This window comes from Occallatibacter sp. (assembly GCF_049510455.1).
GTDB lineage: Bacteria > Acidobacteriota > Terriglobia > Terriglobales > Acidobacteriaceae > Telmatobacter.
Window position 1 is genome coordinate 1 of the sequence record NZ_JBEKYX010000028.1, and the last position, 41,844, is coordinate 41,844.

At 59.4% G+C, this 41,844-nt stretch carries 29 protein-coding genes and 1 pseudogene; 17 read left to right on the forward strand and 13 right to left on the reverse strand.

Annotated features, from left to right (window positions below; translation table 11 throughout):
• Window positions 1-146: recombinase zinc beta ribbon domain-containing protein (locus ABSG47_RS07140; RefSeq protein WP_424168321.1), on the reverse strand; the 146-nt coding region annotated here is incomplete at its 3' end.
• Here ABSG47_RS07140 and ABSG47_RS07145 point away from each other — a divergent pair.
• The 3 genes and pseudogenes from ABSG47_RS07145 to ABSG47_RS07155 all read left to right on the forward strand — a co-directional run.
• Window positions 76-666, forward strand: coding sequence for a tyrosine-type recombinase/integrase (locus tag ABSG47_RS07145; protein ID WP_424168259.1), 591 nt, complete (start codon window positions 76-78; stop codon window positions 664-666). The two genes, ABSG47_RS07140 and ABSG47_RS07145, sit on opposite strands and share 71 nt — an antisense overlap.
• Window positions 663-1,613, forward strand: coding sequence for a tyrosine-type recombinase/integrase (locus ABSG47_RS07150; RefSeq protein WP_424168262.1), 951 nt, complete (start codon window positions 663-665; stop codon window positions 1,611-1,613). The genes ABSG47_RS07145 and ABSG47_RS07150 overlap by 4 nt, the downstream gene beginning before the upstream one ends.
• A gap of 37 nt (window positions 1,614-1,650) precedes the next feature.
• Window positions 1,651-1,752: pseudogene (locus ABSG47_RS07155) on the forward strand (hypothetical protein); the annotation flags it as partial.
• 142 nt (window positions 1,753-1,894) lie between these two features.
• Here ABSG47_RS07155 and ABSG47_RS07160 read toward each other — a convergent pair.
• Window positions 1,895-2,386, reverse strand: a complete 492-nt coding sequence (locus ABSG47_RS07160; protein WP_424168323.1) for an SWIM zinc finger family protein — start codon at window positions 2,384-2,386, stop codon at window positions 1,895-1,897.
• A 281-nt stretch (window positions 2,387-2,667) separates the two neighbouring features.
• Between ABSG47_RS07160 and ABSG47_RS07165 the strand changes: the two genes are divergently transcribed.
• The 11 genes from ABSG47_RS07165 (at window position 2,668) to ABSG47_RS07215 (ending at window position 22,921) form a co-directional block, all read left to right on the forward strand.
• Window positions 2,668-3,963: an efflux RND transporter periplasmic adaptor subunit gene (locus tag ABSG47_RS07165; protein WP_424168264.1), complete on the forward strand. Its 1,296-nt coding sequence runs from the start codon at window positions 2,668-2,670 to the stop codon at window positions 3,961-3,963.
• A 72-nt stretch (window positions 3,964-4,035) separates the two neighbouring features.
• A complete protein-coding gene (locus ABSG47_RS07170) occupies window positions 4,036-4,755 on the forward strand; it encodes an ABC transporter ATP-binding protein (RefSeq protein WP_424168266.1) in 720 nt (239 codons plus the stop codon).
• A gap of 2 nt (window positions 4,756-4,757) precedes the next feature.
• Window positions 4,758-7,229: an ABC transporter permease gene (locus tag ABSG47_RS07175; RefSeq protein WP_424168268.1), complete on the forward strand. Its 2,472-nt coding sequence runs from the start codon at window positions 4,758-4,760 to the stop codon at window positions 7,227-7,229.
• Between the two features lie 132 nt (window positions 7,230-7,361).
• Window positions 7,362-9,830, forward strand: a complete 2,469-nt coding sequence (locus tag ABSG47_RS07180; RefSeq protein WP_424168270.1) for an ABC transporter permease — start codon at window positions 7,362-7,364, stop codon at window positions 9,828-9,830.
• A 14-nt stretch (window positions 9,831-9,844) separates the two neighbouring features.
• Window positions 9,845-12,265 (forward strand): ABC transporter permease, encoded by a 2,421-nt coding sequence (locus ABSG47_RS07185; protein ID WP_424168273.1) that lies wholly within the window; start codon window positions 9,845-9,847, stop codon window positions 12,263-12,265.
• Between the two features lie 51 nt (window positions 12,266-12,316).
• Complete coding sequence (locus ABSG47_RS07190) at window positions 12,317-14,836, forward strand: ABC transporter permease (protein ID WP_424168275.1); 2,520 nt, start codon at window positions 12,317-12,319, stop codon at window positions 14,834-14,836.
• A gap of 27 nt (window positions 14,837-14,863) precedes the next feature.
• Window positions 14,864-17,338, forward strand: coding sequence for an ABC transporter permease (locus tag ABSG47_RS07195; protein ID WP_424168277.1), 2,475 nt, complete (start codon window positions 14,864-14,866; stop codon window positions 17,336-17,338).
• Window positions 17,339-17,384: 46 nt separating this feature from the next.
• Window positions 17,385-18,083, forward strand: a complete 699-nt coding sequence (locus ABSG47_RS07200) for an ABC transporter ATP-binding protein (protein WP_424168279.1) — start codon at window positions 17,385-17,387, stop codon at window positions 18,081-18,083.
• Window positions 18,084-18,091: 8 nt separating this feature from the next.
• Window positions 18,092-20,119: a TolC family protein gene (locus ABSG47_RS07205; RefSeq protein WP_424168282.1), complete on the forward strand. Its 2,028-nt coding sequence runs from the start codon at window positions 18,092-18,094 to the stop codon at window positions 20,117-20,119.
• A gap of 131 nt (window positions 20,120-20,250) precedes the next feature.
• The gene (locus tag ABSG47_RS07210; RefSeq protein ID WP_424168284.1) at window positions 20,251-21,591 is read left to right on the forward strand and encodes a sigma-54-dependent transcriptional regulator; all 1,341 of its coding nucleotides are present in this window, start codon (window positions 20,251-20,253) and stop codon (window positions 21,589-21,591) included.
• A gap of 58 nt (window positions 21,592-21,649) precedes the next feature.
• Window positions 21,650-22,921 carry a sensor histidine kinase gene (locus tag ABSG47_RS07215; protein WP_424168287.1) on the forward strand — a complete coding sequence of 424 codons (1,272 nt, stop codon included), beginning with the start codon at window positions 21,650-21,652 and terminating at the stop codon, window positions 22,919-22,921.
• 17 nt (window positions 22,922-22,938) lie between these two features.
• Here ABSG47_RS07215 and ABSG47_RS07220 read toward each other — a convergent pair whose 3' ends face one another.
• The 7 genes from ABSG47_RS07220 to ABSG47_RS07250 all read right to left on the reverse strand — a co-directional run bounded on the left by ABSG47_RS07220 (window position 22,939) and on the right by ABSG47_RS07250 (window position 32,970).
• Window positions 22,939-23,967, reverse strand: a complete 1,029-nt coding sequence (locus ABSG47_RS07220) for an MBL fold metallo-hydrolase (RefSeq protein WP_424168290.1) — start codon at window positions 23,965-23,967, stop codon at window positions 22,939-22,941.
• A gap of 67 nt (window positions 23,968-24,034) precedes the next feature.
• A complete protein-coding gene (locus ABSG47_RS07225) occupies window positions 24,035-25,480 on the reverse strand; it encodes a DUF1501 domain-containing protein (protein ID WP_424168292.1) in 1,446 nt (481 codons plus the stop codon).
• A gap of 50 nt (window positions 25,481-25,530) precedes the next feature.
• On the reverse strand, window positions 25,531-28,863 hold the full coding sequence (locus tag ABSG47_RS07230; protein WP_424168294.1) for a PSD1 and planctomycete cytochrome C domain-containing protein: 3,333 nt from the start codon (window positions 28,861-28,863) through the stop codon (window positions 25,531-25,533).
• Window positions 28,860-29,834: an ABC transporter ATP-binding protein gene (locus ABSG47_RS07235; protein WP_424168296.1), complete on the reverse strand. Its 975-nt coding sequence runs from the start codon at window positions 29,832-29,834 to the stop codon at window positions 28,860-28,862. Before ABSG47_RS07235 ends, ABSG47_RS07230 begins: the two co-directional genes overlap by 4 nt.
• The gene (locus ABSG47_RS07240) at window positions 29,816-30,688 is read right to left on the reverse strand and encodes an ABC transporter permease (RefSeq protein WP_424168298.1); all 873 of its coding nucleotides are present in this window, start codon (window positions 30,686-30,688) and stop codon (window positions 29,816-29,818) included. The genes ABSG47_RS07235 and ABSG47_RS07240 overlap by 19 nt, the downstream gene beginning before the upstream one ends.
• A gap of 4 nt (window positions 30,689-30,692) precedes the next feature.
• Window positions 30,693-31,811, reverse strand: a complete 1,119-nt coding sequence (locus ABSG47_RS07245; RefSeq protein ID WP_424168300.1) for a putative urea ABC transporter substrate-binding protein — start codon at window positions 31,809-31,811, stop codon at window positions 30,693-30,695.
• A gap of 238 nt (window positions 31,812-32,049) precedes the next feature.
• Entirely contained in the window at window positions 32,050-32,970 is a 921-nt protein-coding gene (locus tag ABSG47_RS07250; protein ID WP_424168302.1) for a LysR family transcriptional regulator, read from the reverse strand.
• 149 nt (window positions 32,971-33,119) lie between these two features.
• On the opposite strand from ABSG47_RS07250, the gene ABSG47_RS07255 reads away from it, so the two are divergent.
• Window positions 33,120-33,809, forward strand: coding sequence for a glutathione peroxidase (locus ABSG47_RS07255; protein ID WP_424168304.1), 690 nt, complete (start codon window positions 33,120-33,122; stop codon window positions 33,807-33,809).
• A gap of 22 nt (window positions 33,810-33,831) precedes the next feature.
• Here the strand turns inward: ABSG47_RS07255 and atzF are convergent, their stop codons facing one another.
• The 4 genes from atzF to ABSG47_RS07275 form a co-directional block, all read right to left on the reverse strand.
• Complete coding sequence (atzF, locus tag ABSG47_RS07260; protein ID WP_424168306.1) at window positions 33,832-35,661, reverse strand: allophanate hydrolase; 1,830 nt, start codon at window positions 35,659-35,661, stop codon at window positions 33,832-33,834.
• A 21-nt stretch (window positions 35,662-35,682) separates the two neighbouring features.
• A complete protein-coding gene (gene uca / locus ABSG47_RS07265; RefSeq protein WP_424168309.1) occupies window positions 35,683-39,279 on the reverse strand; it encodes an urea carboxylase in 3,597 nt (1,198 codons plus the stop codon).
• A gap of 57 nt (window positions 39,280-39,336) precedes the next feature.
• The gene (locus ABSG47_RS07270; protein WP_424168312.1) at window positions 39,337-40,053 is read right to left on the reverse strand and encodes an urea amidolyase associated protein UAAP1; all 717 of its coding nucleotides are present in this window, start codon (window positions 40,051-40,053) and stop codon (window positions 39,337-39,339) included.
• Window positions 40,054-40,567: 514 nt separating this feature from the next.
• Window positions 40,568-40,939 (reverse strand): hypothetical protein, encoded by a 372-nt coding sequence (locus ABSG47_RS07275; RefSeq protein ID WP_424168315.1) that lies wholly within the window; start codon window positions 40,937-40,939, stop codon window positions 40,568-40,570.
• A 198-nt stretch (window positions 40,940-41,137) separates the two neighbouring features.
• On the opposite strand from ABSG47_RS07275, the gene ABSG47_RS07280 reads away from it, so the two are divergent.
• Window positions 41,138-41,683: an ATP-binding cassette domain-containing protein gene (locus ABSG47_RS07280; protein WP_424168318.1), complete on the forward strand. Its 546-nt coding sequence runs from the start codon at window positions 41,138-41,140 to the stop codon at window positions 41,681-41,683.
• A partial coding sequence (locus ABSG47_RS07285) for an ABC transporter ATP-binding protein (RefSeq protein ID WP_481133021.1) occupies window positions 41,650-41,844 on the forward strand: 195 nt, incomplete at its 3' end. The genes ABSG47_RS07280 and ABSG47_RS07285, both read left to right, overlap by 34 nt.

Consider the following 41,844-nt stretch of genomic DNA (forward strand, 5'->3'; position numbering starts at 1 on the left):
GAGCAGGTCCCGCGATTGAAGTGCTGTGAACAGCCGTACTTCGGATACTGGCCGTAAGACCCATATCCGCTGACGATGATCAGGCTGGCGCCGCACGCCCCGCACTTCAGGAGGCCGCTGAGAAGATATCTGCGCCTGGACGATATCGATTGGGACCAGGAGACGATCCGCGTCTTCCGCAGCAAGCAGAGAAGAACGCAGTATTATCCACTGATTCCGGTCGTTGGCGACGCCATCCTCCGCTATATCCGCGAAGCTCGGCCCAGGACTCGACGCCGTGAGATTTTCTCCTGTTCCTGGTATCCGCACAAGCCTCTCACCAGAGGTGGATTGTACGCGATGGTGCGAGGCCGTTTTCACAAGATCGGTCTCCTGCTTCCACGCTGTGGCCCTCACGCGCTACGCCACTCCTGTGCCACTCATCTGCTGGCCGAAGGCCGTCTGCTCAAGGAGATCGGAGATCATCTTGGGCACACCTCGGCACTCTCAACACAGGTCTATGCCAAGGTCGATCTACACGCACTGAGAGAGGTTTCTCAGCTGGATTTGCGAGAGTTGACTTCTTATGCGGACGCCAGCGCACGAAGGGCAACACCGGTCTATCGAAAAGGAGCGTTCGAAGCTCTGCAACTCGTGGCCGACTTCAACCTGGGAGGACTGCTATGAGACTGTCTAAAGCCGTGGAAACCTATATCGCACATAAACGCTCCCTGGGGCTTTCAGCAGAAGGGATTCGGGGCGATCACAACTGGCTTCTCCGATTCATCAAGGCGGTAGGCGATGTCGAGATGTCGAAGATATCGCCCGCCAGGGTGTGCAAGTATCTCAACGGCACAGGCCCCGTCACGATGAACTGGTTCACCAGGTATTACACCTTGTCGCCTTTCTACAAGTACGCCCTCGCGCGTCACTATGTCGATCGATGGCATCTGCCGCTCGCCAAGCCGAAGGTGCCGGATAAATTTCCGCCCTACATCTATACCAACCAGGAGATGCGTCGGCTGATCGATGCCGCGGATTCCTGCCATCATCCCAAGTGCCTCATGGAGCCTCACACGCTTCGCATGCTCCTGCTTCTCCTTTATGGAACCGGTATGCGCATTGGAGAAGCATGCAGGCTCAAGATTCACGATTTCGATCGCGATACAGGGGTACTCACCATCTGTGAGACCAAGTTCTATAAGACCCGGTACGTCCCCGTCGGTCAGGACCTGCGGCAGATGCTGGGTCGCTACATAGAACAGCAGTGGTCACAGAGACCCCACACTGGTGATACACCGCTCCTGGCTGACTGGCGAGGTGTACGGATTACCATCTGGTGTGCGGAGATAACATTTCGCCGTCTGCGCGAAGCCACCGGGATACGCCGCTCAGAACCTGCGCGGTATGAACCTCGTCTGCACGATTTTCGACATACCTTTGCAGTCGTGCGGCTGGTCACCTGGTATCGCGAGGGCAAGAACGTGCAACGGTTGCTGCCTCATCTGTCGACATACCTCGGGCACTTCCGCATCCAGGAGACTCAACACTACCTGGACATGACGACAGAACTGCTGGAGCAGGCGAGCCTTTGCTTTGAGCTTTACGCCAGACCGGAGGTGTCTCTTGTATAAGCCAGCATTATTAGGTCCGTGGGTGCGAAGATTTTTGATGAAGCACCTTATTGGGGAGCGCAACCTGTCCCGCAATACACAACAGAGCTATAGAGACACGCTTACCTTGCTCCTGCCTTTCACGGGCAGGCAACAGAAGAAGACGGTCGACCACGTCACCTTCGCCCAACGCAATGCGATCGCGGAATTCCTCGCGCAGTTCAGGGAAACGCTGGGTCAGCGACCAGACCAGCGCAGCCAGTTCCTCGCGGCTCCTGGCATCGATGTGCCTGCGGATCTTGTCATCGGTCCGCACGCTCGTCATGATCGGAACCGGAGTCGGCCTCGTCCGCTTCATCCGCGTCGTCATCTGTTCCGCCATCGCCCGAAAGCACCTCCCAGCGCTCATCGTCGGGCTCCGCAGCGGGAATCTCCGCGCCTCTTTCCAGCAGATCGAGATATTCCGCAACTACCGCGACCGCATGTTTGCAACCGGCGTGGCCCACCGGGCAGGCGCACCGCGAGTCGAGAGCAACGCCCTTTTTCGTCTCCGAATCACACCACACTGTGACCGCATAGCGATCGCCGCCGGCCACAGTGGCCAGCAGCCGGCCATCTTCCGCAATGGCCAGGTCATCGACCCGGCCCTGGCCCTGATAGGCCCTGCCGCGCGATACCGAGCGCTCCCCCGCCCACTCCACGAGATCGTCCCAGGTCAGAGCTGCCCAGCCTGAATTCCGAGATTTCACGCGCTTGCCTTGTGTTCGTGGCTGATGCCGCTCCGTATTCACCATGTTCTCCCTGCGGAAATGCTACAAGGGAGACCGGCTTCAGCGTGAGCAGGCCCACCCAGCGGAACTGGTGAAAAGGCTTCCCTCATGGGCCAAAGCCCCATCATTTTTTCTGGTCGTTTTGGCGCGGCTCAAGTCGTGCCCTGTTACAAGACCTGAACCGGCTCGGTGTTCGAAAACGGACAGCGCGAACTGCGAGCGGTCAGTGGTTTGGGGTGAGTGGGCATTTTGAGTACAGAATAAAGCCAACAGAATCAATCAAGTGAGGTACGGCTTGATTTGGCATGGGAAATGCAAATGTCCAACACGCCATGGATATTTCGCGCCCCGATATTAAGAAGAAGAAGCAGCGCCAGCTCTTTGTTTGGGTTGGTGTTGGAGTTTTGGTTCTGGCTGCGGCTGGATTTGCGGTTTCGCGGCTGAAGCCGGCTGCCCCTACGGTGGATGCCTCGGCTGTGTGGCCGGACACTGTGAAGCGTGGGGACTTTACCCGCAACGTGCGCGGGTCGGTCGCGTTGCTGGTGCCGCGAGAAGATGCGATCATGCTGATTCCGGCGCTGACGGATGCGACGGTGGTACACATCCGTGAGTTGCCGGGCGCGATTGTGAAGCCGGACACGATTCTGATGGATCTCTCCGATCCGGAGCTGGACCAGAAACTTCTCGATGCGCAACTGGCTGTAAAGGGCGCGGAAGCCGACTACAAGAGCCAGCAGGCGATACTGCAATCGACGCTGATGGACAAGAAGACGGCGGCGGCGGCGGTGAACGCCGACTACACGCAGGACCAACTGCAGGCGCAGACGGATAAGGCGCTGTATGATCTGGGCGTGATCTCGGGCCTGACGTATCAGAAGTCGAAGGGCACGGCGGACCAGCTCGATACGCAACACAATCTGAGCCAGCAGCAGCTCAGTGTGAATGAGAAGGCGATTGAGGTGCAGCTTGGCTCGTACCGCACAAAGGTGGAGCAGGCGCAGGCGCTGCTGGGGCTGTATGAAAAGCAGAAAGACGCTCTGGAGGTAAAGGCAGGCATTGCGGGCGAGCTGGCTCCGCTGGCGCTGCCGGTGCAGGTGGGCCAGCATGTGACGGCGGGTACAAGCGTGGCGGAGGTGATCCAGCCAAACAAGCTGAAGGCCGCGCTGCAGATTGCCGAGACGCAGGCCCATGACATTGCGATTGGGCAACATGCGTCGATTGACACGCACAACGGCATTGTCGAAGGGCATGTGTCGCGCATCGATCCTTCGGTGGTGAACGGAACGCGCACGGTTGACGTAGTACTGGATGGGCCGCTGCCGCCGGGCGCGGTGCCCAACCTGAGCGTGGAAGGAACGATTGATCTGCAAAATCTGAGGGACGTGCTCTATGTGGGCAGGCCGGCGCTGGGGAATGAGAACTCGACGCTGAGTCTGTTTAAGGAAGACCCGGATCGCAAGGGCGCGACGCGGGTTCCGGTGAAGGTGGGCCGGGCGAGCGTGCAGGTGATTCAGGTTCTGGATGGGCTGAAGGAAGGCGATGTGGTGATTCTGTCAGATATGTCGCACTACGACGGCGTGGATAGGATACGGCTGCAGTAAACCGCTGTGCGGTTTACTGCAGAGGGACTAAGGGACTAGGGACTAATACCAACTTTGATTGGGGGAGAGTGAATGGCAAACGACAAGCTGATTGACATCGACAATCTGACGAAGGTGTTTTACACGGACGAAGTGGAGACGCATGCGCTCTCCGGGATTCACTTGACGATCTCGCGCGGCGAGTACGTGGCGATGAGCGGGCCTTCGGGCTGCGGCAAGTCGACGCTGCTCTCGATACTTGGTCTGCTGGACACACCGACGGGCGGCAAGTACATGCTGAACAACAAGCCTGTGGAGAACCTGAGCTTCGGCGAGCGTTCGCGGATTCGCAACCAGGAAATCGGCTTCATCTTTCAGAGCTTTAACCTGATTGGCGATCTGACGGTGGAAGAGAATGTGGAGCTTCCGCTGACGTATCGCGCGGGAATGCCTTCAGCAGAGCGTAAGAAGCGCGTGAAGGAAGCATTGGAGCGCGTGAATATGGCGCACCGCATGCGGCATTATCCGGCACAGCTCTCAGGCGGTCAGCAGCAGCGTGTGGCTGTGGCGCGAGCGCTGGCGGGTTCGCCTTCAATTCTGCTGGCCGACGAACCGACGGGCAACCTGGACTCGAAGAACGGCGAGGCAGTGATGCACCTGCTGGCCGATCTGCACCGCGAGGGCTCAACGATCTGCATGGTGACGCACGATCCACGCTTTGCCAAGCATGCGCAGCGCGAAGTGCATCTCTTTGACGGCAAGGTTGTCTCCGAGGACGAGCTGCGTAAGCTGACGGCTGAAGTGGAGGCTTAATCATGCTGAAAGATCTGCGTTATGCGCTGCGGCGGCTGAGGCACGCGCCTGGATTTGCCGTGACTGTGGTGTTGATGCTGGCTCTGGGTATTGGCGCCAACACCGCGGTGTTCAGCGTGATGAACGCGATCCTGATGCAGTTGCTTCCAGTGACCCGGCCGGAGGGGCTGTTTTATGTACACATGGCGAACGGTGAGGAACAGCCGCCGGGCGCGGGCAATACAGGCGACTCGAATACTTCGTTTTCCGAGGGCGGCTTTGAGATGCTACGGCAGCGGAGCGATGTTTTTGAAGAGCTGATTGCCTATGTGCCGCTGAGCCTGACCGGCAACGTTGCGGTGCGCCATGGTGAACTGCCGGAAGAAGCTGAAGGCGAAGAGGTGAGCGGGAATTTCTTCTCCGGGCTTGGCGCGCAACTGGCGCAGGGTCGCGGATTTACGCATGCCGATGAAAAGAACCACGCGCCGGTTGCTGTGATCAGCTACAACTACTGGAACCGCAGTTTTGCGCGCGATCCTTCCATTGCCGGCCAGACGATTTACGTCAAGGGAATCCCGATGACGGTTGTGGGCGTTGCGGCGCGCGGATTCCACGGCATTGAACCGGGTAGCGCCATCGACTTCTGGATTCCGCTACAGAACCGTGCCGCTCTGAATGCGTGGGGAATGCCTCCGAGCGCGAATGGTTCGAATGCGAGCATCAACTCGCTTTATAGCGATCCGAAATGGTGGTCCCTTCGGCTCATGGCACGGCTGCGTTCCGGCATTACGCCCGCGCAGGCGCAGCAGGCGTTGAGTGGAACCTTTCTGGAAGCTGCGAAACAGTCCGTCGGAACGGTGGATGTGAAGCAGTGGAAACCGCAGCTCGGCTTTACGCCGGCGCATGGTTTGGGAACTTCCAGTGACGGATATCGTGATCAGTTGAATGTGCTGATGTGGCTTGTTGCGCTGGTTCTGCTGATTGCATGCACGAATGTGGCGATGCTGATGCATGCGCGGACAACGGCGCGGCAGCGCGAGTTCAGCGTGCGGCTGGCGATTGGCGCAAACAAGAGCGCGATTCTGCGCAGCATGATGTGGGAGAGCGGTCTGCTGGTGACGGCGGGAGCAGCGCTGGGATGGGCGTTTGCACTGGCTGCGACGCGAGCGCTGGCCGCGTGGTCGGATATTGAGACGGGATTGAATCCGGATCGCACGGTGCTTCTGTTTACGCTGGCGATCTCCTGCGCGGCGGCTATTTTATTTGCGCTGATTCCCTTCTGGGCGGCGATTCACGCGCCGGTGAATGGAGTGCTGCGCTCAAACTCTGCCAACGTGACGGAAAGCCGCGTGCGCACGCTGTTCAGTCGTGCCGCACTGGCGCTGCAGATGGCGGTCTGCCTGGTGCTGCTGATGGCTGGCGGATTGCTGTTGCGCACGCTGCGTAACTATGCGACGCAAAACCTTGGCATGGACACACAGGGGCTGCTTGTTTTCGGCGTTACGCCGCCGGCTCAGGCCAAGGCGCTGTTGTTCTATCGCACGCTGCTTGAGCGCATTCGCGAGACGCCAGGCGTGGAGTCGGTTTCGATGGCCGAAAACCGGCCGGGGACAGGATGGTCGAACAACAGCGGCGGCTTCTTTCTCGATGGCGCGCCCAAAGACGGCATGTTGCGCTCGAATGACGTGGGCCCGGATTTCTTCCGCACCATGGGCATTCCCATTGTTGACGGACGCGACGTGGCGCAGACAGATACGCCGGTCACGCCGACTATCGCATGGGTCAACGAGACTTTTATAAAGAAGTATCTTCCCAACGCGAATCCTCTGGGGCATGTTCTGGGCCGCAACCACCAGATCACAATCGTCGGCGTGGTACACGACAACAAGTACACCTCCGTGGATGAAGATTCGATACCTATGGCTTATTACGACCAGATGCAATCGCCACAGATTGGCACGATGCACATCGAGGTGCGGGTGCGCGGCGACGCCAAGGCCATGCTGCCGGTGATGCGCAGGGTTGTCGCAGCAATCGATCCCAACATTCCGCTCGACCAGCCGATGACGCAGCAGGAACAGTTTGACAGATCGTATGCGCAGCAGCGCATGTTTGCGGCGATGGGCGGGTTCTTTGGTGTGCTCTCCGCAATGCTGGTGGCAGTGGGATTGTATGGAATGCATTCGTTCCGCGTGAGCCGCAAGACGACGGAGATTGGCGTGCGCATGGCATTGGGCGCGAGCCGTACGCAGGTACTGGCGATGGTGATGCGCGAGAGCTTATGGATTCTGCTGGCGGGACTGGCTGTGGGGATTCCGCTGACGCTGCTGGCGGTGCGTCCGCTGCGCGCGATGCTCTACCAGTTATCTCCGTTTGATGCGACGAGTTTTGCGATAGCGATTGCGGCGATGTTTGCGGTGGCGGGATTGGCCACGTGGATTCCTGCGCGGCGGGCGGCTTCGATAGAGCCGATGCGGGCGTTGCGGACCGAGTAGGAGGGGAGTAGGTCAGTTTGAATGCGGGGGTTGAAGCCCCATTGTTTTTTCAGCCATTTTCGGCATGACAAAAATCGTGCCCTGTTACGAGACAAATTCAAACAGACCTGCTACCGGCCAGGAGGGGTTTCGATGATGAACGATTTGCGATACGCGATGCGGCAGCTTCGGAACTCTCTGGGGTTTGCGCTGACGGCCATTCTTACGCTTGCGCTGGGGATTGGCGCGACGACTGCGATCTTCTCGATTGTGGAAGGCGTGCTGCTGCGGCCGTTGCCGTTTCCGGATGCGAAGCGCCTGGTGATCTTTGGTGACAGCCTGGACGGCGCAGATCTAGACAAGCCTTCGGTGCCGGCTCCTGAGGCAGTGCAGTACATGCGCGATACACACAGCTTTGATGCGCTGGGCGTGTATCGCGACGGCATGTATGAGCTGTCGGGCGTTGGCGAGCCGGCACACATCACTGCAAGCCGGATGTCTGCCAGCGTGTTTTCCGTGCTGGGTGTGAGCCCGGTGATGGGCCGCATATTTACCAAGCAAGAGGATGAGAGCAAGAGTCAGGTGGCTGTGCTGAGCTATGCGACGTGGATGAGCCGCTTTCATGGCGATCCGCGGGCGATTGGCGAGGCGATCGAGCTGGAGCGCAAGCCGTACGAGATTATCGGCGTGATGCCGCGGGATTTTGAATTTCCGCTGGTTCCGGGACAGTTGAACCGGACGGAGATGTGGATTCCGATGAGCTTTACGAGCGGCGACCTGAAGAATGACACGAGCTGGAATTTCCTGATGGTGGGAAGGCTGAAGGCCGGCATGAGCGTGGAACAAGCGAAGCAGGACAGCGAGCGCGTGTCGCAGGCGATCATGCACGGCTGGCCGGCTCAGTATGCGAGCTTGAAGATTCATGCAACGCTTGAGCCACTGAATGAGAGCACGGTAGCTGCGGCCCGTCCGCTGCTTCGCACGATGTTTTTTGCCGTAGCTGTGGTGCTGTTTATTGCGTGCGCGAATCTTGCGGGGCTGCTGCTGGTGCGGGTGATCCGGCGGAACCGTGAGTTTGCGGTGCGGCTGGCGCTGGGCGCGAGCGGGGCCACGATTGTGCGGCAGAACCTGATGGAGGCGCTAACGCTGAGCGTTACTGGTGGACTGCTTGGACTTGCGCTGGCTGCCGTGGCGCTGAAGGTGGGCGTCAGCCTGCTGCCAGAGACACTGCCGCGCATCAGTGCGATCGGGCTGGACTGGCAGGTGGTGGGCTTTGCGCTGCTTCTGGCGGTAGCGACGGGATTTGTATGCGGGCTGGCGCCTGCGCTGGCGGCGGCAAAGACGGGCGTGAACGAGACGCTGAAGGAAGGCGGACGAACGGGAACGAGCGGTGCGCGTCATGCACGGTTACGTTCGGCGCTGGTGATTACAGAAGTTGCCGTGGCGCTGGTGTTGCTGGTGGGCGCCGGCCTGCTGCTCAGAAGTTTTGAGAAGCTGCGGCAGGTAGATCCCGGGTTCCGTGCAGATCATGTGCTGACGGCGTATTACAGCTTGCCGAATCAGCAGTACTCGACACAGGGCAGCATCGATGGATTTACGACCGCAGTGCTGGATAAATTGCGGCAGCTACCGGGTGTGGAGGCGGCTGGAATTGTGGGAGATTTGCCGGCAAGCGGAGCCTCTAACAATTCGGCGTTTGTGACCGAAGGATATGTTGCACCCAAAGGCGCCGGACTCACCCTGGCTTGGACCACAACGACGATTGGCGATTACTTCCAGGCGGCTGGGATTCCAGTGTTGAGCGGACGGGCGTTTACGGAAGCGGACACGGCAGATGCACCGCTGGTGGTGATTGTGAACCGCACCTTTGCTAAGAAGTACTGGCCGGGACAAAATCCGATTGGGAAGCGCATGCGTCGCGGGACGAACGAAACACTGCTGCCATGGATGACTGTGGTGGGCGAGATTGGCGATGTGAAGCAAGGCTCCGTGGACGGGCCTGTGCTGCCGCAGTACTACCAGCCGACGGCGCAGGTTGCGAAATCGATTGGGCAGTTTGCGCCGCCGGGGATGACGATGGGCGATGGCGGCGCGATTGTGCTGCGGACTTCGCTGAGGCCGGGGGCGATGAAGTCCACGCTGATCGGCACGATTCATACGATTGATCCGCAGCTTCCTCTGATGCAGATTCAGACGATGAACCAGGTGGTGGAAGGAAACCAGGCGCCGCATAAGTTCAACACAGCGATCATTGCCAGCTTTGCGGGAGCAGCAGTGCTGCTGGCGATGCTGGGAATCTATTCGGTGATTGCGTTTTCGACAGCCATGCGCACGCAGGAGATGGCGATCCGGCTGGCGCTGGGCTCGCAGCGGTCGAGCATTGTGCGGCTGGTGCTGCTCTCAGGCACAAAACTTGCGGGGGCAGGATGCGCGATTGGCGTGGTGGCGAGTTTGTTTGCCACACAACTGCTCAAGTCGCTGCTGTTCGAGGTGAATCCGCTGGACCCGATGGTGATTGTGCTGGCGGCGGTGGGGATTTTTGTGCTGGCGCTAGGGGCTTCCCTGGTTCCGGCACGGCGCGCGGCGTCGATTGAACCGATGCGGGCGCTACGGATGGAGTAGTCAGGAGCGATGCGATGAACCTGCTGCGGAATCTTCGATTCAGCTTACGTGTGCTGCGTAAAAGTCCAAGCTTCACGCTGGCGGTAGCGTTGACGCTGGCACTGGGCATTGGCGCGACGACAGCGATCTTCACGGTGGTGTACGCGACGCTGATTGCTCCGATGCCGTATCCCAACCCGGATCAGCTGGTGATGGTGTGGCAGAAGATTGACGGCAATCGCAATGGCGTATCCGCAGGCGATTACACGGACTGGGTGCAGCAGAGCCATGTCTTTCAGGGGTTGAAGGCATTTGCCGGAACCAGTTTCAACATGGCGGGTAAAGAGCAGCCGGAGATGGTGGATGGCCAATATGCGACGCCGGGCTGGCTGGCCATGCAGGGCATCGGCTTCCAGATGGGCCGCGACATGCTGCCGGAGGAAGGCGTGGACGGCCGGGATCATGTGGTGGTGCTGACGAACAAGTTGTGGCAGCGCCTGGGCGCCGACCCGACTATTGTGGGCAGGCAGATTACGCTCGACCAGAAGCAGTTCACTGTGGTGGGCGTGCTGAAGCCGGGAATGGCGGATCGCTTTACCTGGCAGGTGTGTGCTCCGCTGGTGTTTCATCCGGCGCAACTGAATCACGATTATCACTGGCTGAATGTGATGGGGCGGCTGAAGCCGGGCATGACGCTGGAGCAGGCCAACGCAGATATGCAGGCGGTAGCGGCGCATGTGGCCGAGGCGAATCCGAGATCGAATAAAGGCTACGGCGCCGGAGTAGAGCAGCTACAGAACGACTTTGTGGACAACAATACAAAGCTGGGGCTTTGGCTGATGCTGGGCGCGACGGGCTTTGTGCTGCTGATTGCATGCGCGAACATTGCCAACCTGTTGCTGGCTCGCGGCACGATGCGGCAGCGCGAAGTGGCGATACGGTCTGCGGTGGGCGCGACGAAGCGAGATGTGTTTGTACAGTTTGTGACGGAGAGCCTGGTGCTGGCGTTTGCGGGCGGCGCGCTGGGTATTGGAGTTGGGTACGGGATTCTGCACCTTTTCATTTATTTCTTTCCGCCTGACATGCTGCCGAGCGAGGTGGATCTGCGGCTGAGTTTGCCGGTGCTACTGATGTCAATTGCAGCGACGACGCTGTCCGGCTTGCTGGCGGGATGCGCGCCGGCGTGGTATGCCTCACGCGTTGATCCGGCGGATGCGTTGAAGGAGGGCGGACGCTCGGGATCAAGCCGTATGAGACACAGGCTGCGGCAGGCGCTGGTGGTGGGTGAGTTTGCAATGGCGCTTTCTCTGCTGGCAGGCGCAGGCCTGCTGATGCATAACTTCTGGAACCTAAACCAGGTGGACCTGGGCGTGAAGGTGGATCATGTGCTGACCTTCGAACTGCCGATGAACAAGGACCTGAACTGGCCGGCGGAGAAGATCACTTCCTACTATCAGCAGATTGTGCGGAACGTGGGAGCGGCGCCGGGCGTTGAGAGTGCTACTGGGGTGACGGGGCTACCGCTGCAAGGCACGTATTTCGGAATGTCTTTCACGATTACGGGCCAGGGCGATTTCAACGACGTGTCGCAACGGCGCAACACGGGCTTCCAGATGATTACGCCGGATTACTTCAGGACGTTTGGGGTTCACCTGGTGCGGGGACGCGCGTTTACGGATGCGGACAATGCGCAGAGCCCGCATGTGGCAATGGTGAATGAGCAGTTTGCGCGGCAGTTTCTGCAGGGCAAAGAACCGATTGGACAGCGCGTCAATGTGGAGCAGCTTATTCCCGGCGTTGAGCAGCTTGGCCCTGTGCAGGCGTGGGAGATTGTGGGCGTGTTCCACGATGTGCGCGGCGGTGGGTGGGAGCATCAACGGCCGGAGGTAGATGTGCCGTTTGCGCAAAGCCCGTGGGTCGATCTGAGCATTGGCGTGCGCACTGCAGGCGACCCGGCGGCAATGACGAAGACGATTACGGCGGCGGTGCATGCGGTGGACCCGACGGTTGCCCTCTCCAATGTACAGACGCTTGAGCAGGTGCGCGATGAGGATCTTGCAGGGGATCGCTTTGGCCTGGTGCTCTTCGGGTTTTTTGCAGCGGTTGCGCTGGCGCTTGCGGCGATTGGGATTTACGGTGTGATGGCGTATTCGGTGGGGCAGAGATCGCATGAGATCGGACTGCGGATGGCGCTGGGCGCCACGCGCAACGGCGTGGTGGGAATGGTGATGCGCGAAGGGTTGATGCTGGCCGGCATCGGATTAGCGCTCGGCTTTGTGGGCGCGTATTTTGTGGGCCGCGCGATGCAGAGCATGTTGTTTGGAGTTGCAGCGCTGGATGTAAGCGCGTTTTGCGCCGTGGGATTGCTTTTGCTGATTGCTGCGCTGGTGGCTTGTTATTTTCCGGCGCGGAGAGCGGCGGCAATTGAGCCCATGCAGGCGTTGCGGACGGAATGACAGAGATCAAGGGTCAGAGATCAAGCTGATCCATACCGATTGGAGACCAGGATGAACGCGCTTCTACAGGATGTTCGCTTTGCGCTGCGGCAGCTTCGCAAGTCACCGGGCTTTACGCTGACGGTTGTGGTGACGCTGGCGCTGGGAATTGGCGCGAATGCGGCGATCTTTACGCTGTTTGACCAGGCGCTGTTGCGAATGCTGCCGGTGGAGAAGCCGAAGGAGCTGGTGCGCTTTGAGTGGACGGGGGCGTATAGCGGCTCTGCGAGCAGCTTTGGCGGCGATACGGACAATTATTTCTCGTATCCGATGTACAAGGACCTGCAGGCGAAGAACCAGGTGTTTACGGACATTCTGGCGACGGATCGGGTGGGGGCTGGCCTTTCATGGCATAACCAGGCGGAGGCGCGAGACGGCGAGGTTGTCTCGGGAAATTATTTTGAGGTGCTGGGATTGCACCCAGCAGCGGGCCGGTTGTTTACGCGGCAGGATGAGACGGCAAGGGACGCAAACCCAGTCGTGGTGCTGGGAAACGAGTACTGGAAGGGACGCTTTGGCAGCTCGCGCGACGTGGTTGGCCAGACGCTCATGGTCAACGGACGCGCGTTTGAGATTGTGGGCGTGGCGCCCGAGGGCTTCGATTCGGCAATTGGCGGGTTCAAGCCGGCCTTCTTTATTCCGGTGACGATGCTGTACACGGTGCATCCGTGGCGCGCTCTCCGCGAAGACTTGAAGAACCGCCAGGCTATTTACCTGACGCTGGTGGCGCGGCTCAAGCCAGGCGTAACGCGCGAACAGGCCGAGACGAGCCTTGCGCCGCTGTGGCATGCTTTTCGCGCCTATGAGCTGACGCTCTACAAAGAGCATAACGAGCGGTTCGCGAAGCGGTTTGTGGATCAGTCGAAGCTGAAAGTGATTGACGATTCTAAGGGATTTTCACCCAACCGCGGGGATTTGCATACGCCGCTGGTTGTGCTGATGAGCATGGCGGGGCTTCTGGTGGCGATGTGCGCGATCAATGTGGCTACGCTGCTGCTGCTCAGGGCTTCTGCACGGGCACGCGAGATGGCCATGCGTTATGCGCTTGGCGCAAAGCGCGGACGGATTGCCGCGCAGTTGCTGATAGAAGGCGGACTGATTGGCCTGGTGGGCGCGATAGCGGGACTGCTGCTGGCGCCTACGGTGGCCCATGTGCTGGTGCGGCTGATTACGAATGCCGATCCGGGTTCAGAGCCTTACTCTTCGCACATTGATGCGCGGATTCTGCTCTTTACGCTTGCCGTTGCGATGGTAGCGAGTTTGCTGTTCAGCATTGCGCCCGTGCTGTACTTCCTCAAGCCGAATCTTGCGGCAACGCTCCGGCAGAATTCTGGAACTGCCACGAAGAATTCGCAGCGCTTCCGGAAGATTGCCGTGGGCGTGCAGATTGCGCTGAGCGTGATGCTGCTGGGCGGCGCGGGATTGTTTGTGCGAACGCTGGAAAATCTGCGGCAAACAAATGTGGGCTTTGCGACGGATCACCTGGTGGAGTTTTCACTGGACCCCGGCTCGTCCGGTTACACGGACAGCCATGTGGCTCGCAGCGTGCAGGATTCGATTGATTCCTTGCGGCGGATACCGGGAGTGATTTCGGTGGCGGCGACGACGGACCCTGAATTGTCGGGCGATGGCGAGGGAAATGGCTATTTAGTGCAGGGATACAAGCCGGGCCCGGATGAAAACATGACCATGGAGTCGGCACGGGTTACGCCGGGATACTTTGTCACGATCAAGCACCCGCTGCTGGTGGGCCGCGAGTTTACGGATGCTGACCGCGTGGGCCAGCTCAAGGTGGCAGTAGTGAACCTGACGATGGCGAAGAAGTTTTATGGGACACCGCAGAATGCGATTGGGCGGCAGATTACGAGTGGCGATCCGAGCAAGGATGGCTGGGAGACGATTGTCGGCGTGGTTGGAGACTCAAAGCACTACGATCTGCGGACGTCGCTGAATTCCGCGGTATATGAGCCATATTTCGAGGATGAGCACCCGAATGGCGTGGAGGTGTATCTGCGGACGACGGGCGATCCGAAGAGGACTGAGAGCGCTGTGCGGCAGACGATTCATGCTCTGGATGCGGCGCTGGTGGTGGATGGACTGCGAACCATGGAAGAGCAGATGGACCAGATCGCTTCGCATGAAGTGGCGCTGGCGTATCTTGCCATAGGTTTCTCTGCCCTGGCGTTGCTAATGGCGGCGGTTGGGCTGTATGGGGTGCTGGCTTATTCGACAGAACAAAGGACGCGCGAGATTGGCGTGCGGCTGGCGCTAGGCGCGCAGCGGTGGAGCGTTATTACGCTGGTGCTGCGCGAGATGGTGATTATTGCAGCGATTGCGACAGCGATTGCGTTGCCCGCGACGGTGATGCTGGCGCGCCTGCTGAAGAGCCAGTTGTTTGAAGTGACGGCGGCGGACCCGGTGACGCTGATGGGCGCGGTGGCGGTGACAGCCGTAATGGTGGCGCTCGCAGCGCTCTTACCTGCGCAGCGCGCGGCTGCGATAGAACCGATGCGGGCGCTGAGGACTGAGTAGGGTGGATTGCTTTAAGGAGAGATGGAGATGAATTCCATTTTGCAGGATGTTCGCCATGCGCTGCGCCAATGGCGCAGATCGCCGGGCTTTCCGCTTACGGCGATTGCTGTATTGGCGCTGGGGCTGGGCGCGAACATTGCCGTCTTTAGCGTGCTGAATGGAGTTCTGCTGCGGCCGCTGCCGTACTTCCAGCCGGACCGGGTTGTGCAGATCGATTTCGATCAGGCACCGATGCAGTGGGAGTCTCTGAATTATGCGAATATGCTGCAGCTTCGCGATGTGGCGCATCTTCAGATGGGCGCCGATCTCAGCGGCCGCATGATCAGCGTGGCCGGCCCAGGCGGACGGTTCCAAGTTGCGCAGGTTTCTGTGACCGCTGGCACGTTTTCGATGCTTGGCGTGCATCCGGCACTGGGCCGTGAGTTTCGCGAGGAAGAAGAAGTGCCGGGCAAGGAGCGTGTGATTGTGTTGAGCGATGCGGCGTGGCGCAAGCTCTATAACGCCGATCCTCAGGTGCTGGGCAAGACACTTGTGTTCCGCGGCGATGCTTACACGATTGTGGGCGTCATGCCGCCGGGGTTCAGCTTTAGTTTTGGCGCCAATGCGATGCAGATATGGTCTCCGCAGGCATTTACCGCAGCGAACCGAAGTGCGATGGCGGGCGAAGAACAGATTTACGGCACGATGTATGCGCGGCTGCCGGAGGGCATGACGGCGGCACAGCTTGCGGCCCGGCTGAGTCCTGCGCAGGCGGCGATTGCGAGGGAAACGCCAGCCGGGGAAGGTCCGCCTGCGCGCATCAAGGTTACGCCTTACCAGCAGACGCTGGTGGAAGATATTCGCAAGCCGCTGCTTCTTTTGTATGGAGTGACCATCGGCATCTGGGCGCTGGCGTGCCTGAATGTGGCGAGCCTGATGTTGACACGCGCAGTTTCACACAGCCGCGAGCAGGCCATTCGCTCTGCACTGGGCGCGAGCCGCGGAAGGCTTGTGCAGCAGTCACTGGTAGAGAGCCTGCTACTGAGTGGAGTTGGCTCGCTGACAGGACTGATCATCGCTCAGGCTGCGATTCGGCTGCTCCGGCATCAGCTTGAGACTCATATTTTTCTTTTCAATGGAGTCCATTTCGATTGGCGGTTGATTTGCGGACTGGCAGCGGTGACGCTTGTTACATCGGTGATTGTCGGCGTGATTCCGGCGCGCTGGGCTTCCAGCCGCAGCGTGCAGGCTCGGCTGCATGGCGCAAACAGCACTGCGACAACGCAGCAGAATCGCACGCGCGAGGCACTGGTAGCGGCGCAGATTGCGCTGACACTGGTGTTTCTTGTTGGCGCCGGATTGTTTTTGCGCACAGTGTATGCACTGCGTCATGTTGCGCTTGGGTTTTCACAGGAGAATATCCTGTCCGGTGGTGTGATTCTGAATCCTCCAGCCTGGGATTTTCGCAGCAATCATGACAACGAGCCAAATATTGTGCAGACACACTATATGCCGCTGCTGGAGCGGCTGCGCGCAATTCCCGGTGCGACGGATGTGGCGCTCAGCTCAGTTGTTCCGATGCGCGGTGAGTTTGCAGTGAAGGTCTCGGGCACGCTTGACCATCACAAACCAGCAGAAGGACATGAAAGAGAAAATGTTTCCGATGGACGTGTGGCTTCAGCGGACTTTGCGGAGACGCTGGGCATTCCGATGGTTCGCGGACGCTTCTTCACCAATGACGATACGACAGCGTCGCCTGCGGTTGTGGTGGTGAACCAGGCGTTTGTGAACACGTATCTGCCCGGGCAAGATCCGATTAGGCATGTCTATGGCATGGGCGAAAAAGGGCGTTTTACCGACGCGCACATTGTGGGAGTGATTGGCGATGTGAAGCAGGGCGACGTAAAGGAGACAACGCGTCCGGAGGTTTATGTCAGCCTGGCACAGATTGAGCCAGGAACTCCGTTTTACAGCATTGCCCGCGCGTTTATGGAGGTAGCAATCCGCGCGTCCGTGCCGGGAGATTCTCTGCGCGCGCAGTTCGACAAGGCGCTGCATGAGGTGGCACCGGATGCGACGACCACAAACGTGGAGACGATGCGGGAGACAGTGGAAGACTCGTTTGGCTCGCAGACACTGATCGCGCATCTGCTGGAGGCGTTTGCCGGGCTGGCGCTGATGATTGCTTCCGTGGGTTTGTATGGGTTGCTGTCGTTTACTGTGGCGCAGAGGACACGGGAGATTGGCGTGCGGATTGCTCTGGGAGCGCCCCAGGGGAACATTCTTGCGCTGGTGATGAAGCGTGCACTGGTGATGGTGGGTATCGGATTGGCTGCTGGAACAGGCATTTCGTGGTTCGCGGTGAGATTTGCTTCCAGCTACATCTACGGAGTGAAAGCGCATGATGCACTGACATTTGCCACGGTTGCGGTGGTGCTGGGCGCGGCATCGTTTGTGGCGGCATGGCTGCCGGCGCGGCGTGCCGCATCGGTGGACCCCATTCTGGCTTTGCGGTCGGAGTAAAGAAAGACAACAGAGAGCTTTGAGTTTTTTGGGAGTAAGGATAGAGATGATCGATCTGAAGAATGTAGAGCGGAGTTACAAAACGGGGCACACGGAGACGTGGGTGCTGCGGCGAGTCGGATTAACGATCCGCGAGGGCGAGTTTGTCACGATTATGGGACCATCCGGCGCGGGAAAGTCGTCGCTGCTGAATGTGCTGGCGCTGCTCGATGACGGATGGACGGGCGAGTTCTGGTTCGGCGAGATGCCGGTACACCGGCTCAATCGCAAGCAGAGAGCGGAGCTGGCTCGGCAGCGGATCGGGATGGTGTTTCAGAGCTATCACCTGCTGGACGATCTGACGGTGGCGGAGAATATCGACCTACCGCTCAGCTACAAAAATATGCCCACGAAAGATCGCGCGGGAATGGTGGCGGAGATTCTGGACCGCTTTCAGATTGTGGCGAAGAAGGATCTGTATCCGAACCAGCTTTCCGGCGGGCAGCAGCAGTTGGTGGGTATTGCGCGCGCGGTGGTGCATGCGCCACAGCTACTGCTGGCCGATGAGCCGACGGGGAACCTGCACTCGACGCAGGCGAAGGAGATCATGGAGCTTTTCCGTGAGCTGAACAAGCAGGGCACGACGATTGTGCAGGTGACGCACTCGGATGAGAACGCGCGCTATGGCTCACGGATTCTGGAGCTCCGCGATGGATGGGTTACGCGCGACGAACAGGTGCTTTCAGCCGCAACGGAGGCCCAGTGAAGGGAAGAATGATTTTGAATACCCATAAGAAAAATTTTGCGGCTGTGCGGTTACAGGCGATCGCGGCAGTTCTTTTGCTTGGCGCGAATCAGGCTTTCGCGGCTATGCCTCAGCAGGCGCAAGCTGCGCAGTCCGGGGTGCAGCAGACACAGCCGGCGCCGGATGCGCCTTCTACCGCGGCAAATGGCGCGGCGACTCTAACGCTGGCGCAACAGGCGCAGCAGTTGCAGCAGCAGGCAGTCGCGCCGCCAAAACCATTCCACATCGAGATGCCACATTCGCGTAACCCGATCGCGCCTTACCGGCCCAGCACTGTGCCTGAGCTGGACCTCAGCAACTCGCCGCGCCTCGCGACCCTCATCCGCGAAGGAAAGATCTATATCTCCCTGAATGATGCGATTGCGCTGGCAATTGAGGACAACCTTGATTTGGCTTCGTTCCGCTATAACCTGCCGACAGCACTGGCCGATCTTGCCCGCACCAAGGCCGGCGGCGTGGTCAATGGCACCAACACGGGCGTCACCAGTCCGCTGGGAGCCGTCGGAGGGTCTTCTGCCGGTGGAGGAGGAGCAGTTTCATCCGGAGCCGGGGCAGCCGGAGCCGGCGGCATTGTTACATCCACCCTGGGCGAAGGAACATTCGTGAATCCCTTCGATCCCGTGCTCACCTTCAAGGGCCTAGTCGATCACACCAAGACGCAGGAGCTGAATACGATTGTGGCGGGCGTTCCTCTGCTCGAGACGAACACGATTGGCTATACCACGCAGTACACCGAATATTTTCCCACTGGTACGGAACTTCAGTGGACTCTCACCGGTCAGCGGCAGACGATCAACAGCCCGCTCCAAATCGTGAACCCTGCGATTACGCTTACCTGGCAGGCTTATATCGCGCAGCCGCTGCTGGCGGGTCTTGGCTACGGCACCAACGAGCGCTATATTCGCATTGCAAAGAAGAACCTCCAAATTACCGACCTTGCCTTCAAGGCGCAGGTTGTCGCTACCGTTACGGGAGTCGAGGATATTTATTGGGACCTGGTCAACGCTTACGAAGACGAACAGATCAAGGAGCGCTCACTTGCTTACGCCAACCAGACCCTGAGCGACGATCAGAAGCAACTCGAGCTCAAGGCCATCCCTGCCATGCAGGTGATGACCGATCAGGCGGCCGTGGCCGCCGCCGAAGGCAACCTTACGATTTCACGGACGAACTTGCGAGCCGCGGAATTCTTCCTGAAAAACGCGCTTACCAAGGCCGATGATCCTACCATCGACGCAATGTCCGTGATTCCGCTGGACACCAAAGGCGCGACTGATCCCAACGAAAGCAAGTCGATTGACGATCTCATCGCCGAGGCCGAGAAGAACCGTACCGATGTCGCCCAGGACCAGATCGTCATGCAGAACACGCAGGAGAACCTGAAAGCTATTAATAACAGCCTGCTGCCTCAACTCAATGCGTACGGATTTTTCGGCGGATCCGGAAATGGCGGCCCGCTGAACCCGAACTGCAACCAAGGCCCTAGTTATTGCACGACTACCCTTTCCAGCACCACGCCCGGCGTTCTGCAGGACGCCTTCAACTACTCTGCGCCTGAATACCAGGTCGGCTTCACACTGAACATTACGCTTCGCAACCGTATTCAGAAGGCTGACCAGTTCCGTGCTCAGCTTGCGTTCCGCCAAAGCCAGATCTCTTACGAGCAGCAGAAGAAGACCATCCGTTTCGATGTACGCAACTCGCAGTTCGCTCTGCAGCAGGCGCAGGGCCGTATCGTAGCGGCGCAAAAGGCCCGCGACCTGGCGCAGAAGACCTTTGACATCACGACAGAGGAGCAGAAGCTTGGAGCGAAGTCCAGCGTTGACACGCTGCTTGCGGAAAGTGCTCTGGCTGTGGCCGAATCGGCGCTCTACGTAGCGCAGACTCAATATGAGAAAGCAAGAGTCGATATCGATCGCGCCACCGGAGAGACGCTGGATCGGACAGGGGTCTCGATTGACGATGCAAAAGCGGGGGTCGTGACGCATGCGCCGTAGTGCGTTGGCTGCATATATTCGGGATGGAGCGCACTGCCGCTCTATCCTTGACCAGTGCGGTGTTTCAATTGCCAAGGTAAGACCGAGCGCTGTGGAGGCAAGTCATTCCAACTAACGGGAACAAGATTCGCGTGCTGGTTGCCGACGATCAGCCGCATATTCTCGAAGCGGTCGAGCTGCTGCTTGCTCCGCATGGAATTGCCGTGCATTGTGTGCGGTCGCCTGAGCTGGTGATGGAGGCGCTGAGCGAGCGCGATTACGATGTGCTGCTGATGGACCTGAACTATACGCGCGATACGACCTCCGGGAAGGAGGGTCTGGATCTGCTGGCGCGGATTCAGGAGTTCGACAAGCGGCTGCCCGTGATTGTGATGACGGCGTGGGGAAATATCGACCTGGCCGTTGAGAGCATCAAGCGCGGAGCGCGGGATTTTGTGCAGAAGCCATGGGAGAACGAACGGCTGCTGAGCCTGATTCGCGTGCATGCGGAGCTGCATCAGGCGCTGCGGCGCGCTCGGCAACTGGAGCTGGAGAATCGGCTGCTGCGCGCTGAAGGAATGCCGGATTTTGTGGCCTCCGCGCCGTCGATGCAGCTTGTTCTGGAACTGATTGCGCAGGTGGGGCCGTCGGACGCAAATGTTCTGATCACGGGCGAACATGGAACCGGCAAGGAGATTGTGGCGAAGCTGTTGCATTCAGCATCGCTGCGCGCGCGGATGCCGCTGGTGGCGGTGAATGCGGGCGGACTGCCGGAAGGAACGTTTGAGAGCGAGATATTTGGCCATGTAAAGGGTGCGTTTACGGATGCGCGCACGGATCGCATCGGGCGGTTTGAGCTGGCCAACAACGGCACGCTGTTTCTGGATGAGATTGCCAACGTTCCGCTGCGGCAGCAGGCAAAGCTGCTGAGGGTTCTTGAGACCGGCGAGCTGGAACGTGTGGGCTCGTCACAGACACGGCGTGTGGATGTACGGGTGCTGGCGGCGACGAATGCGAATCTGCACGAAGAGGCGGTTGCAGGAAATTTTCGCGAGGATTTGCTCTTCCGACTGAATACGGTGGAGATTCATTTGCCTGCGCTGCGCGAACGGCGCGAGGATATTCCGCTGCTGGCGGCACATTTTCTGGAGCGCAGCAGGACGCGGTATCGCAAGCAGATTACGGATTTCGCGCCCGCGGCGATGCAGGCGATGATGCAGTATGCATGGCCGGGCAATGTGCGCGAGCTGGAGCATACAGTGGAGCGCGCAGTTCTGCTGGCGCGTGGAGAGCAGATTGAGCCGCCGAATCTCGCGATTGCTTCTTCGCGTCCGCAGGCTGGAAGCGTTGATACGATGAGCATCGAGGAGATGGAGGCGCAACTAATTCGAAGAGTGCTTCGCCGCTGCGACGGAAATATCTCACAGGCCGCCGACGCGCTGGGGTTGAGCCGCGCCGCACTCTACCGCCGCATCGAGAAATATGGAATATGAGCGTAAGCCGCGAAGCCGCAGAACATACTCGGCGATAGGCCGGGTATGGCTTTTCTGCATGTGGCTTGCGCTGCCTGCGCTTGTGTTTGCGGGCATCCTGGTTGCACAGGATAAGCTGGATATTTCGGAGTCGCTGCTGATCCTGGGATGCCTTGTGGCCTACCTTGGACTGGTTGCAGCGGCGCTGGTGGACACACTGGTGCGGCAGTTACAGACACTCACGAATGTGATTGCATCGCTTCGCGAGGGAGATTACTCTTTTCGCGCGCGCGGCGCTAATTCGCACGATCCGCTGGGCGAGCTGGCCGGCGAGGTGAATGCGCTGGCCGACCTGCTGCAGGGCCAGAGGGTACGGTCACTGGAAGCTACGGCGCTATTGGCTCGAATTCTCGAAGTGATGCATGCGCCGCTGTTCGCGTTTGACCGCGATAATGTGCTGCAGCTCATCAATGCTTCAGGCGCGGAGCTGTTAGGCCGGCCCTATGCGCGCTGCTTTGGGCGCACAGCGGCTGAGCTTGGTCTGGATGAGCTGTTGAACGCGCCGGATCAGACGATTCATTTATTCGGAAACCGTTCCGCGCGCTGGCTGCTGCGAAGAGCGGGCTTTCGCCAGGAGGGTGCGCCGCATACACTACTGCTGCTGGCCGATGTGAGCGTGCCTCTGCAGGAAGAGGAGCAGGCAGCGTGGAAGCGGCTGATCCGCGTGCTGGGACATGAGCTGTCGAATTCGCTGGCGCCGATCAAGTCGATTGCCGGAAGCCTCTTGATGCGGGTGGATTCACTCGCGGCGGAAGAGGACATGAAGCGGGATTTTCGGCGTGGACTGGGTGTGATGGAGAGCCGCGCCGATTCGCTGCATCGCTTTGTGCAGTCCTACCGGCAACTGGCGCAGCTTCCGCCGCCGAAGTTAAGCCGTGTTGCGCTGGGGCCGCTGCTGGAACGCGTAGTACTGCTGGAGCAAAGGCTTGCAGTGCAGTTGGAAGCGGGCCCGGCGGTGGCGCTGCTTGTAGATCCGGATCAGCTGGAACAGATGCTTATCAACCTGCTGGCGAATGCGGTGGACAGCGCGCTGGGCAATAACAAACAGGCAGTACGGGTTTCGTGGCGCACGGCGGATGATTCAGTGTGGATCGAGATTGAGGACAGCGGACAAGGGATTGCGAATGCGGAGAATCTCTTTGTGCCCTTCTATACCACCAAGCCCAAGGGGAGCGGCGTGGGGCTGGCGCTGGCACAGCAGATTGCGCGCGGGCATCGCGGAGATGTGGAGCTGGTAAACCGCGAGGATGACGCGGGCGCACGGGCCACGGTGCGTTTGCCGTTGGCTTAGGCTGTTTCAGAGCAAAACTACTTCGGCTGATCCCATTTGTTTTTGAGCTGCTCGGCCTGCACCTGCTCGAAGGTCTTTTGCGTGTGCGGGCTCATGCTGGAGTTGCGCGCGGCGACGGGCCAGAGAGAAAAATCACGAAGCGCGAGATGTTTCGAGACACCATTCAAAGACTTGAGCCCGTCTTCAAGTTCAAGGAGTGCGCCCACTGAGAGTTCTAGTGAATGTTCGTCGGGCTGGTAGATAGAGCCGATGGCGTAATCAAGGAACGGTGTGCGCGTTTCTTCAATATGGCAACCGAGGATGTGCGCGATGGGCTTGCCTTCCGTGAAGCGGATGAGACGCTCGGTGCTGGTCTGGAATTCCGTGACTGAGTGAATGTAGAGGCGGCCTGGATAGAGGCTGTCGCCGGTGAGGAGGATGCCGGTGCGGCGGTCATAGAGCGCAATGCTGGCGGAGTCGTGGCCGGGAATGGGAATCACATCGATGGCGCGCGAGCCGAGATCGACGAGGCCGTGTGCATCAGTTCCCTTTCCATCCGGACCATCCGTGATTTGATAGAAGGATTTTTCGTATGCGACTGTGGCGGGGACGAAGGTGACGGGGATGGCGGGGTCGTTCATTGCCTGCACGGCAGGGTCGCCCCAGGTGTGATCTTCATGCGAATGCGAATGTGTGACGATCAGCGGGATGCTCTGACGATGATTGCGTTCAAGCCAGTTGTGGATGGTGCGCTGGAGCGTGGGAACGAGGTTGCCGTTGCGTGAGCCGGTATCAAAGAGCAAGGCCTTGTCTTGTCCGAAGATGAGATAGAGGAAAGGCTTTTCGTAGTCAGTACAGCCGGACTGGCGCAGGATGAAAAACGTCGGGTTGTATTCATGCACCTGCCACTCGGGAATCTCCATGCAGTGCGGGCCGGCGGGCTGCCACTGGCGCGGAAGAACGCCGTGCTCAAGATTGCCGCCATCAGGCTCAGGAAATTGGGCGTGAGCTGCAATTGGTGCAGTAACGATCAAAAATAGTAGAGCAAAAAGTTCGAAGCGCTTCATTGTGAACCTCCGTTGAGACAACAAAGCCGCTCCAATGAATGGAGCGGCTCGTGCCGTTGCAGTGTGCTTATGCAATCAGGTCGTGGACGACATTGCCATAGAGATCGGTGAGGCGATAGTCGCGTCCGCTGTAGTGATAGGTGAGCTTCTGGTGGTCGATACCGAGCTGATGCAGGATTGTAGCGTGAATGTCGTGGACGTGGACAGGGTTTTCGATGGCCTTCCAGCCGAAGTCGTCCGTGGCGCCATAGGTGAATCCGCGCTTGAAGCCACCGCCGGCGATCCACATGGTGAAGCCGTGCGGATTGTGGTCGCGGCCATTGTGCGTCTGGCCGCCCATGAAGCCGCTTCCAACTTCGACCACAGGAGTGCGACCGAACTCCGAGCCGGCAACGATGATGGTTTCGTCGTAGAGGCCACGGGATTTGAGGTCCTTGATGAGCGCGGCGAAGGGTTGGTCGGAGTCGTGGCCGGTCTTGCGATGCATCTCGATGTCGAAGTGATGATCCCAGGGATCGCCCTTGGCGTAGTAGACCTGCACCATGCGTACGCCGCGCTCAATCAGGCGAGCAGCGGTGAGGCAGCCGCGCGCGGTTGAGCCTTCGCCATAGAGCTTGAGCGTGGCTTCGGATTCCTTGCGGACGTCGAAGACATCGGGCGCTTCGGTCTGCATGCGATACGCGGTTTCCATGGAGCCGATGGTGGCTTCGAGCTGTGGATCGTGAACCTGCGACTGGCCCATGTTGAGCTGATTAAGCTGCTTGACGAGGTCGAGTTCTTTGCGCTGCGCGTTGAGATCGAAGCGCTCGTTGTGAATGTTCGAGATGAGCTTCTGCGGATCGAATTCGGACTTATCGACGGCGTCAGAGACGTAGGTTCCCTGATGTACCGGCGAGAGAAAGGCCGAGGACCAGAGCGGCGGGCCGACTGTAGTGGGCACGTCAGGGCAAAGGACGACGAATCCGGGAAGGTTCTGGTTGAGCGAGCCGAGGCCGTAGGTGATCCATGCGCCCATGGAAGGCCGGCCGGAGAAGTTCGCTCCGGTGTTCATCATTTCAAGCGCGGGTTCGTGATTGGGAATCTCGGTGTAGACGCTTTTGACGATGCACATATCGTCTACGCACTCGCCAAGATGCGGAAAGATTTCACTGACTTCGATGCCGCTTTGACCATACTTCTTAAAGGCAAAGGGCGACTTCATGATGTTGCCGGTCTTGCGCTCATGGGCGAGATCGCCGCCGGGCATGGGCTGGCCGTGGTACTTTTCAAGCGCAGGCTTGTAGTCGAAGCTATCAATCTGCGACATACCGCCGTTCATGAAGAGGAAGATGACGTTCTTGGCCTTCGGCTTGTCGGTGATCATCCATGGGGCACGCTCGGTGGGCGTGGCGGATGCAGCGCGCGCAAGCGACTGGCCCACCATGCTGGCCAGGCTGAGGTAGCCGAAGCCGCAGCCCATGGTGCGGAGTGCGTCGCGTCGGGTGATGGGGCGGCCTGAAGGGCGATGAATCATTTTCTTCTCCCCGGCGGCGGGCGATACGGCTGCCCACGCCGAATCTCGTATCAGTTCACAAATTGAAATTCGTTTGAGCTGAGCAACGCGCGCGTGTACTCATCCCATGCCGTAATCGGCTTATCGGCAATTTCGTAGCCGGGCTTCTCCGGCGTGGTTTTGAGAAATTTGAGGCCGAGGTCCAGCTCTTGCTGCGAGGGCTTTCGTTGGAAGATGTACTCGTAGACTTTGGCGATGCGCGCTTCGTCGGTCGATTCGGTGTGGACGCGTTCAGCCAGCACGCCGGACTGTTCGTAGACGAAGGGATTGTTCATAAAGTAAAGCTGCTGGAGCGGAACGTTTGAGGAAAAGCGCTGCTCAGAAGTGAAGCTTGGGTTAGGAAAGTCGAAGACGAGCAGGTAGTTGTTGAGCCGGAAGCGGCTGACTTTACAGAAGACCGTGCGCTGGAGGTTTGAGTCCGAGAAATCCGAGGATGGACCGGTGACTTGTTTCAGGTCGAGATCGCCTGCGATGAAGAGGATGCCGTCGCGGATTTCTTCAGCGTCAAGCCGCGCGCGGGTGAAGTGGGAGTAGAGGCGGTTGGCGGGATCTTTCTCGCGCGCTTCGGGGCTTTCATCGGCGCTCTCGCGATAGACAGCAGAGAGAAGAATCTGGCGCTGCAGCCACTTGATGGAGCGGCCGTGCGCGACGAACTCCGAGGCAAGATATTCAAGCAGCGCGGGATTGGATGGCTTGTCGCCCTGCGTGCCGAGGTTGTCGGGAGTATTCACAATGCCCGTGCCGAAGTGCCACTTCCAGATGCGGTTGACGATGACACGATCCGACAACGGATGCGTGGCAATGTCATGCGCAAAGTCGAGGCGCCCGCTGCCATGCGAGTAAGGCTGTGCATTGACGGGCTGCAGGACGGTGAGAAAACCGCGTGGAACGGTTTCGCCGAGCGAGTGAGGATTGCCGCGCAGATTGAGCTTGACGTCGATAGCCTGTGGCTTGTCTGACATGCCGTTGACGTAAGGGAAGCCGGAGTCTTTGAGCTCCTTTTGCAGATCGCCGATCTTCTTCTGCTGCGCGTCAATGTAGGCCTGGAACTGCGGACCCACGCGGCGCTTGAGGCCCCAGCCGGTGAAGAGCATGACGCCGGGTTTGAATTTTTCTTCCTCATCGCCGGACTGCGAGACGAAGAGATCGGAGTAGAGTTTGGCCTCGTCTGTAGGCAGTGCTTTCAGCTCCAGTTCACAGCCGGGGCAAAACTGATCAAAGGTTTCAAACTCACTTGGCTTGGCGTCAAGATAGCGATGCTTTGGTACGTCATTCTTGGCGCGGATGATCTCGTTCTGCTCGTCGATCTCCGCGGCTTTGGCATGGACGCGGACGACGGTTTTCTGGAAGGCTTCGGCGAGAACGCGGGCCTGGTCTTCCGTGCTGGTGGGCGAGGCAATCATCGCCTTCCAGTCCTGCAGGTACGAATAGGTATGATCTTTGGCGAGATAGTCGACCCAGCGCTGAAGGAGTTCAGGATCGAGCTGCTTCTGCGAGGCGATCTGATCGACAGTCTTCCTGGGCTTGCCGGAGACGCTCCACGCAGCGGTCATGTAATCGGCTGACTGGATGGAGAGCGCGTCAGCGAGTTGTTTGCTGAGGGCGGTGGTGTATTCGCGCAGGCCGCCTTGAAGCTTTGCGGCTTCAAGATTTTTCTTGTCGAAGGCCTCGGCGGAGGCGGGAGACTCGACTGGATACTCCTTGTATGTGGAGCTGGCGAAGATGCTGACGATCTTGTAGTAGTCGCGCTGGGCGATGGGATCGTATTTGTGATTGTGGCAGCGGGCGCAGGCGACGGTGAGGCCGAGAAGCCCGCGGGTAACAGCATCGACACGCTCGTTGCGCTCGTCTGCGCGGCCCTGGATGGGCTCGGCCTGATCCCAGACCCACGGGCCGGCGCCGAGATATGTGGTAGCGACGAGATTGGCTTTGTGTTCCGTATCGGATTTTGAAGGGACGAGATCTCCCGCGAGCTGGAGCGTGACGAATTTGTCATACGGCACGTCGTCATTGAAGGACTGGATCACCCAATCGCGATAACGCCATGCGCCCTGGAAGGGCATGAAGCCGCGGCCCTTGGGATCGAGGCCACGAACGTCGTCCTCGGCGTAACGCGCGATATCGAGCCAGTGGCGGCCCCAGCGCTCGCCGTAACGCGGCGAAGCGAGCAGGCGATCAACGACCTTCTCCCATGCGTTGGGCGATTTGTCGTTGAGAAAGGCGTCAACTTCGGCTTGCGTGGGCGGCAGGCCGGTGAGATCGAAAGTAACACGGCGAATGAGCGTGCGGCGGTCGGCTTCAGGCGCTGGCTCAAGGCTGGCGGTGTGCATGCCTGCGAGGACGAAGTTGTTGATGGGCGTGTGTGGCCAGTGCTCATAGCGCTTGTCAGATCCGAAAGATGGGATGGGCGGCGGAGCGATGGGCTTGAGCGGCAGGAAGGACCAGAACCCGCGCTGCTCTTCCGTGATCTGGCCAGTCTTGGCGGTTGGATTGCCTGCCGTAACTGTCGCTGTATCCGGCCAGGGCGCGCCCATTTTGACCCACTGCGTGAGGACGGCAACCTCCGCATCAGAGAGCTTGCCGCCTTTGGGCATTTTTAGATCGCCGGACTGACGGACGGCGACGATCAGCAGGCTCTTGTCGGGATCGCCTGGGACGATGAGAGCGCCGTGTGTGCCGCCCTTGAAGAATGCAGCCTTTTGGTCTACGCGCAGGCCGCCTTTGGCGGTTTCATCGTGGCAGTCATAGCAACTGTTGGCGAGGATGGGACGGACTTTGTTCTCGAAGAAGTCTGCATCGGCGGCGGTGGAGTGCGCGGAGGGAACTACGACCTGCTTGAATTCGACAGCGCCACCGGGATTCATGTTCTGGGCCGTGGCGCTTGCGGCCGGGGATGTTGCAGGTGCTGATTGCGCGGCTTGGGCTGCGGCGGCAGGAGCAGGATCTTCTCCTTTAGCTCCGGCTTTGACCCAGGCGACGAGATCGGCGACGGCTGCGGGATCGAGCGAACGCTTGGGGGGCATCTTGAGATCGCCTGAGCGGCGCACGGCCTGAATGAGCAGGCTCTTATCTGGATCACCGGGAACAATCAGGGAGCCGCTTTTGCCGCCTTTGAGGATGGACGCATAGGAGTCAAGGCGAAGGCCGCCCTTCGCGGTTTCGTCATGGCAGTCGAGACAGTTGTTGGTGAGAATGTCCGTGACGCGCGTGGTGTAGAACTGCTTCGATGCGGGGTCCGGCTTGGGGTCGTCATTACGGCCAGCGGCAGAGACGGTTCCCGACGTGGCGACGACAATGCCGGCGATCGTCATACACGCGCTGCTCAGATAAACGAAGCGGTTCATGCGTGACAGCCCTCCTGCGCCGGTGACTGCGGCTCTACGCGATGCACGGAGGAGGACGCGAAGGCGACCCTCTCAAGAAACTCGTGCTGCATGCGGAACTCCGCGCTGTGACGACGCTCCGCGAACGGAAGCTGTGCGGTGGGAATCTTCTCTGCGACTAGCACATTACTCTGCTCAGGATTATCGTCGCGATGGCGCCCGAGCACGATCAGAGTAGTTCCAAGGAGTAGTGCTTCCGTAGTGTTGTGCGTGACAAAAACCACGGTGGGGCGCGATTCAGACCAGATGGAATGCAGCAGCTCCTGCAGGCTGGAACGCGTAGAGGGGTCGAGCGCGCTGAAGGCTTCATCGAGAAGCAGCACCGGGGGCTTCATGAGCAGGGCCTGCGCTATGGCTACACGCTGCTGCATGCCGCCGGAGAGCTGATGCGGATACTTCTTCATGTCTTGCGGGCGCAGGCCCATGCGGGTGAGCGAGTGGATGGCTTCCTCGCGTAGCTCGCAGCGGAACCGCCAGAAAGACGGAGTGAGGCGGCCAAGCAGGCCGGCATGCGCATTCTCAGGGCCGTACATCACATTTTCAAGCACGGTGCGGTCCGGGAAGAGCGAGTATTTTTGCGGCACATAGCCGGTGCGGGAATCGATGCGCTTGACGGGCTTGCCGTCCACGATGACTTCGCCTGAAGTAGGAAACTCCTGGCCGAGCATGAGGCGAAGCAGCGTGCTCTTGCCGCAGCCCGTTTCACCGAGGAGAACAACAAACTCGCCGGCTGGAATTTCAAGATCGATATTGGCGAGGACAGTCTTGGTGCCTTCTTTTCCTGCGGAGTAAGCGACGCCAACTTTACGCAGGGAGATTTCAACACGAGAGGCATTTGTGACGCAGACGGGAGCGCTCACTTCGGCAGCGACCGAGGCGAGCCCGGCCGGGTTAAAGGTGACCGGATTGAGCTTTAGAGGGGCTGATACCACGGGTGTAGCCTCCGGTTGGTAAAGCGCAAGAGCGCGTCGGCAACAAAAAGTAGAAGTGCAACCCACAAGACGTAAGGAAGAATGATGTCCATGCCCATGTGGCGGCGCATGAGGGCGATGCGGTAAGCAAGGCCGTCCGTGGCTGCGATCATTTCACCGGCGAAAAGAAAGAGCGCGAGCGGCTTGAGGTTAAGGCGCACGCTGTTGATGATCTGAGGCATCACCTGCTTGAGCACGATGCGATAGGCGACGTCGAGGTTCGAGGATTTGAGCGTGAAGGCCTTGACGATCTGCTCGCGGGGCACGGATTTCGCGATGTTGAAGGTATCGAGGATGAGTGTGGGCGCAACGCCGATGACCATGAGCGCAATCTTGGACCATTCTTCGATGCCGAAGACAATAAACAGGATTGGAAGCAGCGATAGCGCAACAATCTTGTCAAAGAAAATGACGAAGCGCAGGCAGAGCGCGCCAAAGTACGGAAAGACGGCCATGTGCAGGCCGATCAGGATGGCGGGGATGAGCAACACAAGCGCGACGAGAAAGCGCTTGCCGCTTGAGAGAGTGTCCTTCCACAACATGCTGTGGCTGAAACGTTCGATGAACGGCGCGTTGGCATCAACTGTGTCGTCTTCTTCCGGGGCTCCCAGGGCAGCGGACTTGATGCCCTGAATGAGCTGCTGCGCGGAAGGCACAACGCGGTCTTCCGGATTTTCCTTGTGGCGCGCGATGGAGAACTGCGCGTAGAGCGCGATACCGACGGCAAACAAAATCCATCCGAGCGACTGCGTCCACAGGCGCGAAGGACGCACCTGGATGGCTGCGAGGTCTGCCGGATGGAATGCCGTTTTCATGCGTTTACAACTTCCCCTGCGCTGCCATTTGCATATACGTGGAATCCATCCGGAGGCGGACGCGATCCTTTTTGCCCTGCACGCTGCCGTCCGTATAGAGAATCGCGACGTCGTCAACAGACTTGATGTTCTGGCCGAGCAGCGCATGACGGAAGCAGAACTGGCGGACGAGGTCCATCTTCTGCTTCAGCGCTGCGTCTGTAGCAAACTTTGTTGCGGACTGCGATGAGGAGAAGAGATATGTGGTCTTGAGCTGCTCTTTATAGGAAGCAACTGTGTCGTTCGAAGCTGCGGCACTGCCGGTGAGGGCCTTTGCGTTATCAGGCCCCGAGCCTGTTAGCTGAGCCACGGTCTCGTACCATGCGCCAGTGATGGCCTTGGCAAACTTCACGCCGGAGCCGTCAGGGCGATTGAGCACTTCACTGCGAACGACGAGCAGATCGAGAATTTCGCCGGGAATTTTGGAGGAATCAAAGAGCGGCTTTACTCCGGAGTCCTGGGAGAGAATCTCCGAGACGAGCGGCTTCCACGTAACGGCGATCTGGTTGCCTTTGTTGCCCAGGTAGGCGCCCACGATATCCGAGTCTGAGGTGTTGAGCAGCTTGAGTTTTGAGAGCTGGCCTTCGAGACCGTTTATCACCATCGCACGCTCCAGCAGATACTCGGAGACGGTCTTCTGCACAAGCAGAATGGGCTTGCCGGGAAGCTGGGCCAGGCTCAGGTTGTTTCGCGCGAGCACGGCGTCGTTGCCGTTCGAGTAGTCTCCGATGATGATGGAGGTAGAATCGACGCCGGCGGCGGCCGGCATGTCGAGCGCCTCCATGTTGGTCATGGTGCAGGCGTCAATATTTTTGGCTACGAAGGCATCGAGCGAGGCGGCGTAATCGAAGCGTTGCACCTTGATGACGATGCCGTACTTGTCGGCCCACTTTTTGAGGATGCCGGAGCGTGCCATGTAGTAGTAGGGATTCCACCCGGCGTACACAGACCATCCGACGGTGAAGCTGGGTGGCGCGGCGTAAGCCACAGGCGCGCAAAAGAGGACGAAGACGAGAACAGGGAGAAGCGCGGCGGCGAGAATGCCGCTGGAGAGAGACCGACTGCCTGAAAGAATCCTGTACAAATCCTTCCACCTTTAGCTATTGAGATGGTCTTTATCTTGATGAGCTTGCGAGCGAGAACTACGGGGCGAAAGTTCAGGAACTGTACCCCAAATTTACTTCACTGCCAGGGCGTTCACGAGGCTCATTCAACTTATTTATGCGATGGATAAAACGATAGCGCTGCACGTATAAATACCGCATAAGCATTGTGAAATTCATGGCTTCAGGTATTCGGAGCCCGAGGCGGCGCGGAGGATTTTATCGGGCGGCCTTCGCGGCCCGCGGGGAAGGATAGAGCTGTTCCGCGCTGTTGGTGGCGAGCTCAAGGAAAGCATGCGCGGCGTGGGTCAGCGTCCGGTCTTTGCGGAAGATGAGAGCCAGTTCGCGGTTGATCCTCATGCCTTCGACTTTGACTACCTTAAGCAGGCCACCATGTAGATCGTCCTGAACATTGGCACGGGGCAGGAAACCCATGCCTAGCCCGGCGGCGATAAGGCGCTTAAGCAGCTCACTCGAATCCACTTCCATGGCGATGCGGGGTTGCGCGTCAAAGCTCTCAAAGAAGTTGTTGAGAAGCGTGCGCTGGCGGCCCTGCTTGAGCAGCAGCACGGGAAACTGGAGCATCTCGTCCACCTTGATTGTGCCACGGGCGGCCAGCGGATGCGCGGGTGAGACGGTGAGCACGATCTCATCGCGATGGATGGACTGTACGACGAGGCGCGGGTCTTTGAGGGGCGTGGAGACGATGGCAAAATCGACTTCGCGGTTGACGACCATCTCGATGGAGCGGAGGTGTTCGGCGCGCACAATGCTGAGATTCACGCGCGCGTACTGTTTTTTGTACTCGGCGAAGACCGGCGGCAGGATGTAGAGGCTGGTGGCCTCGCTGGCCGAGACGGAAACCTCTCCACGGGCAGAGCGGTAAAGCTCATTCACAGCCATGACGATGTGGCTGTGGCATTGGAGGCAGTGCTCGGCGAAGGGCTCAAACAAGCGGCCCGCTGCCGTGAAGGTGACCTTGCCGCCATCGCGATCAAAGAGGCGCGCGCCCACCTCTTTTTCAAGCGAGCGGATCTGCGCGGAGATGGCCGGCTGCGTGACGCCGAGTTTTTCCGCGGCGCGGGAGAAGCTCTTGAGGCGGCAGACATGCAGAAAGGTTTTGAGCTGTTCAAAGTCCATGGGTCACGTCCGTTTGTAGTGCCGCCCTGTTGCGGCGGGTTCGAGTTAAAACAAAAACGAATGGCCGTCCAAAATCGGAGCGATAGACAGCGAAAATGAAGCGCGCAGGCGGCATAATGCACACATAGGAGACTATTGTTTTCAACTCCATGATCTTTCGAGCCATCTCGCGCCGTCTTTCCGTGTTTCTGGTTGCAACTTTGCTCGTCTCTGCTTTAGCAGCATTTGCTCAGAAGCCGCCGGAGCAAAAACCTGCGGAGCAGAAACAGCCACAAAAGCCAAAGCAGACCATTTACGACTTTTCGCTCGTCGGACTCGACGGCAAAGTTGTTTCTCTTTCCGCTTACAAGGGCAAGGTGGTGCTGCTTGTGAACCTTGCCAGCCAATCCGTGTATCACAGCCAGATTGATGCGCTGAGCGATCTGGCGAAAAGTTACGAATCAAAGGGCCTCGTCGTTCTGGGCATTCCTTCGGCGGAGTTCGGCGCACAGGAGCTGAAGGAGACAACTGCTGTCAGCAAGTACTATCTCGACACCGCCAAGGTGACCTTTACCGTCTTTGCGCCAGCCACGCTGACCGGCGTGAATGCTGTTCCGCTGTACCACTTCCTCACCGATCCCAAAGAGGGCCTGCCCGGCGGCGAGCTGCATTGGAGCTTCACCAAGTTCCTCATTGGCCGCGATGGCAAGCCGCTGGCGCGGTATGAGGTGGGCGAGGACCCGGCCGATATCGACTTCCACGTACTGGTGGAAAAGGCTCTTGCCGGCAAGCTGAAGCCGCATGGCGGAAAGAGTGAGGAGAAGAGTAGCGGCGACGATGATGACGACGGGCGGCGTTAGTTCCTCACGATAACTCCCTGCGTTAACTTTTTGTGGCGATGTACCTCCTCCATCCTCCGAGATGTGTGATTTCCTCTGCGCCTTCAAGTCCTGCGGGCTCGCAGAGAAAGCCTTTGACGAGAGAGCCGTCAGCGAGGCACACCGTGCCGAGGCCAAGTGGTGACGGAATCAAACTTAAGAAGCTGCCGACGGTCTCTTCCGGCATGGCCCATACCTCCACTTCTATGCCTTCGCCGCCGAAGCCTGGTGAATAGACAAGTCCGGGTTTGGGCGGAGTGGTGTTGGCAAGCGCGTAGAAGCGGTAATCGCCGTGTGTGCGCGTGGAGTGGACGAGCCGCGCCTTGCGCTGAGTAAGCTGCCAGTTGAGCGGCTGACCGGTAAGATGCGCGCCGACAACGGTCATCAAGATGCAGCCGTTGGGAGCGGCATTTGTTGCGGCAGGTGGCGTTGCGGCGAGGTCGCGCGAGCTGCCGCCGAGAGTTTTGCTGAGAGCGCGATGCAGGCGATCGGCGATGCGGAGAAGCCCCTCATCTGTGAATGCCTGGCCTACCAGCGTGACACCGAAGGGAAGGTTATTGGTCTTGAATCCGGCAGGAATGGCGACTGCTGCGAGGTCGAGGAGATTCACGAAGTTGGTGTAGTATCCGAGGTTTGTGTTGAGCTCAATGGGCGCGGCCTTCACCTGCTCGACGGTGTAATGCGTGGCAGCGGTGGGCAGAAGCAGAAAATCCGCCTGCTGCCAGAGGCCGGCGGTTTGGCGGCGCAGAGATTCAAGCGCGTAAGCAGCGTTAAAGGCTTCAACGGCGGTGTATTTTGCCGCGCCGCGGATGATGCTGCCGACAGTCGGATCTACTGTCTTAGGATCTCCTGCGAAGAAGTCTTTGAGAGCGGCGAGACGCTCGGCAACCCAGGGACCTTTGTAAAGAAGGCTAGCTGCATCGCGGAAGTGTGCGTAGTCGAATTCGACGGGCGTGCCACTGAGTGCGGTGAGAGCGGACACTGCGGCCTCATACTGCGCGGCAGACGCTTCATCGCCGAAGAATTCGCGGGACGCTGCGTTGAGGACGGCGAAGCGAAAGCCAGAGCTTAGAGCGCCGCCTGATTCTGTGGTCGCTGCGCTCCACGGTGTTGCGCCTTCGCCGGGACGCGGTGTGCGCGAATACGCATCCTCGGCATCGAATCCGCGCACGACTGCGAAGACGCGCGAGGCATCGGCGCAGGTTTCGGCAAAGATGGTGGCGCAATCGAGCGTACGGCATGCCGGAAGCAGACCGTTTGTACTGAGCAGGCCGCGCGTGGGCTTGAGGCCCACGAGATTGTTGAATGCAGCGGGGACGCGACCTGAGCCTGCTGTGTCTGTGCCCAATGAAAAACTGACGAGACCGCTTGCGACGGCGACGGCAGAGCCTGAGCTGGAACCGCCGGAGATGTGTTCGGCGTTGAAAACGCTGGAGCAGATGCCATAAGGCGTGCGCGTGCCGACGAGGCCGGTGGCAAACTGATCCATGTTGGTTTTGCCGATGAGGATTGCGCCTGCGTCAGTGAGCTTTTGCACGATGGTAGCGGTTTTATCGGGCCTGTGCGCGAAGGCGGGGCAGGCTGCGGTTGTCTCCATGCCTGCAACGTCGAAGTTGTCTTTGACGGCAAAAGGGATTCCGTATAGCGGAAGCTTGCGAGCGGCTTCATCGGCTTCAAGCGTGTGGGCGCGGGCTAGAGCCTCTTCGCGCGGGAAAAGGGAAATCCAGACGGGACGCTCGCCTGTGCGCTCGATTGCGTTGTAAATTCGCGCGACTTCTGCACCTGGCGTGAGCGTTCCAGTGCGATAGGCGTTTTCAAGCGAGCTGATGTCCATTCGATCCCCTTGTGCCGTGACTCAACACGACGAGCAAACGATTGCGAGTTGCTGGCCAGCACTTACCATCTGGCCGGGCTGGCAGAGAAGCTGTTGAACGACACCGGAGACCGGCGCGGAGATCTCCATTTCGATCTTCATGGCGTCGAGCACGACGAGACGCTGCCCTGCGGTTACGCGCTGGCCGAGCTCTGCTGCCACCTGGAAGACAGAGGCGGTCATGGGCGCGTGGACGGCTTCGCAGCCATCGGGCACGGTGAGTTCGTCAGTGTTCGATTCCGGCATATCGACGAGCGCGGAGCCATAGTCAAGCTGGCCGTTCATGCGCCAGCGCTCGCGCTCCTCATGGAACGCTGAGGTTTTGGTTTCGTTGAAGGCTGCGATGCCTTCTCGATTCGATTCAAGGAAGGATTCGTAGGCCGGGAGGGAGAATTCAGTTTCTTCAATGCGCGGATTGAAGCGGCCGTTGAGAATGTCGCGACGCAGCTCGGTAAGTTCTTCGGTGGTGACGGGGTAGAAGCGAATCTGGTCGAAGAAGCGCAGAGACCACGGAGTGCCTGGGGTGAAGGTAGGCGTGATGCGATGCGTGTTCCAGACCGGCACAGTGCGGCCCACAAGCTGATAGCCGCCTGGACCTTCCATGCCATAGACGCACATGTACGCGCCGCCGATGCCGACGGCGTTTTCCGGCGTCCAGGTGCGCGCAGGGTTATACTTGGTGGTGACGAGACGATGCCGTGGGTCTGTTGGTGTTGCGACAGGTGCGCCGAGGTAAACATCGCCGAGGCCGAGGACGAGATAACTGGCTTCATGCACGATGCGGTGCACTTCATCGATGCTGCCGAGGCCGTTAATGCGGCGGATGAACTCGATATTGTCGGGCAGCCAGGGCGCATCGGGGCGCACGGCCTGACCGTACTTAGCCTGCGCAAGCTGCGTGGCAGGATCGTTCCAGGAGAGCGGCAGATGCACGATGCGCGAAGGCACAGCAATCTGTGGGCTTTCAGGTAGCGCTGTATTAAAGGACTCGATTGCATCCAGCAGCTCTTTGCGGTGGAGCTTTCGGCTGTCGTAGTGAATTTGCAGGCTGCGCACGCCAGGGGTTATGTCGAGAATGCCTTTGAGATTTGCGGCGCGGAGTTTCTCTTCGAGCAGGTGCACGCGAAATCGCAGGCCAAGATCGAGTTGGCGTGGACCGTACTCGATGAGGAGATATTTGTCGCCATCGGCACGGGCAACGAGAGTGGGCTGCGGCGCTTCGATGGTGCGAAGAATGGCAGGCTCAAGCGCGACGGGAGAAGGCAGTTGCGGAGCGGAGCCTTCCAGCGCGGCAATGAAATGCTCGACGGCTGACTCGATAGCTTCGGCCTGCGCGAGCGTGATGCGGCGGAAGCGCACGGTATCGCCAGCCTTGAGCTGGCCCATCTTCCAGCGCTCGGCTTCCACGATGATGGCCGGGCAGACAAAGCCGCCAAGGCTTGGACCATCCGGGCCAAGCAGAATGGGCATGTCGCCGGTGAAGTCGATGGAGCCGACGGCGTATGCATTGTCATGAATATTCGAGGGATGCAGGCCGGCTTCGCCGCCATCTTTGCGCGCCCACTCAGGCTTTGGTCCGACGAGCCGTAAGCCAGTGCGATCCGACTGATAATGGACCTTCCAGTCGGTGGAGAAGAGCATGTCGATGTCGGCAGGAGTGAAGAATTCGGGCTCACCATGCGGCCCGTAGAGAACTCCAATCTCCCACTCGCGCGTGTACTGGAGCCTTTGCTCCGGCGCAAGGCCTGTTAGTTTTGTGGTTGATGCGGCGGGTAAAAAATGAACCACGTCTCCTGCGCGTAAAGCGCGACCAGCATGACCACCAAAGCCGCCGAGCATAAAGGTGCCCTTGCTGCCGAGAAAGCCAGGTGCGTCAATGCCGCCTGCGATGGCGAGATAAGCGCGCGAGCCAGCGCCCTTGGCTGCACCGATACGCAGAACAGAGCCTGCCTTGACGGAAAATGCCTGCCACATCGGCGCCGACGCGCCATCAAGTGTTGCGCCCATCTCCGCGCCAGTGAGTGCGACGACGGCATCCGCATCGAAGCGCAGCTTCGCGCCCATTGTGGTCATTTCGAGAGCGGCTGCGTCTTTGTTGTTTTCGACGAGGCGATTGGCCAGGCGAAAAGCAAGCGCATCCATGGGCCCTGAAGGCGGAACACCGACGTGCCAGTAGCCTAGGCGGCCGGGGAAATCCTGCACCGTGGTCTGCATACCGCCGTCGAGCACTTCAAAAGCTGTTCGCGTGACAGGGAAACCAGCCAGGAACGCAGTTGTCATTGCGCCGGAGGTGAATGTTTTCGACGCGACGACAGCCTGAAGATAGCGAAGGTTCGTCTCCATGCCGTAGATCTCGGTTTGCGCCAGTGCCGCTTGCAGTTTGCTCACCGCATCTTCACGATCCGCACCCGTAACGATGATTTTGGCGATCATCGGATCGTAGAAGGGCGTGATCTCGGTTCCGTTCTCAACCCAGGTTTCGATGCGAGCGTTTGTTGGAAAGCTGACCTTCGAGAGCTTGCCCGGTGCAGGCTGAAAGTTCTTTGCCGGGTCTTCAGCGTAGACGCGGGCTTCCATGGAGCAGCCTGTCGGCGTACTGGCGAAGGTATCGAATGCCGGCAGTTCACCTGCGGCTTCAAGAACCATCATCTCGACCAGATCGAGGCCCGTGACCTGCTCGGTGACGCCGTGCTCCACCTGGAGGCGTGTGTTGACTTCGAGAAAGTAATAAGCGCTTGTGTCGGCATCGTAAAGAAACTCAACGGTGCCGGCGTTGGCGTAGTTTACGGCCTGGCCGAGCAGAATGGCGGAACTGCGAATGGCCTCGGAGATCTGCGGATCGAGGCCGGGGACGGGCGTTTCTTCAATGACCTTCTGATTGCGGCGCTGCGCGGAGCAATCGCGCAGGCCGAGCGCAAGAACGCCGCCTTTGCCATCGCCGAAGATCTGCGCCTCGACGTGCTTGGCGCGGGCAACGAATTTTTCCAGAAAGACGCTGCCGTCGCGAAAGCTGTTCTGGCTGAGGCGGACAACGCTCTCATACGCATCGCGGAGCTGATCCGGCGCGTGGCAGACGCGCATGCCGATGCCGCCCCCGCCCGCCGAGCTTTTAAGCATGACGGGGAAGCCGAGCTTATCTGCTTCCAGAAGCGCCTCTTCCACGCCGCTGAGCACGCCGGTGCCAGGGAGCAGTGGAACGCCGCACTGCTGGGCAATGGCGCGAGCGGTGTGCTTGAGCGCAAAGGCCTCAATCTGCGGGACTCGCGGGCCGATGAAGGCAATGTTGCACAAGGCGCAGGCACGGGCGAACTCAATGTTCTCGCTGAGGAAGCCGTAACCGGGATGCACAGCCTGCGCGCCTGTCTGTTCGGCTGCAGCGAGAATTTTTTCAACGGCGAGGTAGCTCTGCGCAGGCGCACCGGGCCCTACAAGCACCGCCTCATCCGCATCCAGCACGTGGCGCGCATCGCGGTCGGCCTCCGAATAGACTGCCACTGAGGCAATGCCCATTTTGCGCATCGTGCGGATGATGCGGCAGGCGATGACGCCGCGATTGGCAACCAGAACCTTATTGAACATGCCGCTCCCAGATTGGTGTTGCTAATTTTTTCAATTTCTTTCTTATCCCATGTAGCGCTAGAGAAAATAAAACTCGGTGAGCAGAAATCCGCGCGCGTTTTCGCGGCATTGCGTGCGGCATGGGTCATCGGCGCGCGGGGGTGGAACACGGCTGATGCTCAGCTCGACTGGTTTGGGCGCGTACTTTGGCTCCGGGTCCAGCGGATGCGGGCATGTGTTCAGAATCAGCAGCGTGTTCATCTCCGCGCGCAGCTCCACGTAACTTCCGGCAGGCGAGTTGCCCGGCGCAAAGTGCATGTTGCCAGCCTCATCCACCGCGACCTTGCTGAAGAAATTTACTGTCGCATGCAGATCGCGTGGGCCCATGCCGTACTTGCCCAGCTCGATAGTCATGCCGTCACGCGCATTCTGATGCCAGTCATTGCGCGCCTGCTGGTAGGTGAGCTTGCCGTATTTTTTTTCGACCAGCGCTGAGTTTGAGAGGCCAGCCAGCGGATCGTGCCAGCCTGCCGTGTCGTCGGTAATCGAGCAGAGAATGCGACCCATGTCGGAGTAGAGCACGTGGCCCTTGGTAAGACGCGCGGTGTGCTGCGCCTTCAGCGTGTCAGGCAGATTGAAGCGCTCGGCGGGCAGCTCAAAGTTGAGGAAATACGCTGCCACATTTGTGCCGCCTTCAAGATCGGTGATGCGCAGCGCGGTGCCTCGCTTGAGCACATGGGACCACGTGGCCCCGCCGGGTAGAACTTCACTGCAAAGAACGCTGGACTCCACCATGGATGCTGCTCCCCTGGCCCTGATGACCTGTGATGGAAACCGAGATGCGTAGGCGGCTCCCTGCAGCGTTGTGACTGAGGCTGGCTGAAAATACGCCGATGCCGCTGCTGTCGGTCAGGGCTCACATGCTTTCGGTTTCCGTGCTTTGCAGACACGTACGCTATGCCCGGACACGGGATTCGCGAACAAATTTGTCTGCCTGGGTGGAGAAACGCCCGCCGGAAGATCAAGTGACCGGCCACGTCTCCTAAAGAGAGGGAAGGAAGAAGAACGGCGGACCGCAGCACACATCCATGTGATTGATGCGCAGTTGCACCTTGATGGAGGTGCGCCGGATTGTGCGCCGCGTAGTCATCTGCCCAGAGCCTACCACGATGTCTGGATGCCATAAAACGGCAAAAACGCGGTTCCTTACGCCGTCTTTAGAAGAGGCGCTTGTTTGCACCGGCAGCGGTGCGAAAGAGCAACGCCCGCACCGGTCTGGCTGCGGGCGTTGCTCTCGATCAAAAAAAGATTAGTAGCGGCGAGGGCCGTAGAAGATCTGCACGCCGTGGTTGTAGCCGGCAGCGAAGGCCCGGCGGTAGGAGCCAAGCATATTCGGAGGAACGGGGAAGGCCGTTTTGCGCATGTATTCGTCGCGATTGTTGACGTTTGGCCTGCGACCGTTCTCACGGTCTTTGCGGGCGCCGTGGATACCTTCCTGGTAAGCGCGGCGCTGGATGTCGTCTCTGTAGCTTCCCGGAGCGTTATCCCATCCCGGCCGAAGCGGTGGAGGCGGGCCATACGGATTCGGTGGAGGCGGTCCCTGCAGCCCATGAGCGGCAGATGCGCCGGCCAAGGCGAGGGAAAGTGCGAGCAGAGCAGCACCAAACATCTTGATCTTCATAGCTGGTCAAACTCCTCTTTCTAAACAAAGTTGCGTTGTCAAAAGTCGTGCGATACAGACCGCAGCAGATGTCCGAAAGCTCTCGGGCGTTGCCTCCATGAAGCTACCACGGGCTCTATTGCGCAGTCATCAACAAGTTGAGTCTCAGGGGCGCATCCGATCGCATCGGTGCTGGTTCGCATCGGCTAGGATGACAGCATGACTGCACTCCTCACTGTGCGCGATCTGAGAATCCGATTTGGAGCGGCTGACTCGTCTCCGGCGGCCGTCCGCGGGATCGACTTCGAGATCAGCGAGGGCGAGGTATTGGGCCTGGTAGGCGAGTCCGGATCGGGCAAGAGCGCGACTTCGTTGGCCGTGATGGGATTGCTTCCGAAAACGGCGCAGGTGACGGGTGAAGTTGCGTGGCAAGGGGCAGATGGCAGTGTAAATCTGCTTGACGAGCCGGCCAGCGCACTCAGAAAACTGCGCGGGCGCGAGATTGCCATGATCTTTCAGGAGCCGATGACGGCGCTGAATCCGGTCATGAGTATAGGAGCGCAGGTGGCCGAATGTGCAGCGGCACATTCAGCCGGTTGGAGCGGTCGCGAAGCCAAGCGACGCGCCCTTGAGGCGCTTGAGGCTGTGGCGATTCCTGAGGCAGAACGGCGGTATGGCAGGCGCAGATTCTGGCGCTTCTACGAGAGCTGCAGCAAGAACATGGGCTGGCAATGCTTTTCATTTCGCATGATCTGGCCGTGGTAGGCCAGGTAGCGAGCCGCGTAGCCGTCATGTGCCATGGAGAGATTGTTGAGACCGGGCCGGTGAATGAGGTTCTCACCCGGCCGCGGCATGAATACACACGAAGCCTGTTGGCCTCTGTGCCGACGATGCGTACCGATCGCGAGCAGCCGCTGGCGGTGGTG

Coding starts and splice junctions, on each gene's coding strand:
- ABSG47_RS07145 (WP_424168259.1), top strand. CDS start 76: ATGATCAGGCTGGCGCCGCACGCCCCGCACTTCAGGAGGCCGCTGAGA.
- ABSG47_RS07150 (WP_424168262.1), top strand. CDS start 663: ATGAGACTGTCTAAAGCCGTGGAAACCTATATCGCACATAAACGCTCC.
- ABSG47_RS07160 (WP_424168323.1), bottom strand. CDS start 2,386: ATGGTGAATACGGAGCGGCATCAGCCACGAACACAAGGCAAGCGCGTG.
- ABSG47_RS07165 (WP_424168264.1), top strand. CDS start 2,668: ATGGGAAATGCAAATGTCCAACACGCCATGGATATTTCGCGCCCCGAT.
- ABSG47_RS07170 (WP_424168266.1), top strand. CDS start 4,036: ATGGCAAACGACAAGCTGATTGACATCGACAATCTGACGAAGGTGTTT.
- ABSG47_RS07175 (WP_424168268.1), top strand. CDS start 4,758: ATGCTGAAAGATCTGCGTTATGCGCTGCGGCGGCTGAGGCACGCGCCT.
- ABSG47_RS07180 (WP_424168270.1), top strand. CDS start 7,362: ATGATGAACGATTTGCGATACGCGATGCGGCAGCTTCGGAACTCTCTG.
- ABSG47_RS07185 (WP_424168273.1), top strand. CDS start 9,845: ATGAACCTGCTGCGGAATCTTCGATTCAGCTTACGTGTGCTGCGTAAA.
- ABSG47_RS07190 (WP_424168275.1), top strand. CDS start 12,317: ATGAACGCGCTTCTACAGGATGTTCGCTTTGCGCTGCGGCAGCTTCGC.
- ABSG47_RS07195 (WP_424168277.1), top strand. CDS start 14,864: ATGAATTCCATTTTGCAGGATGTTCGCCATGCGCTGCGCCAATGGCGC.
- ABSG47_RS07200 (WP_424168279.1), top strand. CDS start 17,385: ATGATCGATCTGAAGAATGTAGAGCGGAGTTACAAAACGGGGCACACG.
- ABSG47_RS07205 (WP_424168282.1), top strand. CDS start 18,092: ATGATTTTGAATACCCATAAGAAAAATTTTGCGGCTGTGCGGTTACAG.
- ABSG47_RS07215 (WP_424168287.1), top strand. CDS start 21,650: ATGTGGCTTGCGCTGCCTGCGCTTGTGTTTGCGGGCATCCTGGTTGCA.
- ABSG47_RS07220 (WP_424168290.1), bottom strand. CDS start 23,967: ATGAAGCGCTTCGAACTTTTTGCTCTACTATTTTTGATCGTTACTGCA.
- ABSG47_RS07225 (WP_424168292.1), bottom strand. CDS start 25,480: ATGATTCATCGCCCTTCAGGCCGCCCCATCACCCGACGCGACGCACTC.
- ABSG47_RS07230 (WP_424168294.1), bottom strand. CDS start 28,863: ATGAACCGCTTCGTTTATCTGAGCAGCGCGTGTATGACGATCGCCGGC.
- ABSG47_RS07240 (WP_424168298.1), bottom strand. CDS start 30,688: ATGAAAACGGCATTCCATCCGGCAGACCTCGCAGCCATCCAGGTGCGT.
- ABSG47_RS07250 (WP_424168302.1), bottom strand. CDS start 32,970: ATGGACTTTGAACAGCTCAAAACCTTTCTGCATGTCTGCCGCCTCAAG.
- ABSG47_RS07255 (WP_424168304.1), top strand. CDS start 33,120: ATGATCTTTCGAGCCATCTCGCGCCGTCTTTCCGTGTTTCTGGTTGCA.
- atzF (WP_424168306.1), bottom strand. CDS start 35,661: ATGGACATCAGCTCGCTTGAAAACGCCTATCGCACTGGAACGCTCACG.
- uca (WP_424168309.1), bottom strand. CDS start 39,279: ATGTTCAATAAGGTTCTGGTTGCCAATCGCGGCGTCATCGCCTGCCGC.
- ABSG47_RS07270 (WP_424168312.1), bottom strand. CDS start 40,053: ATGGTGGAGTCCAGCGTTCTTTGCAGTGAAGTTCTACCCGGCGGGGCC.
- ABSG47_RS07275 (WP_424168315.1), bottom strand. CDS start 40,939: ATGAAGATCAAGATGTTTGGTGCTGCTCTGCTCGCACTTTCCCTCGCC.
- ABSG47_RS07280 (WP_424168318.1), top strand. CDS start 41,138: ATGACTGCACTCCTCACTGTGCGCGATCTGAGAATCCGATTTGGAGCG.